The sequence below is a fragment of the Streptomyces sp. NPDC104831 genome, assembly GCF_055583025.1.
This window is the reverse complement of record NZ_JBVJOT010000005.1, coordinates 1-57,671: the sequence shown is the minus strand read 5'-3', so window position 1 is coordinate 57,671 and position 57,671 is coordinate 1. Positions and strand designations below refer to the sequence as shown.

The 57,671-nt window shown below is 73.8% G+C and carries 47 protein-coding genes and 2 tRNA genes (1 of these 49 running past the window's edge); 36 read left to right on the top strand and 13 right to left on the bottom strand.

Annotated features, from left to right (window positions below):
* The 9 genes from dnaA to ACZ63H_RS05170 form a co-directional block, all read left to right on the top strand.
* Positions 1-157: the end of a chromosomal replication initiator protein DnaA gene (gene dnaA / locus ACZ63H_RS05210; protein WP_469862315.1), read on the top strand. Its footprint begins 1,769 nt before the window's first position; 157 of the gene's 1,926 nt are visible here — the last part of the coding sequence; its start codon lies off the left edge, out of view; its stop codon occupies positions 155-157.
* A 1,154-nt stretch (positions 158-1,311) separates the two neighbouring features.
* Entirely contained in the window at positions 1,312-2,442 is a 1,131-nt protein-coding gene (dnaN, locus tag ACZ63H_RS05205; protein WP_469862313.1) for a DNA polymerase III subunit beta, read from the top strand.
* Positions 2,443-2,663: 221 nt separating this feature from the next.
* On the top strand, positions 2,664-3,539 hold the full coding sequence (gene gnd, locus ACZ63H_RS05200) for a phosphogluconate dehydrogenase (NAD(+)-dependent, decarboxylating) (RefSeq protein WP_469862311.1): 876 nt from the start codon (positions 2,664-2,666) through the stop codon (positions 3,537-3,539).
* 29 nt (positions 3,540-3,568) lie between these two features.
* Positions 3,569-4,690: a DNA replication/repair protein RecF gene (recF, locus tag ACZ63H_RS05195; RefSeq protein ID WP_469862309.1), complete on the top strand. Its 1,122-nt coding sequence runs from the start codon at positions 3,569-3,571 to the stop codon at positions 4,688-4,690.
* Positions 4,687-5,223 carry a DciA family protein gene (locus tag ACZ63H_RS05190; protein ID WP_467937804.1) on the top strand — a complete coding sequence of 179 codons (537 nt, stop codon included), beginning with the start codon at positions 4,687-4,689 and terminating at the stop codon, positions 5,221-5,223. Before recF ends, ACZ63H_RS05190 begins: the two co-directional genes overlap by 4 nt.
* 374 nt (positions 5,224-5,597) lie before the next feature.
* Positions 5,598-7,679: a DNA topoisomerase (ATP-hydrolyzing) subunit B gene (gyrB, locus tag ACZ63H_RS05185; RefSeq protein WP_469862307.1), complete on the top strand. Its 2,082-nt coding sequence runs from the start codon at positions 5,598-5,600 to the stop codon at positions 7,677-7,679.
* A 42-nt stretch (positions 7,680-7,721) separates the two neighbouring features.
* Positions 7,722-10,316: a DNA gyrase subunit A gene (gene gyrA, locus ACZ63H_RS05180; protein WP_469862305.1), complete on the top strand. Its 2,595-nt coding sequence runs from the start codon at positions 7,722-7,724 to the stop codon at positions 10,314-10,316.
* Between the two features lie 18 nt (positions 10,317-10,334).
* A complete protein-coding gene (locus ACZ63H_RS05175) occupies positions 10,335-11,054 on the top strand; it encodes a DUF3566 domain-containing protein (RefSeq protein ID WP_469862303.1) in 720 nt (239 codons plus the stop codon).
* Between the two features lie 112 nt (positions 11,055-11,166).
* Positions 11,167-11,243 (top strand) — tRNA-Ile (locus ACZ63H_RS05170).
* 234 nt (positions 11,244-11,477) lie between these two features.
* Here ACZ63H_RS05170 and ACZ63H_RS05165 read toward each other — a convergent pair.
* The 3 genes from ACZ63H_RS05165 to ACZ63H_RS05155 all read right to left on the bottom strand — a co-directional run bounded on the left by ACZ63H_RS05165 (position 11,478) and on the right by ACZ63H_RS05155 (position 17,589).
* A complete protein-coding gene (locus ACZ63H_RS05165; protein WP_469862301.1) occupies positions 11,478-15,695 on the bottom strand; it encodes an nSTAND1 domain-containing NTPase in 4,218 nt (1,405 codons plus the stop codon).
* A gap of 516 nt (positions 15,696-16,211) precedes the next feature.
* Positions 16,212-17,003 carry a glycosyltransferase family 2 protein gene (locus ACZ63H_RS05160; RefSeq protein WP_469862299.1) on the bottom strand — a complete coding sequence of 264 codons (792 nt, stop codon included), beginning with the start codon at positions 17,001-17,003 and terminating at the stop codon, positions 16,212-16,214.
* 187 nt (positions 17,004-17,190) lie between these two features.
* Positions 17,191-17,589: a DUF6344 domain-containing protein gene (locus tag ACZ63H_RS05155; RefSeq protein ID WP_469862297.1), complete on the bottom strand. Its 399-nt coding sequence runs from the start codon at positions 17,587-17,589 to the stop codon at positions 17,191-17,193.
* 349 nt (positions 17,590-17,938) lie between these two features.
* Here ACZ63H_RS05155 and ACZ63H_RS05150 point away from each other — a divergent pair, with 349 nt between their 5' ends.
* Together ACZ63H_RS05150 and ACZ63H_RS05145 are read left to right on the top strand one after the other, a co-directional pair.
* Positions 17,939-18,067 carry a DLW-39 family protein gene (locus ACZ63H_RS05150; RefSeq protein WP_003999697.1) on the top strand — a complete coding sequence of 43 codons (129 nt, stop codon included), beginning with the start codon at positions 17,939-17,941 and terminating at the stop codon, positions 18,065-18,067.
* 282 nt (positions 18,068-18,349) lie between these two features.
* Complete coding sequence (locus ACZ63H_RS05145) at positions 18,350-19,669, top strand: hypothetical protein (RefSeq protein ID WP_469862532.1); 1,320 nt, start codon at positions 18,350-18,352, stop codon at positions 19,667-19,669.
* Positions 19,670-19,685: 16 nt separating this feature from the next.
* Here ACZ63H_RS05145 and ACZ63H_RS05140 read toward each other — a convergent pair whose 3' ends face one another.
* The gene (locus tag ACZ63H_RS05140; protein WP_469862295.1) at positions 19,686-21,065 is read right to left on the bottom strand and encodes a serine/threonine-protein kinase; all 1,380 of its coding nucleotides are present in this window, start codon (positions 21,063-21,065) and stop codon (positions 19,686-19,688) included.
* A gap of 98 nt (positions 21,066-21,163) precedes the next feature.
* The gene (locus ACZ63H_RS05135; protein WP_467937825.1) at positions 21,164-21,712 is read right to left on the bottom strand and encodes a helix-turn-helix domain-containing protein; all 549 of its coding nucleotides are present in this window, start codon (positions 21,710-21,712) and stop codon (positions 21,164-21,166) included.
* Positions 21,713-21,895: 183 nt separating this feature from the next.
* Here ACZ63H_RS05135 and ACZ63H_RS05130 point away from each other — a divergent pair.
* A tRNA-Ala gene (locus tag ACZ63H_RS05130) sits at positions 21,896-21,968 on the top strand.
* Positions 21,969-22,078: 110 nt separating this feature from the next.
* Here ACZ63H_RS05130 and ACZ63H_RS05125 read toward each other — a convergent pair.
* The 5 genes from ACZ63H_RS05125 to ACZ63H_RS05105 form a co-directional block, all read right to left on the bottom strand.
* Positions 22,079-22,747, bottom strand: coding sequence for an RES family NAD+ phosphorylase (locus tag ACZ63H_RS05125; protein ID WP_469862293.1), 669 nt, complete (start codon positions 22,745-22,747; stop codon positions 22,079-22,081).
* The gene (locus ACZ63H_RS05120) at positions 22,747-23,439 is read right to left on the bottom strand and encodes a hypothetical protein (protein ID WP_469862292.1); all 693 of its coding nucleotides are present in this window, start codon (positions 23,437-23,439) and stop codon (positions 22,747-22,749) included. The genes ACZ63H_RS05125 and ACZ63H_RS05120 overlap by 1 nt, the downstream gene beginning before the upstream one ends.
* Complete coding sequence (locus ACZ63H_RS05115; protein ID WP_469862290.1) at positions 23,436-26,843, bottom strand: CHAT domain-containing protein; 3,408 nt, start codon at positions 26,841-26,843, stop codon at positions 23,436-23,438. Before ACZ63H_RS05115 ends, ACZ63H_RS05120 begins: the two co-directional genes overlap by 4 nt.
* 143 nt (positions 26,844-26,986) lie before the next feature.
* Positions 26,987-27,808: a MerR family transcriptional regulator gene (locus ACZ63H_RS05110; RefSeq protein ID WP_469862288.1), complete on the bottom strand. Its 822-nt coding sequence runs from the start codon at positions 27,806-27,808 to the stop codon at positions 26,987-26,989.
* A 102-nt stretch (positions 27,809-27,910) separates the two neighbouring features.
* Positions 27,911-31,204 carry an ATP-binding protein gene (locus tag ACZ63H_RS05105; protein ID WP_469862286.1) on the bottom strand — a complete coding sequence of 1,098 codons (3,294 nt, stop codon included), beginning with the start codon at positions 31,202-31,204 and terminating at the stop codon, positions 27,911-27,913.
* Positions 31,205-31,433: 229 nt separating this feature from the next.
* On the opposite strand from ACZ63H_RS05105, the gene ACZ63H_RS05100 reads away from it, so the two are divergent.
* The 5 genes from ACZ63H_RS05100 (at position 31,434) to ACZ63H_RS05080 (ending at position 36,730) form a co-directional block, all read left to right on the top strand.
* Positions 31,434-31,976 carry an SDR family oxidoreductase gene (locus ACZ63H_RS05100; RefSeq protein WP_469862284.1) on the top strand — a complete coding sequence of 181 codons (543 nt, stop codon included), beginning with the start codon at positions 31,434-31,436 and terminating at the stop codon, positions 31,974-31,976.
* A 217-nt stretch (positions 31,977-32,193) separates the two neighbouring features.
* Entirely contained in the window at positions 32,194-33,438 is a 1,245-nt protein-coding gene (locus ACZ63H_RS05095; protein ID WP_469862282.1) for an MFS transporter, read from the top strand.
* Between the two features lie 111 nt (positions 33,439-33,549).
* Positions 33,550-34,398 (top strand): alpha/beta fold hydrolase, encoded by an 849-nt coding sequence (locus ACZ63H_RS05090; RefSeq protein ID WP_469862281.1) that lies wholly within the window; start codon positions 33,550-33,552, stop codon positions 34,396-34,398.
* A gap of 346 nt (positions 34,399-34,744) precedes the next feature.
* Complete coding sequence (locus tag ACZ63H_RS05085) at positions 34,745-35,953, top strand: IS701 family transposase (RefSeq protein ID WP_469862279.1); 1,209 nt, start codon at positions 34,745-34,747, stop codon at positions 35,951-35,953.
* Positions 35,954-35,998: 45 nt separating this feature from the next.
* Complete coding sequence (locus ACZ63H_RS05080; RefSeq protein ID WP_469862277.1) at positions 35,999-36,730, top strand: response regulator transcription factor; 732 nt, start codon at positions 35,999-36,001, stop codon at positions 36,728-36,730.
* Positions 36,731-36,788: 58 nt separating this feature from the next.
* On the opposite strand, the gene ACZ63H_RS05075 is transcribed toward ACZ63H_RS05080, so the two are convergent.
* The gene (locus ACZ63H_RS05075; RefSeq protein ID WP_469862275.1) at positions 36,789-37,544 is read right to left on the bottom strand and encodes a maleate cis-trans isomerase family protein; all 756 of its coding nucleotides are present in this window, start codon (positions 37,542-37,544) and stop codon (positions 36,789-36,791) included.
* A 268-nt stretch (positions 37,545-37,812) separates the two neighbouring features.
* On the opposite strand from ACZ63H_RS05075, the gene ACZ63H_RS05070 reads away from it, so the two are divergent.
* From ACZ63H_RS05070 to ACZ63H_RS05015, 12 genes are all read left to right on the top strand, one after another.
* Positions 37,813-38,967 carry an isopropylmalate synthase gene (locus tag ACZ63H_RS05070; protein ID WP_469862273.1) on the top strand — a complete coding sequence of 385 codons (1,155 nt, stop codon included), beginning with the start codon at positions 37,813-37,815 and terminating at the stop codon, positions 38,965-38,967.
* A gap of 45 nt (positions 38,968-39,012) precedes the next feature.
* Positions 39,013-39,198 (top strand): lysine biosynthesis protein LysW, encoded by a 186-nt coding sequence (locus tag ACZ63H_RS05065; protein ID WP_469862272.1) that lies wholly within the window; start codon positions 39,013-39,015, stop codon positions 39,196-39,198.
* Positions 39,198-40,049 (top strand): ATP-grasp domain-containing protein, encoded by an 852-nt coding sequence (locus ACZ63H_RS05060; protein WP_469862270.1) that lies wholly within the window; start codon positions 39,198-39,200, stop codon positions 40,047-40,049. The genes ACZ63H_RS05065 and ACZ63H_RS05060 overlap by 1 nt, the downstream gene beginning before the upstream one ends.
* Positions 40,046-41,101 carry an N-acetyl-gamma-glutamyl-phosphate reductase gene (gene argC / locus ACZ63H_RS05055; RefSeq protein ID WP_469862268.1) on the top strand — a complete coding sequence of 352 codons (1,056 nt, stop codon included), beginning with the start codon at positions 40,046-40,048 and terminating at the stop codon, positions 41,099-41,101. Before ACZ63H_RS05060 ends, argC begins: the two co-directional genes overlap by 4 nt.
* Complete coding sequence (locus ACZ63H_RS05050; protein WP_469862266.1) at positions 41,098-41,904, top strand: amino acid kinase family protein; 807 nt, start codon at positions 41,098-41,100, stop codon at positions 41,902-41,904. Before argC ends, ACZ63H_RS05050 begins: the two co-directional genes overlap by 4 nt.
* A gap of 11 nt (positions 41,905-41,915) precedes the next feature.
* Positions 41,916-42,479, top strand: a complete 564-nt coding sequence (locus ACZ63H_RS05045; RefSeq protein WP_469862264.1) for a type 1 glutamine amidotransferase — start codon at positions 41,916-41,918, stop codon at positions 42,477-42,479.
* A gap of 43 nt (positions 42,480-42,522) precedes the next feature.
* Positions 42,523-43,644 carry a Glu/Leu/Phe/Val dehydrogenase dimerization domain-containing protein gene (locus ACZ63H_RS05040; protein ID WP_469862262.1) on the top strand — a complete coding sequence of 374 codons (1,122 nt, stop codon included), beginning with the start codon at positions 42,523-42,525 and terminating at the stop codon, positions 43,642-43,644.
* The gene (locus ACZ63H_RS05035; protein WP_469862260.1) at positions 43,641-45,296 is read left to right on the top strand and encodes an AMP-binding protein; all 1,656 of its coding nucleotides are present in this window, start codon (positions 43,641-43,643) and stop codon (positions 45,294-45,296) included. Before ACZ63H_RS05040 ends, ACZ63H_RS05035 begins: the two co-directional genes overlap by 4 nt.
* 209 nt (positions 45,297-45,505) lie before the next feature.
* Entirely contained in the window at positions 45,506-46,759 is a 1,254-nt protein-coding gene (locus ACZ63H_RS05030) for a pyridoxal phosphate-dependent aminotransferase (RefSeq protein ID WP_469862530.1), read from the top strand.
* A gap of 19 nt (positions 46,760-46,778) precedes the next feature.
* Positions 46,779-47,708, top strand: coding sequence for a fumarylacetoacetate (FAA) hydrolase (locus ACZ63H_RS05025; RefSeq protein ID WP_469862258.1), 930 nt, complete (start codon positions 46,779-46,781; stop codon positions 47,706-47,708).
* Positions 47,705-49,081, top strand: coding sequence for an NtaA/DmoA family FMN-dependent monooxygenase (locus tag ACZ63H_RS05020; protein ID WP_469862256.1), 1,377 nt, complete (start codon positions 47,705-47,707; stop codon positions 49,079-49,081). Before ACZ63H_RS05025 ends, ACZ63H_RS05020 begins: the two co-directional genes overlap by 4 nt.
* A complete protein-coding gene (locus tag ACZ63H_RS05015) occupies positions 49,078-50,289 on the top strand; it encodes an LLM class flavin-dependent oxidoreductase (RefSeq protein WP_469862254.1) in 1,212 nt (403 codons plus the stop codon). The genes ACZ63H_RS05020 and ACZ63H_RS05015 overlap by 4 nt, the downstream gene beginning before the upstream one ends.
* Before the next feature lie 45 nt (positions 50,290-50,334).
* Here ACZ63H_RS05015 and ACZ63H_RS05010 read toward each other — a convergent pair whose 3' ends face one another.
* Positions 50,335-51,042 carry a DUF5324 family protein gene (locus ACZ63H_RS05010; protein ID WP_469862252.1) on the bottom strand — a complete coding sequence of 236 codons (708 nt, stop codon included), beginning with the start codon at positions 51,040-51,042 and terminating at the stop codon, positions 50,335-50,337.
* A 209-nt stretch (positions 51,043-51,251) separates the two neighbouring features.
* Between ACZ63H_RS05010 and ACZ63H_RS05005 the strand changes: the two genes are divergently transcribed.
* Together ACZ63H_RS05005 and ACZ63H_RS05000 are read left to right on the top strand one after the other, a co-directional pair.
* Positions 51,252-51,782, top strand: coding sequence for a peptidylprolyl isomerase (locus ACZ63H_RS05005; RefSeq protein ID WP_469862250.1), 531 nt, complete (start codon positions 51,252-51,254; stop codon positions 51,780-51,782).
* A 112-nt stretch (positions 51,783-51,894) separates the two neighbouring features.
* On the top strand, positions 51,895-52,782 hold the full coding sequence (locus tag ACZ63H_RS05000; RefSeq protein WP_469862248.1) for a rhomboid family intramembrane serine protease: 888 nt from the start codon (positions 51,895-51,897) through the stop codon (positions 52,780-52,782).
* A gap of 281 nt (positions 52,783-53,063) precedes the next feature.
* Here ACZ63H_RS05000 and crgA read toward each other — a convergent pair whose 3' ends face one another.
* Positions 53,064-53,318: a cell division protein CrgA gene (gene crgA / locus ACZ63H_RS04995; protein ID WP_318202420.1), complete on the bottom strand. Its 255-nt coding sequence runs from the start codon at positions 53,316-53,318 to the stop codon at positions 53,064-53,066.
* A gap of 152 nt (positions 53,319-53,470) precedes the next feature.
* Here crgA and ACZ63H_RS04990 point away from each other — a divergent pair, with 152 nt between their 5' ends.
* The 5 genes from ACZ63H_RS04990 (at position 53,471) to ACZ63H_RS04970 (ending at position 57,548) form a co-directional block, all read left to right on the top strand.
* On the top strand, positions 53,471-54,265 hold the full coding sequence (locus ACZ63H_RS04990; RefSeq protein WP_469862246.1) for a DUF881 domain-containing protein: 795 nt from the start codon (positions 53,471-53,473) through the stop codon (positions 54,263-54,265).
* Between the two features lie 101 nt (positions 54,266-54,366).
* Positions 54,367-54,528: a hypothetical protein gene (locus ACZ63H_RS04985; protein WP_103813562.1), complete on the top strand. Its 162-nt coding sequence runs from the start codon at positions 54,367-54,369 to the stop codon at positions 54,526-54,528.
* On the top strand, positions 54,525-55,163 hold the full coding sequence (locus tag ACZ63H_RS04980) for an aminodeoxychorismate/anthranilate synthase component II (protein ID WP_469862245.1): 639 nt from the start codon (positions 54,525-54,527) through the stop codon (positions 55,161-55,163). Before ACZ63H_RS04985 ends, ACZ63H_RS04980 begins: the two co-directional genes overlap by 4 nt.
* Positions 55,164-55,486: 323 nt before the next feature.
* Positions 55,487-56,758 (top strand): class E sortase, encoded by a 1,272-nt coding sequence (locus ACZ63H_RS04975; protein ID WP_469862243.1) that lies wholly within the window; start codon positions 55,487-55,489, stop codon positions 56,756-56,758.
* 28 nt (positions 56,759-56,786) lie between these two features.
* A complete protein-coding gene (locus tag ACZ63H_RS04970; protein ID WP_469862241.1) occupies positions 56,787-57,548 on the top strand; it encodes a class E sortase in 762 nt (253 codons plus the stop codon).
* Positions 57,549-57,671 lie beyond the last annotated feature (123 nt).

Genomic DNA, 57,671 nt, shown 5'->3' with positions numbered 1-57,671 from the left:
GACGGACCTGTCGCTGCCGAAGATCGGCGCGCAGTTCGGCGGCCGGGACCACACCACCGTGATGCACGCCGACCGGAAGATCCGCGCGCTGATGGCCGAGCGGCGCTCGATCTACAACCAGGTCACCGAGCTGACCAACCGCATCAAGAACGGCTGAGTCGGCCGCACGCGGGCGCGGAGGGCGCTCCGGGGCACACCGCCCCGGGGCGCCCTCCGGCGTTTCCGGGCCTGCGCGGCCATCGGACGATGCGGGCACCGGCAACCGCGCCCGCACCCGCGCACGCACCCGCACCGACGGGCCGCGCCCCGGCCGCCCCGGCCCGCGCCCAGGGCCTCCTGAGGGCGCCCGCACGCGGCGGCCGGCAACGACCCCACGCGGCGGCCGGCGTACGAGCCAGGCCCCGGCGGCGGCTCTTCGGCGACCCTCCGGCAGGGCTCCGACGGGACTCACGAGGGCCTCCGGAGGGCCTCCGGGAGCCTCAGCGGGCGTCCGAGGCGCGTCCGGGGCGCCGGATGCGGGCTGTGGGGCCGTTTCCCCACCGTCATCCCTTGTTCGATTACCTGCCTGGTTACGGCCTTCCTCCACAGATTCGGCGACTTTCTTCCGTCCACAGACTGGGGACTGCGAAGTTGTCCCGAACCGTGTCCACAGGGAGGCTGGCTCCTGGACGTCCGCCCAGCTCAAGTGCCTGTGGATTCGTGGACGAACGATCTCCACAGACTGTGGATAACCTCGTTGTCCCCAGGCTCCGCCTCGCGTTGTCCACCGGTACCCCACAGGCTGGGGGCGGTTGTCCCCAGCGAACCCGGGCTTCTCCACATGGCTGTCCACTGTTCGGCAACGCGACGCCCGCGCTCACCGCGTCGAGTGAAAGGCGTCACAGGAAGCTGCCGGATTGGGCTGTGGGAAACGTGGGTATTCCTGGGGACACAGCTGGGGAGAACTGCCCTCAGCCTGTGGGCGGTGTGTGCAGAACTTTCCGTTCTCCACAGACAGGCCCGGTTTTCCACTGGCGCCACCCACAGGGGCAGTGGATAAAAAACCCGCGCTGAGCTGGGCAAACGTGGTTATCCACCGTATCCACAGGCCCTACTACTACTCCCGACTAGAGAGAGCTCGGCAATCGCTTTGAAGCGGGGGCTGTGCACAACTCGCCCGTTCGGGCCCGGCTGCCCCTCGGACCGACTTGACCCCGACGGGCACCTACTGTCAGTGCCGTGCGTCAGACTGGTCCCCGGTGTCCTTCCCGTCGCAGAGGGCGGTGACACCGAGTCGGAGGACTCAGTAGCAACAGCAGGAGGCGGCTTACGGTGAAGATCCGGGTGGAACGCGACGTACTCGCGGAGGCAGTGGCCTGGGCGGCACGCAGCCTCCCGGCCCGTCCGCCGGCGCCTGTCCTCGCCGGCCTGCTGCTGAAGGCCGAGGACGGCCAGCTGAGTCTGTCGGGCTTCGACTACGAGGTCTCCGCGCGGGTGAACGTCGACGCCGAGGTCGAGGAGGAGGGCACCGTCCTCGTCTCCGGCCGGCTGCTCGCCGACATCTCGCGTGCCCTGCCCAACCGGCCGGTGGAGATTTCCACAGACGGTGTACGGGCGACCGTGGTCTGCGGCTCCTCGCGGTTCACCCTCCACACCCTGCCCGTGGAGGAGTACCCGGCGCTGCCCCAGATGCCGAACGCGACCGGCACCGTCCCCGGCGAGGTCTTCGCCGCGGCCGTCTCCCAGGTGGCCATCGCCGCCGGCCGGGACGACACGCTGCCGGTGCTGACCGGTGTGCGCATCGAGATCGAGGGCGACACGGTCACCCTGGCCTCCACCGACCGCTACCGCTTCGCGGTCCGCGAGTTCCTGTGGAAGCCGGAGAACCCGGACGCCTCCGCCGTCGCCCTGGTCCCCGCCAAGACGCTGCTGGACACCGCGAAGTCGCTGGGTGCCGGAGACAGCGTCACGCTGGCGCTGGCCGGCGCGGGCGCCGGCGAGGGCCTGATCGGTTTCGAGGGCGCCGGGCGCCGCACGACCACGCGGCTGCTCGAGGGCGACCTGCCCAAGTACCGGACGCTGTTCCCGACGGAGTTCAACTCCGTCGCCGTGATCGAGACCGCGCCGTTCGTGGAGGCGGTCAAGCGCGTGGCCCTGGTCGCCGAGCGGAACACCCCGGTGCGGCTGAGCTTCGAGCAGGGCGTGCTGATCCTGGAGGCCGGCTCCAGCGACGACGCACAGGCTGTGGAAAGGGTCGACGCGCAGCTGGAGGGCGACGACATCTCGATCGCCTTCAACCCGACCTTCCTGCTGGACGGTCTGAGCGCGATCGACTCGCCGGTGGCCCAGCTGTCGTTCACCACGTCCACGAAGCCCGCGCTGCTCAGCGGCAAGCCGGCGGTGGACGCCGAGGCCGACGACGCGTACAAGTACCTGATCATGCCGGTCCGCCTCAGCGGCTGACGTCCTCCACAGGTGTGCACAGCGCCGGGCGTCCCTGTGGACACCCGGCGCCGTGGCGGACCGCCGGCCGGACCGCGTCGGCCCGGGGCCACGTCTTCGCAGGTCAGCGGGCTCCTCGCATGAGCGCGTATGCCCACAGCTGTGCGTGCGGGTCCGGGTTTAGGCTCGGCTCGGCACCCCGGTGCCTCTCACGCCACACAGCGACCTAAGGAACACAACTGATGGAGCTCGGTCTCGTCGGCCTCGGCAAGATGGGCGGCAACATGCGCGAGCGGATCCGCCGCGCGGGCCACACCGTCATCGGATACGACCGCAACGCGGACGTCGCGGATGTCCACAGCCTGGAAGAGCTCGTGAGCAAGCTCAGCGGCCCGCGGGTGGTCTGGGTGATGGTCCCGGCGGGCGAGCCCACCCAGTCGACCATCGACCGGCTCGCCGAGCTGCTGGAGCCCGGCGACGTCGTCGTGGACGGCGGCAACTCCCGCTGGACCGACGACGAGCGGCACGCCGGGGAACTGGCCGCCAAGGGCATAGGCTTCGTCGACTGCGGCGTCTCCGGCGGCGTGTGGGGCCTGGAGAACGGGTACGCGCTGATGTACGGCGGCGACGCCGAGAACGTCGCCAAGGTGCAGCCGGTCTTCGACGCGCTCAAGCCCGAGGGCGACTTCGGCGCGGTGCACGCGGGCAAGGTCGGCGCGGGCCACTTCGCGAAGATGGTCCACAACGGCATCGAGTACGCCATGATGCAGGCCTACGCCGAGGGCTGGGAACTGCTGGAGAAGGTCGACTCCGTGGAGAACGTCCGCGAGGTCTTCCGCTCCTGGCAGGAGGGCACGGTCATCCGCTCCTGGCTGCTGGACCTCGCGGTCAACGCGCTGGACGAGGACGAGCACCTGGAGGGCCTGCGCGGTTACGCGCAGGACTCCGGCGAGGGACGCTGGACGGTGGAGGCGGCCATCGACAACGCCGTGCCGCTGCCCGCGATCACCGCCTCGCTGTTCGCGCGGTTCGCCTCCCGGCAGGAGGACTCGCCGCAGATGAAGATGATCGCCGCGCTGCGCAACCAGTTCGGCGGCCACGCCGTAGAGAAGAAGTAAGCCGCACAAGGGAGGTCGGCGGGACGACCATGCACGTCACGCATCTTTCGCTGGCCGACTTCCGCTCGTACGCCCGGGCCGAGGTCCCGCTCGACCCGGGCGTCACCGCCTTCGTCGGCCCCAACGGGCAGGGCAAGACCAACCTGGTCGAGGCGGTCGGCTACCTGGCCACGCTCGGCAGCCACCGGGTCGCCTCCGACGCGCCGCTGGTGCGCATGGGCGCCGACCGGGCCGTCGTCCGGGCCCAGGTCCGGCAGGGCGACCGGCAGCAGCTGATCGAGCTGGAGCTGAACCCGGGCAAGGCCAACCGCGCCCGTATCAACCGGTCCTCGCAGGTCAGACCGCGTGACGTGCTGGGGATCGTCCGGACCGTGCTGTTCGCGCCCGAGGACCTCGCCCTGGTCAAGGGCGACCCCGGCGAGCGGCGGCGGTTCCTCGACGAGCTGGTCACCGCGCGGTCCCCGCGGATGGCGGGCGTGCGCTCCGACTACGAACGGGTGCTCAAGCAGCGCAACACCCTGCTGAAGACCGCCGCCCTCGCGCGGCGGCACGGCGGGCGCTCCATGGACCTGTCCACGCTCGACGTGTGGGACCAGCACCTCGCGCGCGCGGGCGCCGAGCTGCTCGCCCGGCGGCTGGACCTGGTCGCCGCGCTGCGGCCGCTGGCCGACAAGGCGTACGAACAGCTGGCCCCCGGCGGCGGTCCGGTCGGGCTGGAGTACAAGCCGTCGGCGCCCGGCGAGGGCCACGCGCGCGAGGAGCTGTACGAGCAGCTCATGGCGGCCCTGGCGGAGGCGCGCAAGCAGGAGATCGAGCGGGGCGTCACCCTCGTCGGACCGCACCGGGACGACCTGGTGCTCAAACTCGGCCAGCTGCCCGCCAAGGGCTACGCCTCGCACGGCGAGTCCTGGTCCTACGCCCTCGCCCTCCGGCTGGCCTCCTACGACCTGCTGCGCGCGGAGGGCAACGAGCCGGTGCTGATCCTGGACGACGTCTTCGCCGAGCTGGACGCCCGCCGCCGGGAGCGGCTGGCGGAACTGGTCGCGCCCGGCGAACAGGTGCTGGTCACCGCCGCCGTGGACGACGACGTGCCCCATGTGCTGGCCGGCGCCCGGTACGCGGTGGCCGACGGGACGGTGGAGCGCGCATGAGCACCGACGGACCCGCCCCCGGGAAGGGCCCGGAGCCCTCCGGAGTCGACCTCGCGCGCGTGGCGTTGCGCGCCGCGAAGGAGCAGGCCCGCGCGCGGGGGGACGCGGCCCGGCAGAAGAAGCAGGCCCGGCGCGGCGGCGGGCTGCGCTCGGGCGCGCGTGCCGACGGCCGTGACCCGCTGGCGCTCGGGGCGGCGATCAACCGGCTGATCACCGAGCGGGGCTGGGAGACGCCCGCCGCGGTCGGCGGGGTGATGGGCCGCTGGCCGCAGATCGTCGGCGAGGACCTGGCCAAGCACTGCGTGCCGCAGCGGTACGACGAGGACGAGCGGGTGCTGGTCGTGGCGTGCGACTCCACGGCCTGGGCGACCCAGCTGCGCCACCTCGCGCCCGCGCTGGTGGCCCGGCTCAACGAGGACCTGGGCCACGGCAGCGTACGGATGATCAAGGTGCTCAATCCGGGCGGACCGGCCCGCCGCTACGGCCCGCTGCGGGCGCCGGGCAGCACCGGGCCCGGCGATACGTACGGGTGACGTACCTCACGTCCGCACGCCCGCGCGGGAGGGCCGTCGTACCCGTACGCACCGGTGCGGACCGCGCCCGGATCGTCCCCGGATGGCCTTCTGACCCGCCAGTAGCCAAGGGTTGACGGCTCGAAGCGCTGAGTGCCGCTGTGAGCCCCTTGGAGCCCCCATCCACATATCGGGACCCGGCGGAGACCGGTTCAGGGCGGCACATGGGAGCTGAGGTGCCCGCAAACCCCCATCGATGTCAGTGCTACCGGTAGACTGGAAGGCAATCCCGCCCCAACGTGGGGACCGCCCGGGAAAAGCTGAGCAACGCTGATCAAGGCTTACCAACGCAACATGCCGCAGCCGCTCCGGCAACCTGCCGCCGAGCCCGGCTCGTGCTGTGCCAGAAAGGGCGCTTCGTGGCCGATTCCGGCAACCCCAACGAGAACATCCCGTCCACCGACGCCGGCGTGAACGGCGAGGCCACCGAGACCGGCACGGCCTCCGCCTCCTACGACGCCAGCGCCATCACCGTGCTCGAAGGGCTGGACGCGGTCCGCAAGCGGCCCGGCATGTACATCGGCTCCACGGGCGAGCGCGGCCTGCACCACCTGGTGTACGAGGTCGTCGACAACTCGGTCGACGAGGCGCTGGCCGGTTACGCGGACACCATCGACGTGACCATCCTCGCCGACGGCGGCGTGCGCGTCGTCGACAACGGCCGCGGCATCCCGGTGGGCATCGTGCCCTCCGAGGGCAAGCCGGCCGTCGAGGTCGTGCTCACCGTGCTGCACGCGGGCGGCAAGTTCGGCGGCGGCGGGTACGCCGTCTCCGGCGGTCTGCACGGTGTGGGCGTGTCCGTGGTGAACGCGCTGTCCACGAAGGTCGCCGTCGAGGTGAGGACCGACGGGCACCGCTGGACGCAGGACTACAAGATGGGCGTGCCGACGGCCCCGCTGGTCAAGCACGAGGCGACCGAGGAGACCGGCACGTCGGTCACCTTCTGGGCCGACCCGGAGATCTTCGAGACCACCGAGTACTCCTTCGAGACGCTGTCCCGGCGTTTCCAGGAGATGGCGTTCCTCAACAAGGGCCTGACGATCCGGCTCACCGACGAGCGCGAGTCGGCGAAGGCGGTCGCCGGCGCGGACGAGGCGGGCGCCGACGAGAAGGCCGAGGTCAAGACCGTCACGTACCACTACGAGGGCGGCATCGTCGACTTCGTGAAGTACCTCAACTCCCGCAAGGGGGACGCGGTGCACCCGACGGTCGTCTCACTGGAGGCCGAGGACAAGGACAAGAGCCTGTCCCTCGAGGTCGCCATGCAGTGGAACAGCGGCTACAGCGAGGGCGTGTACTCCTTCGCGAACATCATCCACACCCACGAGGGCGGCACCCACGAAGAGGGCTTCCGCGCGGCCCTGACCAGCCTGATCAACAAGTACGCGCGCGACAAGAAACTGCTCCGCGAGAAGGACGACAACCTCACCGGCGACGACATCCGCGAGGGTCTGACCGCGATCATCTCGGTCAAGCTGAGCGAGCCGCAGTTCGAGGGCCAGACGAAGACCAAGCTGGGCAACACGGAGGCCAAGACCTTCGTGCAGAAGGCGGTCTACGAACACCTCAACGACTGGCTGGACCGCAACCCGGTCGAGGCCGCGGACATCATCCGCAAGGGCATCCAGGCGGCCACCGCGCGCGTGGCGGCCCGCAAGGCGCGCGACCTGACCCGCCGCAAGGGCCTGCTGGAGACGGCGTCGCTGCCCGGCAAGCTGGCCGACTGCCAGTCCAACGACCCGGCCAAGTGCGAGATCTTCATCGTCGAGGGCGACTCCGCCGGCGGCTCGGCCAAGTCCGGCCGGAACCCGCAGTACCAGGCGATCCTCCCGATCCGCGGCAAGATCCTGAACGTCGAGAAGGCGCGGATCGACAAGATCCTGCAGAACCAGGAGATCCAGGCGCTGATCTCGGCCTTCGGCACGGGCGTGCACGAGGACTTCGACATCGAGAAGCTCCGCTATCACAAGATCATCCTGATGGCGGACGCCGACGTCGACGGCCAGCACATCAGCACCCTGCTGCTGACCTTCCTGTTCCGCTTCATGCGGCCGCTGGTCGAGGCCGGGCACGTCTACCTGTCCCGCCCGCCGCTGTACAAGATCAAGTGGGGCCGGGACGACGTGGAGTACGCCTACTCGGACCGCGAGCGCGACGCGCTGATCGAGATGGGCCGCCAGCGCGGCAAGCGCGTCCGCGAGGACTCCATCCAGCGCTTCAAGGGCCTCGGCGAGATGAACGCCGAGGAACTGCGCGTGACCACCATGGACCAGGAGCACCGGGTCCTCGGCCAGGTCACCCTCGACGACGCCGCCCAGGCCGACGACCTGTTCTCGGTCCTCATGGGCGAGGACGTGGAGGCCCGCCGCCAGTTCATCCAGCGCAACGCCAAGGACGTCCGCTTCCTCGACATCTGAGTCGGTCTCAGCTGACCGCACCAGGAAGGATCTTCACCAGCAATGGCCGACGAGAACACCCCCGCCACCCCGGAAGAGGGCGGCGAACTCGTGATGCGTGTCGAGCCCGTCGGGCTCGAGACGGAGATGCAGCGCTCGTACCTCGACTACGCGATGTCCGTCATCGTCTCCCGCGCGCTGCCGGACGTCCGGGACGGCCTCAAGCCCGTCCACCGCCGCGTGCTGTACGCGATGTACGACGGCGGCTACCGCCCCGAGCGCGGCTTCTACAAGTGCGCCCGCGTCGTCGGCGACGTCATGGGCAACTACCACCCGCACGGCGACTCCTCCATCTACGACGCCCTGGTGCGCCTCGCCCAGCCGTGGTCGATGCGGATGCCGCTGGTGGACTCCAACGGCAACTTCGGCTCCCCGGGCAACGACCCGGCGGCGGCCATGCGGTACACCGAGTGCAAGATGGCGCCGCTGTCGATGGAGATGGTCCGCGACATCGACGAGGAGACCGTCGACTTCACGGACAACTACGACGGCCGCTCCCAGGAGCCGACCGTCCTGCCGGCCCGCTTCCCGAACCTGCTGATCAACGGCTCGGCCGGCATCGCGGTCGGCATGGCCACCAACATCCCGCCGCACAACCTGCGCGAGGTCGCGGCCGGCGCCCAGTGGTACCTGGAGAACCCGGACGTCTCCCACGAGGAACTGCTGGACGCGCTCATGGAGCGCATCAAGGGCCCGGACTTCCCGACCGGCGCGCTCGTCGTCGGCCGCAAGGGCATCGAGGAGGCGTACCGCACCGGGCGCGGCTCCATCACGATGCGCGCGGTGGTCGAGGTCGAGGAGATCCAGGGCCGGCAGTGCCTGGTGGTCACCGAGCTGCCGTACCAGGTGAACCCCGACAACCTGGCGCAGAAGATCGCCGACCTGGTGAAGGACGGCAAGATCGGCGGCATCGCGGACGTCCGCGACGAGACGTCGTCCCGTACGGGCCAGCGCCTGGTGATCGTCCTGAAGCGGGACGCGGTCGCCAAGGTCGTGCTGAACAACCTGTACAAGCACACCGACCTGCAGACGAACTTCGGCGCCAACATGCTGGCGCTGGTCGACGGCGTGCCGCGCACCCTCTCGCTGGACGCGTTCATCCGGCACTGGGTCACGCACCAGATCGAGGTCATCGTCCGCCGGACGAAGTTCCGGCTGCGCAAGGCCGAGGAGCGGGCGCACATCCTGCGCGGCCTGCTGAAGGCCCTGGACGCCATCGACGAGGTCATCGCGCTGATCCGGCGCAGCGACACCGTCGACATCGCGCGCAGCGGCCTGATGGGCCTGCTGGAGATCGACGAGATCCAGGCCAACGCGATCCTCGAGATGCAGCTGCGGCGCCTGGCGGCCCTGGAGCGGCGGAAGATCGTCCAGGAGCACGACGAGCTCCAGGCGAAGATCAACGAGTACAACGAGATCCTGGCCTCGCCGGTCCGCCAGCGCGGGATCGTCAGCGAGGAGCTGGCCGCGATCGTCGAGAAGTACGGCGACGACCGCCAGACCAAGCTGATCCCGTACGAGGGCGACATGTCCATCGAGGACCTGATCGCCGAGGAGGACATCGTCGTCACCGTCACGCGCGGCGGTTACGTCAAGCGGACGAAGACGGACGACTACCGTGCGCAGAAGCGCGGCGGCAAGGGCGTGCGCGGCGCGAAGCTGAAGGAAGACGACATCGTCGACCACTTCTTCGTCTCCACCACGCACCACTGGCTGCTGTTCTTCACCAACAAGGGCCGGGTGTACCGGGCGAAGGCGTACGAGCTGCCCGAGGCCGGCCGGGACGCGCGCGGTCAGCACGTGGCGAACCTGCTGGCCTTCCAGCCGGACGAGGCGATCGCCGAGATCCTCGCCATCCGGGACTACGCGGCGGCGCCGTACCTGGTGCTGGCGACCAAGTCCGGTCTGGTCAAGAAGACGCCACTGAAGGATTACGATTCGCCCCGCTCCGGCGGTGTCATCGCGATCAACCTGCGTGAGCGCGAGGACGGCGGCGACGACGAGCTGATCGGTGCCGAGCTGGTCTCCGCCGAGGACGATCTGCTGCTGATCAGCAAGAAGGCGCAGTCGATCCGGTTCACCGCCTCGGACGACTCCCTTCGCCCGATGGGCCGCGCCACCTCCGGCGTCAAGGGGATGAGTTTCCGCGAGGGCGACGAGCTTCTCTCGATGAATGTCGTGCGACCCGGTACGTTCGTCTTCACTGCCACCGACGGTGGGTACGCGAAGCGGACCGCCGTCGACGAGTACCGCGTCCAGGGCCGCGGCGGCCTCGGCATCAAGGCCGCCAAGATCGTGGAGGACCGTGGTTCGCTCGTCGGCGCGCTGATTGTCGAGGAGCACGACGAGATCCTCGCGATCACCCTCTCCGGCGGTGTGATTCGTACGCGAGTCAACGAGATCAGGGAGACGGGCCGTGACACGATGGGCGTCCAACTGATCAACCTGGGCAAGCGCGATGCCGTGGTCGGTATCGCACGTAACGCCGAGGCCGGGCGCGAGGCGGAGGAAGTCGACGGCGACGTGGCCGTGGACGAGACCGCCGAGGATGCCGGGACCACCGGCACGGACGAGGGTGAGGCACCCTCGGCCGAGTAGCACGAGGAGAGAGTCATCGTGAGCGGAGCCACGGGCGCCGGATCGGCCGGTACCTCCACGGGTACGGAAACGGACGGCGGCGGCCGTGGCTCCGCCGCGCGTACGGCAAGTGCGAGCGACCCGCACACGACCAATCTGAAGCCGGTGAAGGCGTCCGAGGCGGACTCTTCCCGTACGTCTGGACCCCAGGGGGGAACGGTGACGGACACCCGAGGCCCGGCCGCGGCCGGCGAGGCACGGGCGGCGTCGCCGCTGCCCGGCGAGCGGCACCCGGAGCAGCCCGACGGCCCGTACCACCCGCCGCAGGCCTATCCGGCACAGGGCGGGACGCGCAAGCCGCGCACGGGCGTGCGGCCGACGGCGCCGCGGACCCGCAAGGCGCGGCTGCGGGTGGCCAAGGCCGACCCGTGGTCGGTGATGAAGGTCAGCTTCCTGCTGTCCATCGCGTTCGGCATCTGCACGATCGTCGCCTCGGCGGTGCTGTGGATGGTCATGGACGCGATGGGGGTGTTCTCGACGGTCGGCGGCACGATCTCGGAGGCGACCGGCTCCAACGAGGCCAACGGCTTCGACCTCCAGGCGTTCCTGTCCCTCCCGCACGTCCTGACGTTCACCTCGGTCATCGCGGTCATCGACGTGGTCCTGGCGACCGCGCTGGCGACCCTCGGGGCGTTCATCTACAACCTCTCCGCGGGCTTCGTGGGCGGCATCGAGCTGACCCTCGCGGAGGACGAGTGACGCCCCGACCAGCGGCGTCGTGACGGTCCCCCGACAACCGATTTTGGGACTGGCGGTGTCGTGCGCTAATCTTCAGGAGTCAGCGCGCGGGACACACACCGCACGGCGCGGCGGGGCTATAGCTCAGTTGGTTAGAGCGCATCCCTGATAAGGATGAGGCCACAGGTTCAAATCCTGTTAGCCCCACCAGCGAGAAGACCCCCGGTCCATTGGGCCGGGGGTCTTTTGACATCCAGGCTTGACACCAGGTGGGCCAACTGGCGGAGCGCATCGTGATGCGAGGCGTCGTCGGTGTGGGCCGGGGCATGAGGATGCCCGACCGCTGGCGACGGGGGATGCACCAGCGATCGGGCTATGGCCAAGGGTAACAAGGTTGTCGGTTGCGTGGGGCCAAGTCCAGGATGAATCAGGCAGGTTGGCCGATCATCGACCGCACGGGGGGTCGTAGGAGAGGCGCGACAGGTACTCGTGCCAGCGTTCCTTCGTCAGGACCCCCCGGGTGACCGCGCAGATGTGGCGGATCGCCGTCTGCGCGTCCAGGTTCCACAGGCGGACCGTGTCCGTGCCGCTGGAGACGCCGAGGACGTGGCTGTTGGGGCTGAAGGAGAGGAAGTTGCCCGTCTTGGCGTTGGGGCTCATCGACTGGCCGACCGGGGTCGCCCTGGCCGGGTCGGCGACGTTCCACAGGCGGACCGTGTTGTCGTTGCCGCCGCTGGCCAGGGTGTGCCCCACGGTGCTGAACGTCAGGGACGTCACCGCCTCGCTGTGACCGGTGAGCGGCCTGCCGAGCGGCTCGGCGTGCCGGGGCTCGGCGACGTTCCACAGGCGGACCGAGTCGTCGTCGCTGCCGCTGGCCAGGGTGTGCCCGTCCGCGCTGAAGGCGAGCGCGTTCACGGGACCCGTGTGCTCGGTCAGCGGCTCGCCCAGCGGGGCGGCGTGCGCGCGGTCGGTGACGTCCCACAGCCGGATCGCGCTGTCCGCGCTGCCGCTGGCCAGGGTGCGCCCGTCCGGGCTGAAGGCGAGCGCGTTGACATAGCCCCGGTGGCCGGTGAGCGGCTTGCCGAGCCGCACGGCGCGGGCGGGGTCGCCGACGTCCCACAGCTGGACGGTGCGGTCGTCGTAGGCGGTGGCCAGGGTGTGCCCGTCCGGGCTGTAGGCCAGCGCGTCGGGGCCCATGAAGCGGGTCCGCAGGGTCAGCGGCGGGCCCGCGGCGACCGGGTGCGCCGGGTCGGAGACGTCCCACAGGTACACCGTGCGGACGCCGGTGAGGACGGCCAGGACGCGGCCGTCGGGCGAGAACACGAGCGAGCGCTGGTCGCCGTCCGCCCGCATGAACGGCTTGCCCAGCGGCACGGGCCGGCCGGGCCGCGTCACGTTCCACAGCCGCAGCCTGCCGTCCCGGGCGGCCGTGGCCAGCACCCGGCCGTCCGGACGGAACGCCCCGCTCCGGCCCACCATGTCCGAGGTCGGCACCGACCACAGCCGTACCTTGCCGTCCCCGCTGCCGGTGGCGAGGGTACGGCCGTCCGGGCGGAACCCCAGGGCGTACATCTCGCCGCTGCTGCCCGCGAGCGGCTCGCCGACCTGGGACGGGGCCGCCGGGTCGGTGACGTTCCACAGGCTCGCCGTGCTGTCCGCGCTCGCGGCGGCCAGCCGGCCGCCGTCGGGGCTGAACGCCACCGACCAGATCGGGCCCGTGTGGCCGGTCAGCGGGGAGCCGAGCGCCGCCGCGCGGCCGGGGCGGCGCACGTCCCACAGCCGGATGGTGTCGTCCGCGCTGCCGCTGGCCAGGGTGCGCCCGTCGGGGCGGAAGGCCACCGAGTGCACCAGGCCCGTGTGCCCGCGCAGTGTCGTGAGCGGCCTGGGCCGGTTCCGGTCGGCGACGTCCCACAGCCGGATCGTGTTGTCGTCGCCGCCGGTGGCGAGCGTGCGCCCGTCCGGGCCGAAGGCCACACAGCGCACCGCGGCCGTGTGCCCGCGCAGCGTCCTGAGCGGCCGCGGCCGGCGCGGGTCGGCCAGGTCCCACAGCCGTACGGTGCTGTCCTCGCCGGCCGTGGCCAGGGTGCGGCCGTCCGGGCTGAACGCCACCAGGTAGATCGTGCCCCGGTGGCCGGCCAGCGGCTTGCCGAGCGGCCGGGGCCGGCTCCGGTCGGCCATGTCCCACAGCCGGACCGTGCCGTCGTCGCCGGCCGAGGCCAGGGTGCGCCCGTCGGGGCTGAACACCGCGCTGCTCACCCAGCTGGCGTGGCCGGTCAGCGGCCTGCCGAGCGGGGCCGGGCGGTGCGGGTCGGTGACGTCCCACAGCCGGACCGTGCGGTCGTAGCCGGCCGTGGCCAGGGTGCGGCCGTCCGGGCTGAAGGAGGTGAGGTAGACGGCACCGGTGTGGCCGGACAGCGGGGTGGCCAGCGGGGCGTTCACGATCGAGAGCAGGCGGCTGTAGGTGCCCTCGTCACCGGGGCGCAGCTGGTGCGCGACCAGGTCGAGCTGGGCGGCCAGCGACGGGTCGCTGTGCTGGACCCGGTCGGCCTCGGCGAGCACCTGCGCGAACTCGGCGTCGTCGCGCTGCTTCCAGGCGATCACGGCGGACCCCGCGGCCAGCAGGGCCAGCACCACCAGCGCCGCCACCGCGGCCCGGCTCAGCCACACCGTCCGCTTGCGCAGCCGGACCGAGGCGGCCAGGAACTCCATCGCGCTGCGCGTCAGGTACGTGTCCCCGGCCGACCGGGCCCAGTTGCGGGCCTGCTCCAGCCGCGACCCCCGGTACAGCAGCGAGTTGTCCCGGCCCGAGTCCTCCCAGGCCCGGCCGTCCTCCTCCAGCCGCTGGCGCAGCAGATGGTCGCCGCGGCCCTCGTCGATCCAGTGCCGCAGCCGGGGCCAGGCGTGCAGCAGCGCCTCGTGGGTGATCTCCACGGTGTCCGCGTCCAGCGTCACCAGCCGGGCCCGCACCAGGGCCTCCAGCGACTCCTCGGTCTTGCCGGGGTCCGCGGACTCCTCGGCGAGCTGGCGCCGGGTGCCGCGCCGCCGGGTGGCCTGGGTGTCCTCGCCCAGCCGGACCAGCCGCAGCAGCAGCAGCCGGGCGGCGGCCCGGGCCGCCGGGTCCAGACCGGACCAGGCCCGCTCGGCGGTCGCCGCCACCGCGCCCTGGATGCCGCCCGCCGCGCGGTAGCCGGCCAGCGTCAGCCTCCCGGCCTTGCGGCGCTGCCAGGTGGACAGCAGGGCGTGCGACAGCAGCGGCAGCACGCCCGCGTCGTGCGCCCCGCGCGGGCCGTCGGCGCTCACCTCGCGCACGATCAGCTCCGCGAGCCCCGGCTCCAGCTCCAGGCCCACCGCCTTGGCCGGGCCGGTCACCGCCTCGCGCAGCTCGGTGCTGGTCAGCGGGCCGAGCACCATGTGCCGGTGCTGGAGCGCGTCGGCCAGTTCCGGGTAGCCGAGGCACTGCTCGTAGAAGTCGGCCCGTATGCCGAGGACGACCCGGACCGGGGCGGGCCCGGCGGAGCCGGGGGGCGGGGTGCAGGCCGCGTGCAGGAACTGGATGAAGGTGCGCCGGTCCGCCTCGTCGGCGCAGAGGGTGAACGCCTCCTCGAACTGGTCCACGATGAGGACCGGCCGGGTGTCCGGGGCGCAGGCGCGGCGCGCCCAGGCCGCGACGGCCGCGCGTACGGCCCGGGTGAGGTGCGGGGCGTCGCTGCCCGGCAGTGCCGGGTTCCGTGCGGCCTCCCGCTCGGCCCGGCGGGCCTCGCCCGCGACGGCGGCCAGCTCGGGGATCCGGTGGACCAGTTCGCCCAGCGGGTCGGCGCCGGGGACGAGCGGGTGGACCGGGTCGGGGGTCCGGGGGAAGCCGGGTGACCCGGAAGGGTTTTCGGCGGGGGCTTCAGAGGAGTCTTCGGGCTCGTCGGTCCGGGTGACGGCGGTGGGGGGCGTGGGCGTGACCTGCCGGGCGGGGCCCGTGCCGTCGGCCGTCCGGTGGCCCGGGCGCGCGGGGAGGCCGGTGTCGGCCGCCGGGTCGGTCCGGTCGGTGCCGGCCCCGTTCAGGGCGCCGCCCCGGATCGCGGGGACGAGGCCGGCGTTGAGCAGGGACGACTTCCCCGCCCCGGAGGCGCCGACCAGCATGATCAGTCCGCCGGTCCGCTCGGCGGCGCGGAGCTGGGCGACGAGGGCCCTGGTGCTGCGCTCCCGGCCGAAGAACCACCGGGCGTCCTCCCGCCGGTACGGCGCCAGTCCCCGGTACGGGCACACGCCCCCGGCGACCGGCGGCGCCTGGGCCGGGGGCCGCCGGTTCTCCTCCGCGGGCGGCGCGGCCCGGTCGCCGGCCGGACCGGCCACGGCCAGCTCCCACAGCCGCTGCCAGTGGGCCAGGTCGTACAGGCCGGCGGAGACCGGAGCGGGCCGCAGCCGCCGGGCCTCCGGGATGAGGATGTGCAGGACCGCCGCGAGTGCGGTGAACTGGGCCGGTACGTTCCGGGCCCGCCGCCAGTCGCTGATCCGCTGCGCGGAGACCCGTACGGGCCGCCCGCGCTCGTCGACCCGCTGGAGCCGTACGACCGCCTGGGCGACGCTCTTGAGGGGAGGATTTCCGGCCTCCTTGTAGAGCAGCGCGAGCCGCTCGGCGAAGGCTGTGCGTGCCCCTGAGTCGGAACTCAAGGTTCCACCCCTTACTTCCCCCGCGTGCTGGACGTCCGGACCGGAAAACTCACCCTATACGTCTGACCTGCGGTTAAGGGGAGGAGCAGGGTCCGGAACCTCCCCACGGGCGGTGACAAATGGCAGGATCCGAACCCGGTAGCGGACCCGTCACACACCGTCCGGACAGGCCACCGGCTCAGTGCTCGGAGAGTCAGCCCATGGCGCCGTACGTTCTCGGTCAATTTCGGCCAACCTGAGCCGCGCCCGGCGGCTGAGCCCGCGGGCGCCCGGAAATCGTCCCCGTACTTCGATCCGCGCCGCGCCGACATGGCGTGGGTCGATGTTCCCGCACCGTTCGGCACCGGTCCCCGCGAGGGGAGGGACCGGTGCCGGGCGGGTGGGAAATCCGATGGCACGACCACACCTCCGAGGCGGTGCGGGCGGCGGCCGGGGCGTGCCCCTCGCGGGCCCTCGTGCCTGGCTGGCGGGCCCTCGCACCGGGGGAGCGGGGCCAGGCGTCCGGGGAACGGGACGTCACGAAGGCGCCGGAGCGGCCGGCGGCGTCGGCGGCCAGGTCCAGCCGAGGCCGGCGAGCGCGCGGGCCCGGGCCTGGGCGACCGCCGTGCGGGCCGCCCGCTCGGCGGGGTCGACATGGGCCGCCTGGCCGGTGACCTGCCCGTCCCACTTGCGGTACAGCAGACCTGCCCGGGCCGTGAACCAGCCGCGGCTCACCGCGTCCAGCGCCAGCAGCAGCCCGGTGTCCTCGGAGGCCGGCAGCGCCATCCAGCCGCCGAGGGCGAGCAGCAGGTCGCGCCGGACGCACAGGGTCGCCGGATGGACGGGCAGACGGAAGTCACCGCGCTGCCAGCGGTCGAGGACCGTACCGCGTTCGACCGGGCCCTCGTCGGGATCGCCGGGGAAGCCGGCCGTGGAGCCGTCGGGCAGCAGGTCCAGCACGCGGGAGGTGGTCCACCCGACGGCCGGGTGCTCCTCCAGCACGGCCAGGTCGCGGGCGAGCGCGCCCGGGGTGAGCCGGTCGTCGGCGTCCAGCACCTTGACGTACGCGCCCTCGGCGCGGGACAGCGCGATCGTGCGGGCCACGCCGGGACCGCCGGGCCGGCCCTGGCAGAACGTGACGCGCGTGTCGTCCGGGACGAACGGGCGGACCTCGTCCGTCGTGCCGTCCTCCCGCACGATCCACTCCCACTCCCAGCCGGCGGGCAGTCGTTGCGCGCGCAGGGAGGCGTACGCGTCCGGCAGGAACCGGGCGGACGGGCCGTGGACAGCGGTGACTACGGTGACGCGCCGGGTCACGGCAGCGCTCACCACCTTTCCGTGCGGTCGGGGCGTGTGGTCGCTGCCAGCATGGCCCACGACGGGTCCGGGCACGCGGACGGCCCGGGAACAGCGCGAGACCCCCGGCCGGATCGGCCGGGGGTCCTCCGTGTCGACTGGTGCGTACGCAAGTCGCCGTGTCGTCGAGACGTCGCGGTACTGCGTGAGGGGCGGGGGCTCAGCAGTCGAGGGCCGCCGGGGCGTGGTCGGGGGCGGGCACCTCGTTCTGGTCGCGGGTCCGGGCCCGGGGCTGCTTCTGGAGTTCCGTCTCGGTCTGCTCGGTCTCGTCCAGCGGCCGGTGCCGGCAGCTCGGGGACTTTCCGTGGGCCTCGGCCCGGATCCGCTGCTTCATCGTGGGGGGCAGGGCCCTGGCGTGGGACCAGGCCCAGTGGTGCGGTGCCGGGATCGTCGCGGGTGTGCGGTGCGCGGTGCCGGTGCCGGTTCCGGTGTTCTCGGTCCGGGATCCGGCCGGGGCGGCGGTGGCGGTGCCGGCGGAGACGAGTCCGAGTGCCGTGCACAGCGCGAGGAAGGCGGTGACGATGGCGGTCCACAGCTTCATGACCTTGGTCCGGGTCATGGTCCCCTCACTTTCGGGTCGGGCGATTTGCGTACTTTGTTCATGATGTGTATGGGGATCGCGATGTGGTGGACCGACGCCCCTGACGCGTCGATGTTCCGATGAACACCACTCGTATGGACGCAAGAGGGCGGAAAAGGCCCGAAAAGCGATGAGCGAGGGTGAAGAGGGAGAAAAGTCACTGTCCGTGGGGGCCTGGTCACGCTCCGGCCGAGGCGGCCTCCGGCCCGGGCTAGTGGGCCGCCGGGGGCGGGAGTTGGGCGCCGACGCAGGTCACCGACCGATATCGGTCGGTGTGTATAGTCGGGCGCCAGAGGTCCCCTACGTCAAGGAAAGACGAGGTCGCGCGGTGAAGAAGCTGCTCCTGGTCGCACTGGCCGCCATCGGCGGGCTCCTCGTGTACCGCCAGATCCAGGCGGATCGCGCCGAGCAGGACCTGTGGACGGAGGCGACTGACTCCGTGCCCACGGGTTCGTGAGTCCTGGTACCGAAGCCGATACCGAATCTGTACAGACCCCGGTCGCCCGAGCGGCCGGGGTTCTGCGTTGCCGGGGGCCGTCCCGTGTTGCGGGAATCCGCGGGCCGGGGTAGGCCGGGCGGGGCGCGGCGCCGGGCGGGCCGGGCGTTTCGGACGGGTGTACGCGATGCCCGGATGGCGCAGGGCCGGCCGGGGCAGGATGGAGCCCGCGGCGCGGTTGTCGGGCGACTGGGGGTGGGGCGCGTGCGGGACCGGGGGCACACCGGAGCCGTCCGGTGCGTGATGGTGATCCTGCTGCTGGGGCTCTGGACCGTCGCCGCCCCGCCGGCCGGCGCGTGGGCCGCGGGTCCGTCCGCCGGTGCGCGGGCCGAGGGGGATTACGCCTTCACACCCGGCGCCCGGGACGTCGCGGGCGCGCCCGACACCGCGGGCGCGGTCCCGCTGGACGCCCGCCACACCTACCGCAGCTCCCTGCCCCGCGGCGCCAGGCTCTACTACCGGCTCCGGCTCACCGCCGCGGACACGGCGTACGTCCCCGTCACCGCCGTGCCGCCGCCGGACGCCGCCGTCTCCGCCACCGACGGCATCCGCGTCTCGCTGCGGGACGCCGACGGCACCTCCTGCTCCTACGCCTCCGCCCGCTTCGGTGCCGGGATCAGCCCGCGCCCGGTCACGGCCGTGGGCCAGCGCGAGCGGGGCAAGGCGCTGTGCCAGGGCGGGGGCACGTACTACCTGCTCGTCGAACGGCTCGACGCCGGTGCCCCGGGCGCGGCGGACGGGGGCGGGCGCTGGGACCTGGAGATCGCGCCCGCAACGGAACCGGGCCTGGTCCGGGCCGGTGCCACGACCGCGCCGCGCACCTGGGACTCCGCCACCCCGGAACCCCCCGCCGGCCGGCCCCGCGAACGCTCCGGCGGCACCGGGTTCGCGGCCGCGCGGCCCCTCGGCCCGGGCGTCTGGCGGACGGCGCTCGCACCGGGCGAGACCCGGTTCTACAAGGTCCCGATGGACTGGGGCCGACGGCTGGGCGCCTCCGCCGAGCTGGGCGGCGCCCGGGGCCACGGCTATGTCGGCGGCGCCCTGACCCTCTCCCTCCACAACCCCGTCCGCGCCTTGGTCGACGCCGCCTCCGCCGGCTACACCGGCACCGCCAGGCCCACCGCCCTGCGGCCGCTGCCGCCGGTGGAGTACGCCAACCGGTACGCCGTCCCGGCCGGGGTGACCTCCGTACGGTTCGCCGGTGACTACTACCTCGTCCTGCACCTCAGCACCCGGCTGGCCGAGCCGTTCGGGCCGGGGCCGTACGACGTGACGCTGCGGGTGCGGGTGGACGGCCGGGCCCACGCGGGCCCCGGGTACGACGGCGCCCCGGTGCCGAAGGACGTCTTCACGGTCACCGACCAGGACCGTGCCGCCGCGCTGACCGGGGGCCTCGCGCCCGGGGCCACGGGCGCGGACACGGGACCGGCGGACGGTGGGCGCGACGGCGACGGGACGCTGCGGCTGGTCGCCGTCGGCGGGATCGGCATGGGGACCGCACTGCTGCTGGCCCTCGGGGGCTGGACGGTGGCGGCCCGGCGGGCGCACACCCGGTCCCGGTGACGGCCGGGCGGCCCGCTCAGAGGCGGGTCAGGGCCCAGAAGCCCACCGCGTAGCAGACGAGCGCCAGCAGCAGGATCGGGATCACTGCCTTCGCCGGTGGCCCGGGCGGGCGCGGCGCGCGCCGCGCCCGGTGCCGCCGGCCGGGCGCGGGTGACGGCACCGGGAGGGACGGCGCGGGGGGCGCCGGACGGGGGTCGCGTGCGGTGTAGGCGGTGGTGGCGGTGTCCACGGGCGGGACCGGTGGGGGCTCCGGCACCGGTGGCGGCACCGGGAAGGGGGGCGGGGTCGCGGGCGCGGGCGCAAGGGGCGACGGCTGGGGGGCGGGGGTGTGCCGGGGCGGGGGCAGACGGAAGCTTCCGGTGTCCGACAGGGAACCGGTGGTGCTCGTGTCCGTGGGGGGACCCGGGGCCGGGCCGGTGCCCGTGCCGGTCCGCGGGGCCTCTTCCGGGGTGCCTTCGGAGGCCGTCTCCGAGGTGGTGCCCGGGACCGGTGCCAAGGCCACGCCGGAGGCCCGCCGGTGGGGGCCGCCGGGGCCGAAGCCGGGCGGCAGGGGCCCGAGTTGGTCGAAGATCTCGATGAGTTCGTCGTCCGGGCCCGGCTCCGGCAGGAGTTCCGCGGCGGCGGCGAGCGCCTTGCGCGCCCCCGTGGCCGTACGGAAACGGCGTGCCGGATCGGGCTGGAGCAGCGAGGAGACGACCCCCCAGAGGGGTTCCGGGATGCCCTTGGGCGGGCCGGGCGTGCCGTGCTCCAGGAAGTACCGCACCAGTTCCTTGGTGTCCGGCTTGGCGCCTTCGAGGAGGTAGAGGGCGACCAGGCCCACGGCGAACAGGTCGGCCGGGAAGTCGGGTTCGGCGCCGAGCAACTGCTCCGGGGCGAGGTAACCGGGCGTCCCCACCACGAGGTTGGTCTCCGTCAGCCGGGGCTCGCCGAGCCGCATGGCGATGCCGAAGTCGGACAGCCTGAGCCGGGGGCGGCCGGTGCCGGTGGCTTCGAGGAGGACGTTGGCGGGCTTGACGTCCCGGTGGACGACGCCCTCGGCGTGGACGGCGGCGAGCCCGGACAGCAACTGGTCGAGCAGCGTGCACACGTAGGCGGGCGGAAGGGGGCCGTAGTCGCCGACCAGGTGGACCAGGGAGCCGCCGGTGACCAGGTCCATGGTGAACAGCACCTTGTCGTCGTCGGCGGCCCAGCTGGCCGGGGCGAGGACGTGCGGGTGGTCGATGCGCAGGCCCTGCTCCCGGACGAAGCGGAGCAGGGAGTGGGCGTCGCTCTGCTGGAGGACCTTCGCGGCCACGTAACGCCGCCGGCGGTGGTCCCAGGCCCGCCATACGGCGCCCACGCCACCGCGTCCGATCGGGTCGGCCAGCTCGTACCGGCCGGCGAAGACCTCACCCATGGCAGCCGCCGCTCCTCCTCCTGGCCCCGTGCGTCCCCGCTGGTGCCCCGTGCCCGTGCGCCGGCCGGATCAGCCCCGGTGGTGAACCGGCCCGCGGCTCAGTTCTGGTGGGACTGGTAGTGCGCGACGGCGTCGGCGGTGCGGCCGGCGCCGTAGACGCGGAGGAACTCGGCGAGTTCGGGGTGGCTCGGCGCGAGGGCGTCGGCGGCGTCGATGATGTCACCCGCGGCGGCCACCGAGCGCAGCAGCGACTGGATCTCCCGGACCACGCGCTTGACCGTGGGCGCGCCCGAGCCGCCGGTGGTCTGGGTGGTGTTGCTGAGCACGGATCCCCCTTGCGACTTCTTGATCTCCTCCATGCGCTCGGTCGCCTCGGCGGCGCTGACGCTGCCGTCCGCGACCTGGGACGCCAACTCCTGCAGCAGCTGCACCCGCTGGACGACGGCGGGGTTGCCGATCTTCGCGCGCTGGCCGCTCATCAGCTGGGAGAGCATCGGGGCGGACAGGCCGAGGACCGCCGCGAGCCGGGCCTGGTTCAGCCCGAGATCGTCGATGAGCTTGCGGAAGAGCGCCCCCAACGGCTCCCCGTACCAGTTCCGCTGCAGCTCCCGCGCTCTCGCGGTGGCTTCCTGCTGTGCGGCGTCCATTGCGTCTCCCCATCGCTTCCCCTGAAAACCGCGGTTCGCTGTAGCGAACCACGTCGAGCATCTTACGGAGAGTGGTCATCCACGGGGACCCCCAATCTTTTTGCGGGATACGGGGGGTGACCCGGTACTCTGGTCTGCGGCGCCCGCCGGAACCCGATCCACCCGGCCGGTCGCTGCCCTCCCGGGGCCTTAGCTCAGTTGGTAGAGCGCCGTCTTTGCATGGCGGATGTCAGGGGTTCGACTCCCCTAGGCTCCACGGACAAAACCCCTCTGATCTGCGCGTTCGCAGGTGAGAGGGGTTTTTGCCGTGGTGAGCGGATACCGCGTGCCCGCTGTGACCCCGCCGCGGCCCGCCGTGCGGCGGGGTCAGTGGTGCAGGGGGGATCTGACGGCCGCGCGCAGGGGTTCCAGCAGCTGGTTGGTCTCCTGGATGCCGGGTGGGGAGCCGAGGTCCGGGATGCTGCGGTACGGCAGGGCGACGAGCGGGTCGTCCGCGAGGCGGTCGCCGAAGAGGACGACGCACCGCTGGGACGGGTTGCGCCGGGAGGCCCAGATCATCCCCATGGCGTCGGGTGCCTGGGCCCTGATCTCCCGGGCCCACCGGCGCGTGTGCGCGTAGTGCTCCGGGCCCTCGTCCTCCAGCAGGCGGTTGTCCTGGCAGACGGCGGCGAGGGCCGCCCCGGACAGCAGCGAGACCAGTTTCAGTTCGCACCGCGTGCGCACCACGTTCAGCGCCCTGCCCCGCACCTGGCGCCACATGACCAGCCGCATGCCGGTCTCCGGGTCGTAGGGGACCGAGCGCAGCAGGGTCTCGGCGAGCGCGGTCTCGGGGTCCGTCGCCGCGTACAGGCAGGGGTACGGGTCCTCGGGTGTGCCGTGGAAGCGGCCGGGCGCGGGGTCGTCCGGGTCGAACGGCTTGAACTCCACGGGCGCGAACCGGGACGGGTGCATCCGCCAGAGCGGGGTGCCGGCGGGCAGCAGCTCCCAGTGCGGCCGGAAGCGGTAACCGGAGGGCGACACGGTTGCCTCGTGCATCAGTCCCCCTCCACCAGTGCCACGGCCGCGCCCACCAGGTCGCGGTCCGGCCGGACGCCCAGCAGCGCGGCGGGCGGTCCCCCGCCGAGCCACAGATTGCGGCTCAGCCACCAGTCGGCGGCGCCCCACGGGTCCACGTCGGCCAGCAGCACCCGGTTGATCCGCAGGACGACCGCGTACGGTGCCCCGCCGCCCGGCTCGAACTGGAACTCCGGGTAGCGGTCGCCGCGGCCGGGGTCGGCGAGCCGGATCAGCTCGGGCGGTGGCGCGGCGCCGTGGCAGCGGGCGCGGGCCTCGGCGGCCGAGAGGGCGGGCGCGTGGAGCAGTCGGCGTTCGACGGCGGCGATGACGGCCGCGGTGCCGGGGGACGGCGGCGGACCGGCCGCGAGCCGGGTCAGCAGGTCCCGGGTGCGCAGCACGACCGGCCGGCCGGCCGTCGCCGCACCGGCGAGCCGGGCGGAGTCCAGGGCCGCGCGCACCGGATGGTCGTAGGGCAGCGGCACCAGGCAGAGCCGTACGGCCTGGAAGGCCCGGCGTACGGCCCTCGGGTCGTCAGGCGCGGTGCCGGCGAGGGCCCGCAGCCGTGTGAGCAGCAGCTCGTACTGCTCGGCGGTCAGCCGGGCGCGGATGTCGTCGAGGTGCTCGTCGACGAGGGCGAGCAACCTCGTCCCGCCGTCCTCACCCGTGGTCATGCGGTCTCCTTCCCCGGGCCGGGGTGGCCCTGGTGGATGAACGCGGCCCACAGCAGGGGCCGGCGCAGATCGGGCCGGCGGACGTCCGGGCGCAGGTCGTCGGTCAGGCAGCCCGGGTCCTCACGGTCCGGGTCGAGCATCCACGACTGCGCGGCGCGCAGGGCGTCCACGGGGCTGAGCCCGGCCCGCAGACGGTGGTGGAAGACCGTCATCAGCAGGGCCGAGGCGCTGTCCTGGGCGATCCACCGCGAGCCCACGACATCGCGTGCGCCGCCGGAGACGAACGCGGTGGTGAGGGTCAGGGCCTCGTCGTGGTCCCGGGTGCTCAGGTCGGTCTCGCAGGCGCTGAGCACGATCAGCGGGCCGTCCGGCGCCGCGGGCCCGGCGGGCCCCGGCCGGTCGAGGAGCCGGGTCACGGTGAGCCGGCCGCTCTCCTCGCCGTCGGCGGGGGCGAGGTGCAGGGCGGACTCCGTCGGCCGTACGCCCGCCACCCCGTGCGTGGCCAGATGGACCACCGAGTGGTCCTGGGCGAGCAGGGCCAGCAGCTGGTCCGGGGTTCCGGCCGGCACCGAGTCGGGCGGCAGGGTGGCGAAGTCGCCGTACAGCCGCGCCCCCGGATAGAAGGCCTCGCGCAGCTGGAGGACCTCCGGCTCGGCGAACGTCAGGGAGAGGCTCGGGTCGGCCACCAGGGCGGGGGCGGAGACCGGGGCGCGGGGCGCGCGGGTGATCGTACGCAGGAACTGGCTTCCGGACGCCGCGTAGCTGATCACCAGCGCCTGGCAGAGGTAGTCGTACGGGGCGCCGGCGGGGAAGCGGGCGGCGTGCCAGGGGACCACCCCGAGGCGGCCGCAGGGCACCAGGACGACCCGGGGCGTGCGACGGCCGGGCCCGCTGTCCGGCAGGTGCTTCTCCAGCCCGGCGAGCACGTGGGCGAACACCTCGTACGCCCAGTCGCACAGGTCGTCCAGGGCCTCTTCCCACGCCTGCCGCTCCGCCGGGCCGCCGTGGTCCGGGCCGGCGGAACGGGCGGCGGCCGCGTCCAGGTACCGCCTCAGCGGCTCGGACTCCGTCTCGGCCAGCATGGGCAGGGCGCCGAAACCGATGCCGATCTCCGGGCCCACCGCGAGCAGCATGCCCGGGGCCGCGCCGCCGTCACCGGGGACCAGGTAGATCAGCGCGTCCGCGCCGGACTCGCCGACGCCGTCCGCGAGTTCGCGCAGCGTGGGGGTGCCGAGCAGGCCGCCCCGGTCCCGGTAGCCGAGGGCCTCCAGGGCCTTGCGGCGCAGGGTGCTGGGCAGCCCGGCGGGCAGTTCCCCGGTCTCCTGGGCGCCGGAGTCCCGCCAGGCTTCGGCGAGTTCGGCATGGCCGCGCTCCTGGAGCAGGTCCGGTACGGCCTTCGAGGTGGCCGCCGCGTGCAGCACGAGGGCCCGGCCCAGCTCCAGCGCGGTGACCGCGTCCTCCACCCTGCCGTGCGCGGCGGCCCACAGGGCGGCCCGCACGCCGAGGGAGGCGCCGTTGCGGGCGGTCGTCAGGCGGTGTTCGGCGCCGTGCTGGAGGAGGACGTCGGCGGCGAGGGTGGCCAGGGCCTCGTTCGCCGCGTCGGTGGCGGCGTCCGCGTCGGACGTGTTCCGTTCCCGGTGCCAGCGGGCGCGGTAGGACTCGGCGAGCGTCCACAGGGACTCGGCCGCGACGCGCGGGGCCCGGCCCTGCCGGATGTGCTCGCGCAGCCGCTCCAGCGTGGTGACGGCGGCGTCGAGGTCGGCCGGGTCCTTGGTCAGGCTGTAGCGCATGCCGAGGCGGTTCGCGGCGGAGTGCAGCCGGTCGGCGGGGGCGTCGGGCGGCGGCACCTCCCGCTCCGGGAGGCCGTCGGGGGCGTCGGTGAGGTAGGCGCGCAGGGCCGCGAGGTCGGGGACCATCGCGTCGAGATCCTCGTCCCTGATCGGCAGGACGCTGTTCCGCGCGGCCTCCCGGCCCTCGTCCAGGTCCGCGAAGCCGCGCAGCATCAGCTCCTTGTCCAGGGTGGAGCGGCCGAGCATGAGGCGGACCGCGGCGCGGGCGATGAGGGCCATGCAGCGGAAGTCGTGGTCCTCGGGAACGGAGCCGGCGAGGGCCTCCGCGCGGGGCAGCAGGTCGCGGAGCTGTCGCACGTCCTCGGCCTGGCCGGCGACCCGGACGGCGGTCACCAGCTCCATCACGTCCGCCATGACCGCGAAGCCGTCGGCCATGGGGATCGGGCTCCGCGACGTGCGCCGCAGGTAGTCGACGAGGGACCGCGTGTGCGCGAGACCGAGTTCCAGGTCCTGGAGGGTGCCGCCCGCGCCCTCGCTCACGTTCAGCAGCATGGCCATCATGCCCTCGATGCCGTCCCGTCCCGGCACGCCGTCCGGCAGCCCTTCCAGCGCCTCGCGCAGCCGCCGGAGCTGCTGCTCCAGGGCGGCGGGATCCCCGCCGCCGGCACCGTTCACGAAGTCCAGCGACGTGGTGTTGACCGCCTGCAGCGCGACGAACATCCGGCGGAAGTCGTCGGGGGTGCGGAGCGGGGACGGGGGGCCGTCGCCGGGTGGGGCGGCGGTGCGGGTGGGGGGCCGGGGGGCGTCCGCGCCGGCCGGGGCCGGGCCGGTACCGGCGCCGGGTGCCGGGTCCGCGCCCGTGCGCGGATCCCCGCCGGCGCCCGGGCCCGTCCCTGTCTCCGGACCCGCCCCCGTCTCCGGGCCCGCGCCGCCGGCCGTCCTCAGCAGGTCCGTCATCATCTGCCGCATCCGCTCGGTGAACGGACTGCCGTCGTCGGGCAGGAGGCTCGTGAACAGGTCGGTCATCCCGTCCGCCGAGGGACGGTCGTAGAGGTCGCGCACCTGCCGCAGCTGCCGCAGCTGCTCCGGCGGCAACGGCAGCTCGGCCGCGTCGGCCACCAGCTCCCGCACCCCGGCCGCGAAGGCGGCCATTCCGGCCGGGCCCTCCCGCGCGATCATGTCGAACATCGCGGTGGCGTCCGGTTCCGGCGGCAGCCCGCCCAGCATCTCCTGCAACGGCATCGCGTGGGTCAGCAGGAACAGCGCGGCCCACCGCCGGTCCTCGGCACGGACCGCGGCGCCGATCTCCGTCGCCGCATCCCGCGCGTCCCGCAGCAGGCCGTGCGCCCGCTCCCGGTCCGCGGGCACCCCGCCCCCGGCGACGTGCCGCAGGGTGAGGGCGCCGCCGAGCCACACGGTGACCGAGCCGCGCAGCCCCGGATCGTGGTCCAGCAGCCGGGAGAGGGCCTCCAGTTCGCCGACCGCGTCGTCGTGGGCGCGGGAGGCCTTGACGACGGTGTCCGGCGCCGGCAGCAGCGCCTTCGCCCGGCCGATGGCCTGGTGGGCCCAGGCCCGCACCGCCCGGACGCCCCCGCTCTCTTCTTCTTCCCCCACCGGCACTCCTCCCGTCCCGAGGACGACAGCCCGCTCCGGCCCCCATGATGACGAGACTTCCGCCACCACGAGGGCCGAATGCCGGGCTTTTACGGCCGGCGCCCGTTCGGCACCCGGAACCCGCCCGGGACCCGCCCGGGCGGTCAGGGGCGGTGGACCGGTGCCTGGAGTTCCGTCACCCAGTCGTCGCGGTCGTCCGGGCACTCCAGGCTGATCTCGCGGGGGTAGCCGGCCGAGTGGTAGCCGTGGGTGTCGATCCAGTGGGCCAGGGCCTGGGCCGTGGGCAGCACGGTGTCCATCGGGCCGCGGTGCACGATGGTCGCCGCCCGGTCCAGGGACGGCAGGTCGAGGACGCGGACGGCGCCGTCCTGGAGCGGTGCGGAGACCTGGACGGCGGCGTGCACGGTGATCCTGCCGCCGCCCTCCGGGGCGTCCTCGTAGGAGGCGATGCCGGGACCCGTCGGGGCGATGCCCGCGCTGTCCAGGCGGCGGAACAGCTCTTCGTAGAGCGGGCCGATGACCGGGCCGATGTCCTCGGGCTGGTAGCTCTCGGCGGTCGCGGTCAGCTCCGCCACCCGGACGGCGGGGACGCTCTTGAGGACGACATCGTTCGTGGGCATGTGCCCCTCGCTCTCGATCGCTCGGAGCCGCGCCTCGACCTGGACCAGCCGTGCTTCCGTGGCGGCCATGGCACTCTCCAGCTCGGCCCGCCGCAGCCGCAGCATGCCGCGCAGCTCCTCGGCGCCGACCTTCTCGTCCACGATGTCCCGGACCTGGCGGAGGGTGAAGCCGAGGTCCTTGAGCGCGATGATCCGGTTGAGGCGGGCGAGCTGGGCGGCGCCGTAGTGGCGGTAGCCGCTGGCGGGGTCGACGTGGGCCGGGCGCAGCAGGCCGGTGGCGTCGTAGTGACGCAGCATCCGGACCGAGACGCGGCCGTGCCGGGCGAAGTCTCCGATGGTGAACATGATGTCTCCGAGTCGACCGCCTGACACGGTGTGAGGGTCAAGAGGGGCCCGGTCGCCGAGGGACCGGAGGAAACGGCGGGGGACTTCGTGGCCCGCGCCCGGTCAGCGGCGGGCGCCGTCCAGCGCCGGGGCCGCCTCGCGCAGGGCCTCCTCGGGGGTCAGCCGGGCACCGTCGCCGAAGGACCGGGTGAAGGCCGCGTCGCCCAGGACGGCGCGGGCGGCCCGCTCGACACGGTCGACGTCGGTGCGCTCGGCCGGCGGCAGGGGCGCGCCCACGCTGCGGCGGGCCGCGTCCGCCGCGCCGAGCAGCAGGGCCGCGCAGGCCGCGGCGGGGCCGGTGCCGCGCAGGGCGGCCGCGCCCGCGAGGCCCTCCAGGGACAGCGCGAGCGCCCGTGGCTCGCCGATCGCGCGGGCCACCTCCAGACCGCGCAGATGGTGGGCCGCGGCCCCGTCGGCGTCGCCGCGCAGTTCGGCGACGAAGCCCAGCTCGGCCAGCAGCAGATGGTCGCCGGCCTGCGAGGACACGTCGGCGTACCCCTCGCGCAGGTGCCGCAGATGCGCCTCGGCGGCGTCGAGGTCCCCGGAGCGGCGGGCACCGAGCGCGAGCCCCATCCCGGCGTGGATCTCCCCGTACTTGTAGCCCTGCTCGGCGGCGCTGCGCCGCGCCTGCTCGTGCAGGTCGCGGGCGCGGTCCCAGTCGTGGGACAGCAGCGCGAGCCGGCCGAGGCCGGACAGCCGGGCCGACACCTCGGCCGCGAGGCCCAGTTCGCGGGCCATCCGCAGCCCCTCGTACTGGCGGTGCACGGCCTCCTCGTACTCGCCCTTGATCTCCGCGAGCGCCGCCAGCGGTGACACCGTCTGGAGCTCGCCCCAGCGGTCGCCCAGCTCACGGAAGAGCGCGGCGCTGCGCCGGCCGTCACGGCCCAGCCCGGCGAGGTCGCCGCGGATCAGCGCGAGCGTGGCCCGCAGGCCGAGCGCGGCGGCGGTGCCCCACTGGTCGCCGGCGCGGGTGAACAGGGTCAGCGCCCGGTCGTTCAGCTCCCCGCTGTCGGCCACCGCCCCCGCGCTGAACAGGCCGTACGCGCACAGCCACAGCGACCGGGCCCGCCGTACCGGGTCGGCGCCGACGGGTTCGTCCGGCAGGGTGTCGGCCGGGTCGCGGTCACCGGTGAGCAGGGCGAACGCCGTGTACAGCAGGGTCAGTTCGAACCGGTCGCCGTCCGGGGCGGCCGTCGTCGCGGTGTCCAGCACCGCGCGCAGGCTGCGGCGCGCCTGGGCGAGCCGGCCGCGCAGCAGCCACCACCAGGCCAGCGCGGTGGCCAGCCGGGCCGCCTGCTCCGGGTGCCCGGCGGCGGCCCGGCGCACGGCCTCGTCCAGGGCCGAGCGCAGATTGCCGGACTCGGCGTCGAGCCGGGCGAGCCAGGACCGCTGCCCGGGGCCGCGCAGCTCGGGCTCGGCGCGTTCGGCGAGCGCGAGGTAGTGGCGCAGATGCCGGTCGCGTACGGCGGCGAGGTCCTCCAGCTCGTGCAGTCGCTCGGTGGCGTACGCGGCGACGGACTCCAGCAGCCGGTAGCGCGGGCCGGCCGGTCCGGTCACGACGACCACCAGGGACCGGTCGACCAGCCGGGTCACCAGGTCGGGCACCTCGGGGCAGGCCACGCCGTCGCCCGCGCACACCGCCTCGGCCGCCCGCAGGTCGCAGCCGTCGCTGAACGCGGCCAGCCGGCGCAGCACGATGCGCTCGGGCGCGCTGAGCAGTTCCCAGCTCCAGTCGATCACCGCGCGCAGGGTCTGCTGGCGTTCGGGTGCCCCGCGCCGTCCCGAGGTCAGCAGCTGGAACCGGTCGCCGAGCCGGGCCGCCAGCTCGCGCACGCCGAGCGCGCGGACCCGGGTGGCCGCCAGTTCCAGGGCGAGCGGGATGCCGTCGAGGCGGCGGCAGATCTCCGTGACGGCGGCCCGGTCGCCGTCGTCGCAGGCGTCGGGGGCGAGCGAGAAGCCGGGGGCCGCGGCGGCGGCGCGCTGGGTGAACAGCCGTACCGCGTCGTCGGTGGGCAGCGGCTCGACCAGGAACACCTCCTCGCCCGGCAGGCCCAGTGGTTCCTGGCTGGTGGCCAGGACGCGCAGGCCGGGCGCGGTGCGCAGGAGCAGGGCGGTGAGTTCGGCGGCGGCGTCCACGACGTGTTCGCAGTTGTCGAGCACGAGCAGGGTGCGGCGGTCGCGCAGGACGGCGGCGAGGTGGTGCGCGGGGGAGCGGGTGCCGGCACCGGAGACGGGTACGGCGGAGGGCGCGTGGTCGCTGATGCCGAGGGAGGCGGCGACGACCTGGGCGAGGTCGGCGACGGCCCCGCCGCGCACGCCGGAGAACTCCACGAACCAGGCGCCGTCGGCCGGTTCGGCGGCGGACGCGCCACCGAGCAGGGCGTCGGCCGCGGCCACGGCCAGCCGGGTCTTGCCCACCCCGCCGGGGCCGGTCAGGGTCACCAGCCGGGTGGCGCGCAGCAGTCCGGTGACCTGGTCGAGCGCGTCGCGGCGGCCGATGAGGGGGGTGAGGGAGGCGGGCAGGTTGGAGGGGGCGGGCGCGGGGGGCGGGGCGGGCTGCGGTGCGGCGGGTTCCGGGGCGGGCGCGGCGTCGGCGGGGGCGGGGGCGGGGCGGGGCGCGAGGGCCAGCGCGGGGTCCTGGCGGAGCACCGCCTGGTGCAGCGCGGCGAGTTCGGGGCTCGGCTCGACGCCCAGGTCGGCCACCAGCCGGGCGCGCAGGTCCTCGTAGGCCGCGAGGGCCTCGCTCTGCCGGCCGGCCGCGTACAGCGCCCGTATCTGGAGCGCGCGCAGCCGCTCCCGCAGCGGGTGCCGGGCCACCAGGTCGGCCAGCTCCCCGGCGAGCAGCACGTGTTCGCCGGCCGCGAGGCGGGCCTCGGCCTGCTCCTCCAGCACGGACAGCCGCTGGTCGGTCAGGCGCTGCGCCGCCCCGCGCACGAAGTCGTGGTCGGCGAAGTCGGCGTAGGCCGGACCCCGCCACAGCCCGAGGGCCTCGGTCAGCAGCGCGGCCCGCTCGTCCGGGCCGGTGACGGCGCGGGCCCGGTCCACCAGGGCGCGGAACCGGTCGGCGTCCACCTCGTCGGTGTCCTCCAGCCGCAGCCGGTAGCCGGCCGGCTGGAGCGGCACCCGGTCCCGGCCCAGCACCCGGCGCAGCTGCGAGACCTTCGCCTGGAGCGCGCCGGCGGGCCGGCCCGGCGGGCGGTCGCCCCAGAGGTCGTGGATCAGCCGGTCGGCGGAGACCGGTCCGCCGTCGTGTGCGAGCAGGGCGGCGAGCAGCGCCCGGACCTTCGCCTCGGGAACCCTGACGGCCACCCCCTCGTCGTCCCACACCGTCAGTGGGCCGAGCACCCCAAACCGCATGTGCGTCACTGTACGTCACGGAGCCGGTCCGGTTGGGTGTCCGCCCGGTCCCTACGGCGTCCACCAGGGGTTTTCCCCGGTCGCCGGTCGTGCGTCAGCCGTCCGTCAGCCGCTGCCGGGCGCCCGTGAGCGGGCCGTAAGCCGTTCCGAAGCTTTCCCGAAGCGCCCCGGCGCATGGTCGTTCCCACCGAGCCGTCGTGGCAGGTGCGGTGAAGGAAGAGGAAGCGGCATGACCAAGTACGCGGGCCGGACGGCCGTAGTCGTCGGAGAGGCCACCGCCATCGGGCTGGCCGTGGCCAAGCGTCTGGTGGAGGGCGGCGCCCAGGTCGTGCTGACCGCCCGCACCACGCGGGAGCGGGACCGCCTCGGCGGCGAACTGGGCTCCGCCGCCCGGGTCGTCGCGCCTTCGGACGTGACCGCCTGCCTGGGTCCCGGGGGTGCCGTCGACTGGCTGTTCGCGGATGTCGTGGCCACCGCCCGGCCGCTGCTGGCACGCCTCAGGGACGGTGGCGCGGTCGTCCTCATGACCCCGGCGCCCTCGCCCGCCGCCGTGCACGCGCTGGCCGGCGAGCTGGTCTCCCGGGGCATCCGCGTCAACGCCGTGGCGCCGGGCTGTATCGAGGCGCCGGGCGGCGACGGGGTGCCCCTGCCGCCCCTGGGCCGCCTCGGTGCCGCCGAGGAGGTCGCCCGGGCCGCGCTGTTCCTGGCCACCGACGCCACGTTCACCACCGGTGCCCGCCTGCCGGTCGACGGGGGCCTGAGCCGGTCATGACGGTCATGACGGTCATGACGGCGTACCGGCGCACCCGGCCGGCGGGCCGGGGACCGCGGCCGGCGCACCGGCGCACCCGGCCGGCCGGCCCCGGGCCCTCGGGGCCTGTGGGGCCGCCCGATCCCCCCGGGCCGCCCGGTCCCCCCGGTCCGCCCCGTCCCTGGGGCCCACCCCGAGCGTTCACCCACTCCGTCCCCGAAAACCTGGAGCACACCCCATGAGCACCACACCCGATACCGCGGCCGGTTCGCCCGCGCGGACCGGCGCCGAGGCGGGCCGGCCGGGCGCCGGCGAGCAGCAGAAGCTGCCCCTGTTCGCCCTGCTGGCCCTCGCCACCGCCGTGTTCATCACGAGCCTCACCGAGACCCTGCCCGCCGGTCTGCTCCCGTCCATGAGCGACGACCTGAACGTGAGCGAGTCCGCGACCGGGCAGACGGTCACCATCTACGCCCTCGGCACCGCGCTGACCGCGATCCCGCTGACGGCGGCGACCGCCGGCTGGCACCGCAAGCGGCTGCTGCTGACCTCCATGGCCGGCTTCGCCGTCGCCAACACCGTCACCGCGCTGTCCTCCGTGTACGGGCTGACGATGGCGGCGCGCTTCGTCGCCGGTGTCGCGGCGGGCCTGGCCTGGGCGCTGCTCGCCGGTTACGCGCGCCGGCTGGCCCCGGTGCCGCTGCAGGGCCGGGCCATCGCCGTGGCGATGGCGGGCATCCCCGTCGCGCTCTCCCTCGGCGTGCCCGCCGGCACGTTCCTCGGCAAGGTGACCGACTGGCGCGTGGCCTTCCTCGCGATGACCGCGCTCACCGTCCTGCTGCTGGCGTGGATCGCCGCCGCCGTACCGGACTACCCGGGCCAGGAGCGCGGCGAGCGGCCGAAGATGCTGCACGCGCTGAAGGTCCCCGGTGTGGTGCCGGTGCTGTTCGTGACGCTGGTCTTCGTCCTCGCGCACACCATCATCTACGCCTACATCGCCACGTTCCTCGACGACCTCGGCATGGGCGGCAACACCGACCTGGTGCTGCTGGTGTTCGGCATCGCCTCGCTGGCCAGCATCTGGATCGTCGGCGCGCAGATCCACCACCGGCTGCGGGTGCTGACGATCGCCAGCTCGCTGCTGGTCGCGGTGGCCGCCGCGGTGCTGGCGGTGTTCGCGGACCAGACCGCGCTCGTCTACCTCGCGGCCGTGCTGTGGGGCCTGGGCTGGGGCGGGGTGCCGACCCTGCTGCAGACCGCGGCCGGTGACGCGGGCGGCGAGAAGGCGGCCGACGCGGCCCAGGCCATGCTGGTGACGCTGTGGAACGTCGCCATGGCGGGCGGCGGTGTCATCGGCGGTGTGCTGCTCGACCTGACCGGCAGCGACTCGCTGCCGTGGAGCGTGCTGCTGCTGATGCTGCCGGTGATCGCCGTCGTCGTGGCCGCCCGCGGCCACGGCTTCCCCGCCAAGCGCCCGGTGGCGTAGGCACGGCGTGCGGCGGCGGGGACGATCGCCCTCCCCGCCGTACCGCCGTGGCACCACCCCGTCCCCCCCATCCCCGCCGACACCGGATCGTCATCACCGGACCGTGGAGCCATGACCGAAGAGACTGGACCGACGAAGACCGCCGGGAGGCCGAAGCCGGCGCAGCGGCCGCTGCACCATGTCGAGTTCGGCTCCGGCACGCCCGTGGTGCTGCTGCACGGCCACACCGTCGACCACCGGCTCCTGCTGCCGCTGGAGCCCGTGTTCGCCGCGCGCCGCGGCTGGCGGCGGCTCTACGTCGACCTGCCCGGCTGCGGCCGCTCGCCCCGGCTGACCGGGCCGGTCACGGCGGAGGCCATGGGCGAGGCGGTGCTGCGGTTCGTGGACGAGGTCGTCGGTGCCGAGCCGTTCGTGGTCGTGGGCATCTCCTACGGCGGCCAGCTCGCCCGCGGGCTGATCGCCGGGAGGGGCCCGCGGGTGCTGGGCGCCGCGCTGATCGCGCCGCTGGTCAAGCCGGACGGGGAGCGGGCGCTGCCCGAGCGGGAGGTGCTCGCCCGGGACGAGGCGCTGCTGGCCGCGCTCGACCCGGCCGATCGCGAGGTGTTCACGAGCATCGCGCTGTACCAGGACGACGCCGGCTGGAACGCCTTCCGCGACCACGTGCTGCCCGGCTTCCGCGCCCACCACCGCGCGGACGCCGCCGCGTTACGCGAGGCGTACCTGTTCCGGCGGGCCCCGGAGTCCCGCTTCGGCACGCACGACGGCACCCATCTGGTGGTGACGGGGCGCCAGGACCACATGGTCGGCTGGCGGGACCAGCTGGAGCTGCTGGACCACTACCCGCGCGCCACCTACGCCGTCGTCGACGGTGCCGGGCACAACGTCCATCTCGACCAGCCGGACACCGTGCACGGCCTGCTGGGCAACTGGCTCGACACCCTGGCGGCACAACGCGACTGATCAGCGCCACGCGGGCCCGACGAGCGGACCGCCGAAGGTATCCCCCGGCCTTCGGCGGTCATCGGCGTGCCCGCGGCAAAGGGTTTGTTCATATGATTTTGACAACCCCTCGATCTCGGTCGGGCGGGGGCATCAGTATTGGGTCAACCGGCATTTACCGACCCGTGCCAAGGGCCCTCCATGCCCGTCGCCCGATCGCGTTTGCCCAGCTCAGCCCGGGAAGTAGCGAAGTGCCGTACGGGCGACGGACAGAATTGTGGATCCGAGGGTATTTTGTGGCTCGGGCACATGCACGATGCACCGGCCTCACAGCGAGCGTTACGAAATACGAGGGGACGTAGCGTTTATGTCGTCGAGTGAGACGCGCATGGCAACGAGCAGCGACGATCCACGTATACAGAGGTTTGTCGAGGACATATTCCGATCACTGCACAGAGTGGAACAGCACCGCTGGGCCCGGGCCTATCTGTGGGCCCTGCTCCACGGCTCCGGCAAGAAGACCCCGCGACGCATGGCCCGGGAGGACTTTTTACCCACGGCGGCGCTGCGCGGACTGCACCAGTTCATCAACGCCAGCTCCTGGGACTGGCGGCCCGTGCGCCGCAGGCTCGCCCGGCGGGTGGCCGCGACGGCCGCGCCCTACGCCTGGACGGTCGCCGAGCTGGTCATCCCGAAGAACGGCGGCCACTCGGTGGGGGTGCACCGCCGGGTGGACCCCGCGACCCGGCAGGCCGTCAACTGCCAGCACGCGCTGGGCCTGTTCCTGGCCGGCGCCCAGGGGGCCTTCCCGGTCGACTGGAGCCTGGTGCTCAGCGGCCCCTGGGCCGGCGACCCGGAGCGCCGGCGGCGGGCCCGCATACCGGACGAGGAGAGGCAGCGCCCGGTCGGCGGCCACGTCCTCGGCTACGCCGCCGACGCGGTCACGCTGCCGCACGGGGCCGGACTGCCCTGGGTCCTGGACCTGAGCCGGTGCGACGACGCGGCCGGTGTGCTCGTGGGCCTGGCCCGGGAACGGCTGGACGTGGTGGCCGAGGTCGACCCCGGCCAGATCGTGCTCGTCGGCCAGCACACGCCGACCGTGCGCACGGTCGGCGGGCTGATGGGCGTACGGCACGCCCGGCAGCCGCACGTGATGATGCGGCAGGCCCCGGACGGCCGCACCAAGGCCGTGACGATCCACACCTACACCGGCACGGTCCGGCTGCCGCAGCCGTCCGGCGCCGACGGCGGCTCGCGCGCCTACCGGATCCTGGAGCGGCCCGCCCTGGACGGCCGGCTGCCCGCCCGGTACTGGCTCACCAGCCTCACCGACGGACCGGTGGACGAGGTCCTGTCGCTGGTGCGGGGCCGGACCGCCGCCCTGTCGGCCGTCTCCGTGCTGCAGAACCGTCTCGGCGTCCTGGACTTCGAGGGCCGTTCCTTCCCGGGCTGGCACCACCACATGACGATGGCCTCGGCCGCGTACGCCTACCAGTACCTCGACGACGTCCCGGAACGCGCGCCCCTGTCGCCGCCGGCCGCCCCCGCGGCCGAGCCGAGCAGGGCCGCGGGCTGACGGCCACCGGGGAGCGAGCCAAGTGATGAAGAGGGGACGGCAGGGGTGACCAACGTACTCGTGGTGGAACGGGACGCCGCCGCGGCCGAGGCGACCGAGCGGGATCTGCGCAGACAGGGGTACACCACGCGGAGCGTGCACACCGGGGCACGGGCGCTGCGGACATACCACGACGCGGATCTGGTGCTGCTCTCGCTGGAGCTGTCGGACATGGACGGGCTGGAGGTGTGCCGGTCGGTGCGCAGCGCCGGCGACATCCCCCTGATCGCCGTGACCGACGAGGACGACGAACTGGAGCGGGTCCTCGCACTGCGCGCCGGTGCGGACGACTGCGTCGTGAAGACCTGGGGATTCCGGGAGATAAGCGCGCGGATAGAGGCCGTACTGCGCCGGGCGCACCGCGCACCGGCCCCGGAGAAGACGATTTCCCTGCGCCCGCTGCATATCGACCCGCGTACCCGTGAGGTGTGGCTGCACGACCGGCTGGTACCGGTCACCTCGAAGGAATTCGAGTTGTTGTACGTGCTGGCCCGCAATTCCGAGACGGTCGTGTCGCGGAAGGAACTGATGGCGAAGGTGTGGGGCAGCAACTGGGCCTGCACCAGCCGCACCATCGACACCCATGTGAGCAGTCTGCGGTCGAAACTCGGCTCCAGCCGGTGGATCACCACGGTCCGCGGCGTGGGCTACCGGATGGGCTACGGCGACTGCCGCGCCGCCGAGCGCCCGGAGGAGTCCGAGTGGCCGCGGACGCCCGAGCTGTCCGAGGCGTCGTAGGCCCCGGACAGCCCGGACGGTTCACCGGTCGACGGTGCGGACGGGGCCCCGTCCGGGTTCACACCGTCGCCGTCTCCAGGCGGCGCAGCAGGGGGTGCGCCGCGTCCGCGTCGCCGTCGGCCAGGGCGCGGCGGGCCCACCACGCCGACGCCAGGTTGGACGTGAGCAGGGTCCGGCCGGGCTCGCGCCGGGCCAGCTCGGCGAGCGCCGCGAGGGTGCCCATGCCGGTCCCGGTGAACAGCAGGGCGGTGTCCGCGGGCAGGTCGGACGCGGCGAGGCGGTCGCGTATCCGCGCGGTCGTGACCTGGTACGGATCGTGGTGCGGCTCCTCGCCGGGGGTCTCGCGCGCCGGCACCGTCACGACCCCGTCGACGGTGAGGCCGGCCTCCTCCCAGAAGGCGCGGGAGGTGTCGGTGAGCCACGGCTGGTACGGCGAGACCAGGCTCAGCCGGCGTATGCCGAGGGCCGCGCAGGTGGCGAGGATCGCCTGGGTGGAGGACCACACGGGGTAGCCCGTGCGCTCGGACAGCTCGGCGCAGAAGGCGCGGTCGCCGTCCGGGCCGAGCAGGTAGTGGGAGGCGCTGCACGCCACCACGGCCCCGTCCAGCCGCATGCCGCCGAAGCGGCCGAGGGTGTCGGGCAGGACCCGGTTGTAGGTCTCCAGCATGTCCTTCAGACCGAGCCCGGGCGTGGTCGGGAAGCGGGCCGTGTACACGTTCACCCGGCCGGCGAGCAGCGTGGCGAACTCCGGTTCGGCGGTCGGGTTCTCCGGCGGGACGACGAGCCCCAGCCGGGGCAGTGAGAGAAGGTCCATGTATCGCACGGTAGGCGCGCCGCGCCCGCCCGGGCGCCGTATTCGGCGGACTCTTGCGTACGGCCACACCCTTCTTGCAGACGCTGTAGTTCTTGACACTCCCTGACACTTTTCCACGGCCTTCTGACGCTCCTTTCATTGCCAGGCGCCCGCCCCGGGCCGGATTCTGTTGTGCAGCGCCAGCCGCAATCGTTCCCGGATTGCGGTTCACCGAACTCGTCCGGAAACGCTGCGGGCAACCCCTTTCCGGAACAAGGAGTGAACTGAAATGGCAGCACCGGAAAACCACGAGAAACTCCCGAACCCGCCCCTGATATCCGACGCCACCCTGCGCGACTCCGCGCACATGGCGGGCGTCGAGTTCGGCCCGAGGGACGCGGCGGCCATCGCCGGCCTGCTGGTGCGCACCGGCGTCGAACTGGTCGAGGTGGGCATGGTCTCCGGCCCCGGGTCCAAGGACGCGCCGCTGATCGAGGCCGTGCACGAGGCCGTGGGCCCCGAGCGCAGCATGACGCTGCTCGTGGTGCGCGACCGCCAGCAGGTGGCCCGGGCCCTCGACGAGGCCGAGCGGCTCGGCGTGCGCCACATCATGTACTCCATCCCCACCTCGGAGCAGCACGCCACCCTGAAGCTGGGCACGCCGAGCGCCAAGCTCCTCCAGGCGCTGGCCCGTTCGGCGATCTCGCAGGCCAAGGAGCGCGGCTTCCACGTCACCTTCAGCGGCGAGGACGGCGCCCGCACCCCCCGGGAGCGGCTCGTCCCCTACGTGACCTCCGGCTTCGAGGCGGGGGCCGACCGGTTCCGGCTCGCCGAGACCGTCGCCTACCTCTCGCCCTGGCAGATGGAGGCGAAGATCGCGGACCTCACCGCGATCGACGGGTCGGAGATCGAGATCCACTCGCACAACATGCTGGGCATGGCGGTCGCCAACTCGCTCGCCGCCGTCCGCGCCGGTGCCCGGTGGATCTCCGCGACCGTCGGCGGCATCGGCGAGCGCGGCGGCAACGCCCCGCTGGCCGAGCTGCTCACCTCGCTGCGGGTCGTGCACGGCGACACCCGCTTCGACCTCACCCACCTCACCGAGCTGTCCCGGATCGCCCTGAGGGGCGCCGGCCTCGGTGACGCCTTCCAGTCCGGCCCGACCACCCCGCACGCCTTCGCCTACGAGCTGCCCGGCCAGCTCGGCAACCCGGAGGCCTACGAGACCCTGCCGGCCGAACTCGTCGGCGGCTCCCGCGAGCTGCGGGTGCGCACCCGGCTGACCCCGGCCCTCGTGAAGTGGGCGCTGGCCGACTCCGGGGTCGACGTCGACGTCGACGCCTTCACCGCCTGGCTGACCGACCGCCAGGTGGCCGCCGGCGGCCCCGTCCTGGACCGCGACGCGGTCCGCAAGGCCGCGGTCGACTTCCAGGCCGCCGCCTGAACCACCCCCTCCCACCGTCCCCTCTTCAGGAAACGGAGTCCCACCATGACCACCGCCACCCTCTCCGGCGCCTGCCCCGAGTGCGAGACCGACCTGACCGTGCCGCCGGTCGTCCAGGGCGAGACCCTGTCCTGCCCCGAGTGCCTGCTGACGCTGCGGGTCGAGGACATCTCCGACGGGCGGCTGACCCTGGAGACGGTCGAGGTCCAGCTCCGCGACTGGGGCCAGTGATGGGCACCAAGGTCGCCGTCGTCGCGGACCGGATCGCCTGGGAGGAACGCGAGCTGATCCAGCGGGCCGGGGCCTTCGGGCTGTCGGTCGACTGGGTCAACGACGAGTCCCTGTGCCTCGGCGATCCGGACGCCCCCTCGGTACGGGACTACGAGGTGCTGCTCGTCCGCAGCCGCAGCTACACCCGCGGCGGCCTCGTCGCGAGCCTCGCCGAGGCCGCCGGCGCCCGCACCGTCAACACCGCCCGCGCCATCCACGCCTGCGAGAACAAGGCCGCGCTGCGCACCGTGCTGCGCGCCGCCGGCGTCCCGGTGCCGGACTTCCGGCTGGTGCTGTCCCGCAAGGACTTCACCCAGGCCCTGGCGGAGCTGGAGACCCCCGTCGTCCTCAAGCCGGTCTTCGGCGGGATGGGCAAGCGGGTCACCCTGATCCGCCACACCGACACCGCCCAGTCCGTCTACGACTACGTCGAGGACCTCGGCCACGCCTTCGAGCAGGCCTGCCTGGTGGAGCCGTACATCGGCGGCGGCACCTCGGTGCGCTGCCTGGTCGTGGGCCGGGAACTGGTCGGCGCCGCCGAGTTCGCCAGCGGCGGCACCGACTGGCGCAACAACGCCGCCCTCGGCAACGACAGCCGCGCCCTCGCCCACGACCCCGACATCGTGAAGATCACCGACGCGGTGACGGCGGAGCTGGGCCCCGGGATCTACGGCATCGACCTGTTCCGCACCGGCGACGGCTACGTCGTCAACGAGGTCAACCACGCGCCCGGCTTCCGGGCCGTGGCCACGGCCACCGGCGCGGACGTCCCCTCGGCCATCGCCCGCTACGTGCAGGAGCTGCTCGCATGATCCGCGTAGGAGTCGTCGGCGCCTCCGGGCTGGCCGGCGGCGAACTCATCCGACTGATCACCCAGCACCCCGACCTGGAGCTGACCTTCCTCGGCGGCTCCTCCAACGTCGGCAGGCGGCCGGCCGAGCTGCACCCCGGCCTGCGCATCGACACCGGTCTGACCGTGCAGCCGGTCACCGAGGACGTCGCCGGCCAGGTCGACGTCCTGCTGCTGGCCACCCCCGCCCCGGTCTCCGCGGAGCTGGCCGCGCTGCTCGCCGACCGGGTCCCGGCCATCGTCGACCTCAGCGGCGCCTTCCGCATCCGCACCCCCGAGCGGCACGCCCGGTGGTACCCGAAGGTGGAGCGCCGCACCGACCTGGCCGACCGGTTCGTCTACGGCGTGCCGGAGCTGATCGGCGACCAACTGGCCGGCGCGGCGCTGATCTCGCTGCCGGGCTGCTACGCCACCGCCATCACCCTGGGCCTGGCCCCGCTCACCCTGGGCCTCGGCCTGGACCTGAAGACCGTGGTGGTGGACGGCAAGAGCGGCTCCAGCGGCGGCGGCCTGCACCTGCGCACCGCCGACCTGCACCCCTTCCGCAACGGTGCCATCGCCCCGTACGCGCCCACCGGCCACCGGCACGCGGCCGAGGTCAGCGACTTCCTGGAGCGCGGCAAGCCCGGCTCGGTCGGCTCGCTGAGCATGTCGGCGTACGGCGTCTCGCACGTGCGCGGCCTGCTCACCAGCAGCTACGTCTTCACCGACGCCGAGATCGACCAGCGCACGCTGCAACGGGCGTACCTGCGCTTCTACAAGGAGCACCGGTTCGTGCGGGTGCGGCGCAACACCGAGACGCTGATCCCGGTGCCCGACCCGCAGGCCGTCCTCGGCTCCAACTACTGCGACGTGACGCCCATGTACGACGAGGAGGGCGGCCGGATCGTCGTCCTCGCCGCGCTGGACAACCTGGTCAAGGGCGCCGCCGGCCAGGCCGTCCAGGCGGTCAACCTCCGATTCGGACTGCCCGAGGAGACGGGCCTGACGATGCACCCGGTGATGCCCGCATGAGCAGCGCACCCCCTCCCAAGGACGCCCCGGCCGTCGTCAAGCTCGGCGGCAGCGCCGTGGACGACCTCGACGGGACCTGGTGGGACGACCTGGCCCGGCTGGGCCGCGAGCGCCCGCTGGTCCTGGTGCACGGCTGGTCCAAGCCGCTGAAGAAGCTGAGCGCCCGCTACCGCGAGCCCTCGGCGATCCTGCGCGACCGGTACGGCAACCAGAGCCGCTGGACCACGCCCGAGGTCATCGAGGACATCAAGACCGTCAGCGCCCGGCTCGGCGAGGAGGTGCTCCAGCGGCTGCGCGACCGCGGCCTGGACGCCGACCGCCTCCTCGGCAGCGACGGGATCCTCGCGGCCGGCGTGGCCGAGCGCTGGTGGTGGCAGGACAAGCAGCTGGTCGAGCTGGAGAACCTGGTCGGCCCGGTCACGGACGCCGACCCGGCCCAGCTGAAGGACCTGGAGCCCGGCCGGGCCCGGCTCGTCACCCCGCTGGCCCGCAACACGGCGGGCCGCGAGGTCAACACCGACGCCGACCGGGCCGCCGCCGCCCTCGCCGGGGCCGTCGGCGCGCCCGACCTGGTGCTGGTCACCGACGTCACCCATCTGCTGATCGACGGCGAGCCGGTGCGCGAGATCAGCGCCGAGGCCGCCGCCGCGTTCCGCGACAAGGGCGCCACCGGCGGCATGCGCAAGAAGCTGCGGGCGGCCGGCGAGGCCCTGGAACGCGGGGTGGACCGGGTCGTCATCGGCAGCGCGCCGGTCTCCGACCTGCTCGCCGCCCGCACCGGCACCGTCATCACGCGAACGTGAGGAGGACGCACGTGGCGCAGCCCCGTGTCCTGGTCGTCAACAACGGGACCCTGTCCCTGCCCCAGCTGCGCCGCCGCTTCGAGGAGCTCGGCTCGGCCACCGACGCGGTCGACGCGGTGTCCGTCCCCGCCCGGCTCGACGGCCGCTACCAGGCGATCGTGCTGAGCGGCACCAAGGTGCGGGCGTTCGACCAGGAGCACTACAAGCCGCTCATCGACCTGGTCATGACCTCCGGCGTGCCGGTGTTCGGCATCTGCGGCGGCATGCAGATCCTCGCCGTCGCGGCCGGCGGCGAACTGGTCGAGGGCCCCCAGCGGGTCGGCGGCCACGAGGCCCAGGTCGACAAGGAAGAACCGCTGTTCACCTACGTCAAGCCGACCGTGACGGTGTTCCACCGGCACACCCTCTACCTCCGGCAGGCGCCGGCCGGCTACCGCTCCATCGGACGCTCCGAGCACGCCCCCGTGGAGTTCCTGCGCTCCGACGACGGACGCGTCTACGGCTCCCAGGCGCACCTGGAGTTCCGCAGCGACGGCCGGGAGATCCTGCGCGGTTTCACCCAGCTCTACCAGTGACCCCCGCCGCACCACCCACCGACCCGAGGAGTTGGCAGTTGCCATGAGTTTCACGGAAGACAGCCAGGAGCCCGCGTTCGTCGTCCACCTGAACGGCAGCGGGGGCGCCGTCAAGGGCTGGGTGGTCGTCGACAGCCTGGTCGACGGCCTGGCCATGGGCGGCGTGCGGATGACCCCCCACGTCACCGAGGAGGAAGTGCGCGGCCTCGCCCGTGACATGACCGACAAGTTCACCCTGGCGGGCCTGCGCATCGGCGGCGCCAAGGGCGGCATCGTCTCCGACGGCGGCGACCGCGAGGAGACCTTCCGCACCTTCGGCCGCACCGTCAAGCCCCTGCTGCACGGCGGCATCCACCTCGGCATCGACATGGGCGTCACCCCCGCCGACCGGGCCGTGTTCTTCGCCGAGGCCGGCTACGACCCGCGGTACCGCCTGGGCGCCCCGGACATGCCCGTCGACTGGCGCACCTACTACGAGCCGCTCATCGACGTCACCGGGCACGGCGTCGGCGTCGCCGCGCTCACCGCGCTGGAGACCAGCGGCCGCAGCGAGGCCGCCCGGGTCGTGGTGCAGGGCTTCGGCGCCGTGGGCCGCGCGGTCGCCCGGTTCCTGGAGGAGCGCGGCCACTCCGTCGTGGCCGTCGCCGACGTCCAGGGCACCATCAGCGCCGACCGGCTGCCGGTGGCCGACCTCGTCGCCATCACCGACGAGTTCGGCCGGATCGACCGCTCCCGGCTGCCGCAGCACGTCACCACCTCCGGCGAGCCGGACGCCTGGCTCGACGTGGACGCCGACGTGCTGGTCCTCGCCGCGCAGAAGCACGCGCTGAACGCCGGCAACGTCCACCGGCTGCGCGCCGCCCTGGTCGTCGAGGGCGCCAACCTCGCCTCCGACGCCGAGGCGCGGGAGAAGGCCCGGGCGGCCGGCGCCACGCTGGTGCCGGGGGTCATCGCCAACATCGGCGGGGCCGGCGCGGCCGCCCTGGCCGTCACCCGGGTCGTCCCCTTCGACCTGGCCGCCGACGCCCGCAAGGCGTGGGTCTTCGACTGGATCGGCGACCGGGTGCGGCAGAACACCCGGGCCCTGCTGGAGATCGCGGCCGGCCGGGCGGGCGACCCGCTGCCCGAACTGCTCGCCACCCGCCGGGGGGAGCTGCTGCGATGACCGCCCCGGCCGAGACCCGGCACCCGGCCGCCACCCCCGGGGAAGCCGCCGAGTACCTGCGCCGCGGCTGGTGGCGCACCGAGACCTTCCTGGACGACCTGCGCCGCCAGGCCCGCGAGCGCCCGCACCGGCTGGCCATCGCCGGCCGGCGGGTCGCCGAGTCCCGCACCGACACCCTGGACTACGCCGAACTGGCCCGGCTCACCGACCGGTTCGCGCTCGCCCTGCTCCGGCTCGGCGTGCGCCGCGGTGACGTCGTCGCCGTCCAGCTGCCCAACCGGTGGGAGATGGTGCCGCTGATGTTCGCGTGCATGCGCGTCGGCGCCGTCATCTGCCCGATCTCCCCGATCTGTCCCGAGGAGGAGCTGCGGCACCGGCTCGGGCTGACCGAGGCCCGGGTGGCCGTCACGCTCCCCGAGTGGTCGGGCACCCCGCTGGCGAAGATCGTCACCGGGCTGCGGGCCGAGCTGCCCACGCTCGCCCACGTGGCGGTCGTGGACGGTCCCGTGCCGGACGGCGCCATGTCCTTCCACGAGCACTTCGTGGCCGTGCCCCGGGAGGAGGAGCCCGGCGCCGAGGCGCGGCTGGAGGGCCTGGCCCTCGGGCCCGACGAGCCGTTCGTGGTGCTGTTCACCTCCGGTACCACCGGCGAGTCCAAGGGCGTGCTGCACAGCCAGAACACCGTCCACTCGGCCGTGCGCGGCTATGTCGACGCGTTCGCCTCCGGCGAGGACTGGGTGGCCGCGGTGTCCACCCCGCTGGTGCACTACTCCGGCTTCGCGCAGGGCGTCCTCGGCGGCGTCATGCTCGGCGGCACCGTCGCCTTCCAGGACGTCCGCAAGAACGAGGCGCTGCTCGACCTCGTGGAGCGCTACGGCGCCACGCTGCTGTACGGGCCGCCGGCCACGCTCGCCGACGTGGCCGCCTCCCAGCGGGTGGAGAAGCGGGACACCGGCACCCTGCGGCACGTGGTCATCGGTTCCGCGCCGGTGCTGAAGGAGCTGGCCGACGAGGTGCACGCGACGCTGGGGGCGCGGACGTACTCGCTGTGGGGCATGTCCGAGAACGGGCCCGTCACCATGACCCGGCCCGCCGACCCGGAGGACTGGGCCGCGTACAGCAACGGCAGTCCCATCGACGCCATGCGCTTCCGCATCGAGGCGCCCGGCGCCGACGGCACGGGCCGGCTGAAGGTGCGCGGGGCCTCCCTCGCCCTCGGCTACTACCGGCGCGAGGAGGTCTTCGCCGCCGAGTTCGACGCGGACGGCTGGTTCGACACCGGGGACCTGGCCCGGGACGACGGGCGCGGCGGCATCCGCATCGTCGGCCGGGCCCGGGACGCCATCGTCCGCGACGGGCAGGTGGCGCCGATGACCGAGCTGGAGGCGGTCGTCGGCAGCCACCCGAAGGCCGTCGAGGCGGCGCTGGTCGGCCTTACGCCCGCCGCCGGCGCCGACCCCGTCATCTGCGCGGTCGTCGTCCCGCGCGACGGCCAGACCCCGACCCTGGCCGAGATCCGCGACCGGGTCCGCGAGTCCGGGCACGACGAACGCTTCCTCCCGGACCGCGTCGAGCTGCTGCCCGCCCTGCCCAAGACCCTGACCGGCAAGGTCCGCAAGGCCGAACTGCGCCACCGCTACGGAACGGGGTGACCCAGGTGTCCACCGCCCCGCACACCACTGCCTCCCCGGCCGCGCCGCCGGCCGGGGAACCGGCCCCGCAGGGCATCTCCCGCCCGGCTCCGCAGCCGGCCGGGCCCCCGGCTTCCGGGGCGACCCCGCCCGCGGCCGGGGATCCGGCCCCGCGCCCGGACCCGCAGGCCACCCCCGGCACGGCCCCCCGCCGGGCCGCCGCCGTCCCCATGTCGGCGACGCTCGCCGCCGATGCCGCGCTGGAGGCGCGGCGGCGCGCGGGGCAGCGGGTGCTGGCCATGACCAGCGGGGAGATCGGACTGCCCGTGCTGCCGGAGCTGCGGGCCCGGCTGGCCGCGGCGGCCGGGGAGAACGCCTACGGCCCCGTGGCCGGCGGACCCGCGCTGCGCGCGGCCGCCGCCGGCTACTGGGACCGCCGCGGCCTGCCCACCGACCCCGAGCTGGTGGTGGCCGGCCCGGGCAGCAAGGCGCTGCTGTACGCGCTGCTCCTCGCGGTCGGCGGGGACGCGGTGGTGCCCGTGCCGAGCTGGGTCAGCTACGCCGCGCAGGCCCGGCTCGCCGGCGGGCAGCCGCTGCCCGTGCCGATCCTGCCCGGCCAGGGCGGTGTCCCGGACCCCGCCCGGCTGCGCGAGACGGTCACCGCCGCCCGCGCCGCCGGCCGCGACCCGCGCGCGGTGGTCGTGACGGTGCCGGACAACCCGACCGGCACCGTCGCCCCGGCCGCGACCGTGCGGCGGCTGGCCGCGGTCGCCCGCGACCTGGACCTGTTCGTGATCTCCGACGAGATCTACGGCGACCTGGTCCACGACCCGGCCCGGCCCGCCGTCTCCCCGGCGGCCTACGCCCCCGAGCGCACCGTCGTCACCACCGGCCTGACCAAGAACCTGGCGGTCGGCGGCTGGCGCACCGGCGTGGCCCGGCTGCCCGACAGCCCCGCCGGGCGCGAACTGCGCACCACGCTGCTCTCCGTGGCCAGCCAGATCTGGTCCAGCCCGCCGGCCCCGGTGCAGTCCGCCGCGGCCTACGCCTTCGCCGAGCCCCCGGAGATCACCGAGCGGATCGCGGCGAGCCGCCGGCTGCACGCCACCGTGGCCAGCGCGGCGGCCGCCCGCTTCACCGAGGCCGGCGCGCGCCTCGCCCCGGTCACCGCCACCTGCTACCTCTACCCGGACTTCGAGCCGCTGCGCGCCCGCCTCGGCGCCGCGCACGGCATCACCGACGCCGCCGGCCTGGTCCGGTTCCTCGTCGAGCGGCACGGCGTCGGCGTGCTGCCGGCGAGCGCCTTCGGCGAACCGGACGGCGCCCTGCGCATCCGGGCCGCCACCAGCCGCCTGTACGGCGACACCGACGAGCGGCGCGCCGCCGCGCTGACCGCCGCCGACCCGCTCGCCCTGCCGTGGATCCGCGAGGCCCTGGACCACCTCGGCGACGCCCTGACCGACCTGACCGCCCCCCGACCCTGACCGCACACGGAGGCTTCCCATGTCCCAGTCCCTGCCGCCCGTCCTCACCGAGGTGGTCCACGAAGGCCGCCGTCACGTCACCTTCGGCCTGCCCGAGCCGGGCGAGCCGCAGACCCTGTACCGGGTGGCCGAGGGCGCGCTGGCCGCCGCGTTCACGCAGACCGACGGCTCCGCGGACGCCGTCCGGGCCGCCGTCACCGAGGGCGCCGAGACGGTCGTCGTCCCGTCCGGCGACCCGGGGGTGCGCCCGGTGGTGCCGCTGCTGCCCGAGGCGCCCGGCACCGCGCTGCTGAGCGGCTTCATGGGCACCCACAAGAAGAAGTGGAACGGCCGGAGCCAGCCCGAGGACGGCGAGTTCGTCCCGCCCAAGTGGTTCTTCAAGGGCTTCGGCGACTGGGCCCGGCTGCCCGGCGAGGACCTGACCGTGCCCGCCCGCCCCATCGCCCTCATCGAGGAGCCCGAGGTCGCGCTCGTCTACGTCAACGACGCCGACGGCACCCCGCACTACGCCGGCTACACCTTCGGCAACGACCTGTGCGACATCGGCCTGCACCGCAAGGACCCCGGCTACAACCCGTACTGCAAGCTGTGCGACACCGCGCTCGCGCCCTGGCTGTTCCTCGGGGCGCCGCCGCGCTCGGCGACCGGCCGCGTCACCATCGTCCGGGACGGCGCGACCGCCTGGGAGGGCAGCTTCGACTGCGGTGGCGACGCGCTGTACTTCCGGGTCCGGGACATGGCCGAGCACCTGTTCTCCTTCCCGGCGGTGCGGCGGCCCGGCCTGGTCAACTACGTCCTGCTGGGCGCCGACGAGGCCAGCTTCCACGACGGGTTCCGGATCGCCGACGGCGACCGCATCGCGATCGACGTCAAGAGCCACGGCATCGCCTTCGAGAACACCGTGCGCTACGTCTCCCCGGCCCCCGCGGCCGTGCTCCCCGCCGAATGAGCGGCCCCGAGACCACGGGCCGCAAGCAGGTGCACCTCGCCGCCCAGCTGCCCGGCATCCACAACGTGACCGTCTGGTCCGACCCGCGCTCGCGCAGCCAGATCGCCTTCGAGTCCTTCCGCCACCTCGCGCGGACCGCCGAACGCGGCCGGTTCGACTTCTTCTTCCTGGCCGAGGGACTGAGGCTGCGCGAGCACAAGGGGCAGCTGTACGACCTGGACGTGGTGGGCCGTCCGGAGAACCTCACCCAGCTCAGCGCCCTGGCCGCGGTCACCACCCGGCTGGGGCTGGCCGCCACCGTCAACGCCACCTTCAACGAGCCCTACGAGGTGGCGCGCCGGCTGGCCACCCTGGACCACCTCAGCGGCGGCCGCGCCGCCTGGAACGTGGTCACCAGCTTCGACGCGTTCACCGGCGAGAACTTCCGGCGGGGCGGCTTCCTCGCCGAGTCCGACCGGTACGCGCGCGCGGCGGAGTTCCTGGCCACCACGCGCGAGCTGTGGGACAGCTGGGCCGAGGGGGACGTGCGCGCCGACCGGGCGGCCGGCGCGTTCGTCCGGCCTGGCGCCGGGCGCTTCGCCCACCACGGTGAGCACTTCGCCGTCTCCGGCCGCTTCACCACCCCGCGCCCGCCCCAGGGGCACCCGGTGGTCATCCAGGCGGGCGAGTCCGGCCCCGGCCGGGAGTTCGCCGCCGCCGAGGCCGACGTCGTCTTCAGCAAGTACAACCGGCTCGACGAGGCCCGCGCCTTCTACCGGGACGTCAAGTCCCGCCTGGCCCGCCACGGCCGTACCCCGGACCAGCTGAAGATCCTGCCGACGGCCACCGTGGTGGTGGCCGACAGCGACGCCGAGGCCGCCGCCTACGCCGACGAGATCACCCGCGCCCAGGTGAGCCCGCAGACCGCGATCGCGCACCTGGAGGCCGTCTGGGGCCGCGACCTGTCCGGCTACGACCCCGACGGGCCGCTGCCGGACATCGACCCGGAGCCGGACGCGCAGATGCTCAAGGGCCACTCGCTCTTCCGCCGCGGCCGCGACGAGATCGCCCGCGGCTGGCGGGCCCTCGCCGAGGAACGCGGACTGAGCATCCGCGAACTGGTCGTCGAGGTCTCGGGCGGGCAGACCTTCGTCGGCGCCCCGGGCACCGTCGCCGACGCCATCGACCACTTCGTGCAGAGCGACGGCGCCGACGGCTTCGTCCTGGTCCCGCACCTGACCCCCGGCGGCCTGGACGACTTCGTGGACCGGGTGGTGCCGCTGCTCCAGGAGAAGGGCGTCTTCCGGCGCGACTACACGGGCCCGACCCTGCGCGACCACCTGGGCCTGCGCCACGACGCGCCGCGCGCCCCCGTACCGAAGGAGACCCCGTGACCGCGCCCCCGCTGCACCTCGCCGTCGCCCTGGACGCCGCCGGCTGGCACCCGGCGGCCTGGCGCGCCGAGGACGCCCGGCCCGCCGAGCTGTTCCGCGCGGACTACTGGGCGGACCTGGTCGCCGAGGCCGAGCGCGGCCTGCTGGACTTCGTCACCATCGAGGACGCGCTCGGCGTGCAGTCGGCCGCCTTCCACCGGCCCGACGACCGCGTCGACCAGGTCCGCGGCAGCCTGGACGCGGTCCTGGTCGCGGCCCGGGTGGCGCCGCTGACCACGCACATCGGCCTGGTCCCGACCGCGAACGTCACCCACACCGAGCCGTTCCACGTCTCCACCGGCATCGCCACCCTCGATCACGCGAGCACCGGCCGGGCGGGCCTGCGCCCGCAGATCGCCTCGCGCGCCGCCGACGCCGAGCACTTCGGGCGCCGTACGACCCCGCAGCTCACCGACGAGGACGCGCGCGACCCGGAGCGGATCGGCCGGCGCCTGAGCCCGCTGTTCGACGAGGCCGCCGACGCGGTGGAGGTGGTGCGGCGGCTGTGGGACAGCTGGGAGGACGACGCGGAGATCCGGGATGCCGCCACCGGCCGGTTCATCGACCGGGACAGGATCCACCACATCGACTTCGAGGGCGAGCACTTCAGCGTCCGGGGCCCGGCGATCATCCCGCGCCCGCCGCAGGGGCAGCCGCCGGTGATGAGCCTGGCGCACGCCAGCGTGCCGTACGAGTTCGCCGCGCGCGCCGCCGACGCCGTGTGGATCACCCCGCACGACCGGGCGGGGGCGGAGGCGGTCCTCGCCCAGGTGGACACGGCCGTCCGGCGCACCGGCCGGGACACCCGGGAGAGGCCGCTGCTGAGGTTCGCGGAGGTGCTGGTCTTCCTGGACGCCGAGCCGGGCGCCGCCGCCCGCCGCAAGGCCCGCCTGGACGACCTGGACGGCGCCCCGCTCGCCTCCGACGCCGAGGTGTTCACCGGCACCCCCGGTGAACTCGCCGACCTGCTGCTGGACTGGCGCGAGGCCGGTCTGGACGGCTTCCGGCTGCGCCCGGGCACGCTCCCGCACGACCTCGTGGAGATCACCCGCGCTCTGGTGCCGGAGCTCCAGCGGCGCGGGGCGTTCCGCACGGCGTACGACGCGACGACCCTGCGCGGCCACCTGCGTCTGCCGCGCCCCGCCAGCCGTTACGCGCGCGCGGGCTGAGGAGCCCCCGCCGGCCCGGCGTGGGCTCCTTCGGGGGCGCGGGGCTCAGGGCCGGTCGTCCCGGCCGGTGTCCTCCGCGTCCGTCTCGTCCTGCTTGGCCCGCACCTCGGGGTCCAGTCCGGCCGGTCCGGTGCCGTCCACGGAGGTGAGGCGGGGCGAGTCGGGGACCTCCGTCGCGGCGGGCGGCTCGACCAGCCAGTCGGGGTTGGCCTGCTTGTCCCACCACTTCCAGGCGGCGAAGGCGCCGCCCGCCAGGACGGTCAGCACCGCGCACACCTTCACGGTGCGCCCGGTCCGGGACCGCCGCTCCTGGCGCCGGATCAGCTTCTGGACGTCCTCGGCCGAGACCTGGCCGCGCAGCGCGGCCATCGCGGCGGCGCCGCGCGCGGCGGCCTCGTCGCGCACGGGAGCGGCCGCGGCCACCGCCTGCTCGATCTTCGGACGCGAGTACAGGGCGGCCTGCCGGGCCGCCTTGCGGGTGCGGAGGGCGGCTTCCTGCGCGGCCAGGTCCACCTTCGGCGGCACATGGGAGAGCGCCTGTTCGAGACGCGGGGCGAGCCGGGCGTCGTACTGCACTCGGGCCTGCTCCGCGGCCTGCGACACCACGGGCGCCAGCCGTACGCGTGCCTCCTGCGCGTAGTACGCGGCACGTTCCTTGGCCGTGTCGGCGTAGGGCGCCACCACTTCCGCGGCGTGCAGCACGCTGTCCTTCGCCGAGCCGGTCGCGGCGCGCACGCTGTCAATGCGGGTCACGGGTTCCTCCTCCTCGGTGGCGTACGGTATTTCGACTTTCCACCCTTTTACGGATCATGCCTGCCGAGGGCCGGCGCGGCACGCGCGGGCGGGCATATGGGTGCCGGCGGCCGCCCCGGCCCGGTCCGGGCGGTCGCCGCCGGGCGTCGGCGGGCCGGGGGCGTGGAAGGATCGAAGGACCGCGGCGGAACGACGACGGAAGGCGGACCGTGGCCGAGCAGCTCTACGCCACCCTGAAGACCACCCTCGGCGACATCGAGATCCGCCTCTTCGCGCTGCACGCGCCCGTCACGGTCAGAAACTTCGTGGAACTGGCGCGCGGCGAACGCGAGTGGGTCCATCCCCGCACCGGCGTGCGCAGCAGGGACCGGCTCTACGACGGCACGGTCTTCCACGCGGTGATCGGCGGCTTCATGATCCAGGGCGGCGACCCCCTGGGCAACGGGCTCGGCGGCCCCGGCTACGGCTTCGAGGACGAGTGCCACCCCGACCTGGCCTTCGACGCGCCGTACCTGATGGCGATGGCCAGCGCCGGCCCGGGCACCAACGGCTCCCAGTTCTTCATCACGGTCACCCCGAGCACCTGGCTGAACGGCAAGCGCACCATCTTCGGCGAGGTCAGCACCCCGGCCGGGCGCAAGGTCGTGGACGCCATCGCGCGCGTGCCGACGGGACGCAACGACCGGCCGCTGGTCGACGTCGTGCTCGAGACGGTGCTCGTCGAGTCCCGCGAGGGCTGATGCGGCGCACGGCGCCCTCCCCGCGCCGGGAACCGGCACCGCGCTCGTCCGTAAGGATGAAGGGGGCAGGATGGTGCCCGTCAGCCACGGACACGACGAGCAAGGGGATCCGATGGAGCAGTCCGCAGGGAGCGCGCAGGACGCCCACAGCGTGCCCGTGTGCTACCGGCACCCGGACCGGGAGACCGGCGTGCGCTGCACCCGCTGTGAACGGCCCATCTGCCCGGAGTGCATGGTCAGCGCCTCGGTCGGGTTCCAGTGCCCGGACTGCGTCCGCGGCACGGCCGGTGGGGGTCCCGCCCCGCAGGCGTCCCGGCCGCGCACGCTCGCCGGCGGCACGGTCACGGCGGACCCCCGGCTGATCACCAAGATCCTGATCGGGATCAACCTCGCGATGTTCGTCGCGATCAAGGCCGACCCCTCGTTCCTGTACGACGTCGTGCTCTACGGCGGTCTGCCCGAGAAGCCGTTCACGCCGACCTCGGGTGTGGCGGGCGGCGAGTGGTACCGCTTCGTGTCGGCGATGTTCGCCCACCAGGAGTACTGGCACATCGGCTTCAACATGCTCAGCCTGTGGTGGGTCGGCGGCCCGCTGGAGGCGGCCCTCGGCCGGTCCCGCTATCTGGCGGTGTACTTCGTCTCCGGGCTGGCGGGCGGCGCGCTGACCTACCTGCTCGTCGCTCCGACGGTCCCCTCGCTCGGTGCCTCGGGCGCGCTGTACGGCCTCTTCGGCGCCACCGCCGTGCTGATGCGCCGGCTCAACTACGACATGCGGCCGGTCCTCGCGCTGCTCGTGATCAACCTGATCTTCACCTTCAACGGGTCCCTGCACATCGCCTGGCAGGCGCACATCGGCGGGCTCGTCGCCGGTGTCGTCACCGGCTACGCGATGGTGCACGCCCCGCGCGAGCGGCGGGCGCTGGTGCAGTACGGAACCTGCGCGGTGGTGCTGGCGCTGGCCCTGGCGCTCGCGTTGATCAGGACCGCCCAGCTCACCTGACGGGGGTGGGGAACACGCTGTCCCCGAACCGTTGTCCACAGCTTGTGCCCGCTCTTGTGCACACGGTGCGGGCACAGCTGTGCCCCCTGTCGCTCGGATGTGTTTCCGCAGGTCGGACAGGGGGCGAACAGATGTCTGAGGCGTGTTGGACCAGTCACACCGGCGTCAACACCCGACAAGTTATCCACAGATCGTCGTTCTTTTTCCCCACTGTGGACAACGGTTGTGGATAACTCAGTGGATAGCCCTGGGCAGAGGTGCGGGCCGAGGTGTGCGCGGGGCTACTTCCACTGCGTGGAGACACCGAACCCGGCGGCGATGAAGCCGAAGCCGACCACGATGTTCCAGTTGTCCAGGCTGTCGACGGGCAGCGAGCCGTCCGTCACGTAGAAGACGACGATCCAGGCCAGGCCGATCAGGAACATGGCCAGCATGACCGGTGCGACCCAGGCCCGGTTGGTCAGCCTGATGGCCTGCGCCTGCCTCGCCGGCGGCGGCGTGAAGTCGGCCTTCTTGCGGATACGTGACTTCGGCACGAGGGTCTCTCCTGTCGATGCGCTGCGTGGCCGCGCAGGGAACTGGGTCGGGCTCGGGGCAGCGTACAAGGGGCCAACACGACGACTCTGTGTGCTCCCCCGGGCGTCCGTTAGCGTAGTGCTTCCGTGGCGCCGAAGGAGATAAGGGTACGTTGAGCAATTCTGCCGACTCTCCCGGGACGGGAGCAATGGGCTCCGGCCCCGCCCGCCGGCCGCGCCCGCGCCTGCGTCCGGTGCGGATCCTGACGGCGGCCGTCTTCGCCCTGGCCGGTCTGATCTTCTTCACCAGCTTCGACACGGCCAAGGGCACCGACATCCGCCAGGACGGCTCCCTGCTGAAGCTGTCCGACCTCATCCAGCAGCGCAGCCGCAAGAACAAGGGGCTGGACGAGTCCAACGCGACCCTGCGCGACAGCGTGGAGTCGCTGGCCGAGAGCGACGACGGCAGCACCAGGGCCGAGGACGAGAAGCTCACCGGGCTGGAGAGGAGCGCGGGCACCGACGAGCTGACCGGCCGGGCCGTCACCGTCACCCTGAACGACGCCCCGCCCGACGCCACCGCCAAGCTCCCCGGCTACCCCGAGCCGCAGCCCGACTACCTGGTCATCCACCAGCAGGACCTCCAGGCCGTGGTGAACGCGCTGTGGCAGGGCGGCGCCAAGGGCATCAAGGTCATGGACCAGCGGCTGATCTCCACCAGCGCGGTGCGCTGCGTCGGCAACACCCTGATCCTCCAGGGCCGCGTCTACTCGCCCCCGTACAAGATCACGGCGGTCGGCGACCCGGACCGGCTCAAGCAGGCCCTCGCGGACAGCAAGGCGATCCAGACCTACATGGTCTACGTCAACGTCTACGGCCTCGGCTGGAACGTCGCCGACGACGGCACGGTCACCCTCCCCGGCTACTCCGGCACGGTGGATCTGCACTACGCGAAGCCGGTGGGATAGCCCGTGGAGTCAGGCCACCCGGAGGCCCCGCGCCGCTAGTCTGGTGACGTACGGCGTGGGTCTGGTGCCGTAGGGATACGGAAGGGACGGCAAGGGACGGCATGTACGGCTGGATCTGGCGGCATCTGCCGGGCAACGCGTGGGTGAGGGCACTGATCTCGCTCGTCCTGATCCTGGCCGTGGTCTACGTCCTCTTCCAGTACGTCTTCCCGTGGGCCGAACCACTGCTGCCCTTCAACGATGTGACGGTGGACAACCAGTGAGTGCGCGGATTCTCGTCGTCGACAACTACGACAGCTTCGTCTTCAACCTCGTGCAGTACCTGTACCAGCTGGGCGCGGAGTGCGAGGTGCTGCGCAACGACGAGGTGACGACCTCGCACGCCGAGGACGGCTTCGACGGCGTGCTGCTCTCCCCCGGGCCCGGGACGCCGGAGGAGGCGGGCGTGTGCGTGGACATGGTCCGGCACTGCGCGGCCACCGGGGTGCCGGTCTTCGGGGTGTGCCTCGGCATGCAGTCGATGCAGGTGGCGTACGGCGGTGTGGTCGACCGGGCGCCCGAGCTGCTGCATGGCAAGACCTCGTTGGTGGAGCACGAGGGCAGGGGCGTCTTCGCCGGCCTGCCCTCCCCGTTCACCGCGACCCGCTACCACTCCCTGGCCGCCGAACCGGCCACGGTCCCGGCCGAGCTGGAGGTGACCGCCCGCACCCAGGACGGCATCATCATGGGCCTGCGGCACCGGGAGCACCGCGTCGAGGGCGTGCAGTTCCACCCCGAGTCGGTGCTGACCGAGCACGGCCACCGGATGCTGGCCAACTGGCTCGTGGAGTGCGGCGACACCGATGCCGTGGCGCGGTCGGCGGGGCTCGCCCCGGTGGTGGGCAGGGCCACGGCGTGACCGCGCTGCGCCCCGAGCGCGAGGACTTGTACGGCGCCCAGAGCCCGCACGAGCCCTCCACCGGCGCGCGCCCCCGCCCCACCACCCCGCCACCGGCCGGCCCCCGGACACCCGAGCACCCCCCGGCGGCCCCGGCCGAGGGAAGCACACCGCCCACCCGGGGTGCGGCCGATCCCTTGACGACCCCGTTGCCCCGGGTGACCGGGGGTCCTCCGTCCGCCCGTCCGCTCCAGGCGCCGGGGGGCGACCCTCTGACGGCGCCGCTGCCCCGGGTGACCGGGGGGCCGTTGTCCGCCCGTTCGTCCCAGGGGTCACAGTCCCCGGTGGGCGGTGCCCGGGGGAGTGCGCCGGTGTCCGGGGGTGCGGCCGATCCCTTGACGACCCCGTTGCCTCGGGTGACCGGGGGTCCTCCGTCCGCCCGTCCGCTCCAGGCGCCGGGGGGCGACCCTCTGACGGCGCCGTTGCCCCGGGTGACCGGGGGTCCTCCGTCCGCCCGTTCGTCCCAGGGGCCGCAGGCCCCGGTGGGCGGTGCCCGGGGGAGCGCGCCGGTCTCCCGGGGGGCGGGTGACCCCCTGACGACCCCGCTGCCCCGGATCGTGGACGAGCCCCGTACCGCGCGGTTGCCGCGGATCGGGGACGATCCTCCGACGGCTCCGTTGCCGCCCGTCGACGACGAGACGATGGCCCTGCGGGTGGTGCGGGGGGCGGCTGATGGGCCCCTGGGGGCCACTGGGGGCTCCCCGGCCGCCGGGGCCTCCCCCGCCGCGGCCGGCGGCCGCGCGGCCCGCAGGAAGGCCGCCAAGCGGCGCGGGGGGCGCCGGACCGGCGGCGCGTCCCGTACGGCGCCGGCGGCCCCGGCGGAACACGACCCGCGGCGCCCCCTGACCCGGGTGGAGGCCCGGCGTCAGGCGCGGCTGCGCAAGCCCGGCGCGGCGACCCTGGCGAGCCGGGCCGTCGGCGAGGTCTTCATCACCACCGGCGTGCTGATGCTGCTGTTCGTCACCTACCAGCTGTGGTGGACCAACGTCCGCGCGCACGCCCAGGCCGGCAGCGCCACGCACCGGCTCCAGGACGACTGGGCCAGCGGCAAGCGCAGCCCGGGCGTCTTCGAGCCGGGACAGGGCTTCGCCATCCTGCACATCCCCAAGCTGGACGTCGTCGCGCCCATCGCGGAGGGCACCGGCAACAAGAGGGTCCTCGACAAGGGCATGGTCGGACACTACGGCGAGGCCCCGCTGAAGACGGCGATGCCCCAGGACAAGACCGGCAACTTCGGCCTCGCCGCGCACCGCAACACGCACGGCGAGCCGTTCCGCTACATCAACCGCCTCGCACCCGGCGACCCCGTCGTGGTCGAGACGCAGGACACGTACTTCGTGTACAAGGTCACCTCGACGCTCCCGGTGACCCCGCCGTCCAACATCAGCGTGCTGGACCCGGTCCCCCCGGGCTCCGGCCTCACCGGCCCCGGCCGCTACATCACCCTCACCACCTGCACACCCGAGTTCACCAGCAAGTACCGGCTGATCGTCTGGGGCAAGATGGTCCAGGAACGCCCGCGCAGCAAGGGCAAACCGGACGCGCTCATCGAGTAGAGCTCACCGAGTCAAGGGCAGAGGAACTGTGGCAGCGACCGCCGACGAGACCGAAGAGACCACGGACGCGCCCGAACCGGATCCGGCCCCGCGCCGCCGGCGCCCCGGCCGGATCGCGCTGGCGGTCAGCGTCTTCGGGGAACTCCTCATCACGGCGGGCGTGCTGCTCGGTCTGTTCGTCGTCTACTCGCTGTGGTGGACGAACGTCATAGCGGACCGCAAGGCCGACCGGAAGGCCGACGAGGTGCGCGAGCACTGGGCGCGGCAGAAGGACAAGGACTCCGGTCCCGGCGCGCTCGACACCAAGGACGGCATCGGGTTCCTGCACGTGCCGGCGATGCGCAACGGCGAGGTGCTGGTCGAGAAGGGCACCGGCACGGACGTCCTCAACGACGGCGTGGCCGGCTACTACACCGACCCGGTCAAGGCCACGCTGCCCACCTCGGGCAAAGACGGCAACTTCGCCGTCGCCGCCCACCGGGACGGCCACGGCGCGAAGTTCCACAACATCGACAAGCTGGAGAAGGGCGACCCGATCGTCTTCGAGACCCGGGACGACTGGTACGTCTACAAGGTCTACTCGATCCTCCCCGAGACCTCGAAGTACGACGTCGAGGTCCTCTCCGCGGTCCCCGGGGAGTCCGGCAGGAGCAAGCCCGGCCGCTACATCACCCTGACGACCTGCACCCCCGTCTACACCTCCCGCTACCGCTACGTCGTCTGGGGCGAGCTGGTGCGCGTGCAGAAGGTCGACGCCGACCGCACCCCGCCGAGGGAACTACGGGGCTGACGGCCGGCCGGGAACGGCGTGGGGGGGGGGGGGGGGGGGGGGGGGGGGGGGGGGGGGGGGGGGGGGGGGGGGGGGGGGGGGGGGGGCAAGGGGGAGCGGTGGGTGTGGGCTGTTCTTTTGGTT

Excerpts from the sequence above, each read along its gene's own strand:
- ACZ63H_RS05060 (WP_469862270.1), top strand. The coding sequence starts at position 39,198 with ATGGGCACCAAGGTCGCCGTCGTCGCGGACCGGATCGCCTGGGAGGAA.
- ACZ63H_RS05090 (WP_469862281.1), top strand. The coding sequence starts at position 33,550 with ATGACCGAAGAGACTGGACCGACGAAGACCGCCGGGAGGCCGAAGCCG.
- ACZ63H_RS05075 (WP_469862275.1), bottom strand. The coding sequence starts at position 37,544 with ATGGACCTTCTCTCACTGCCCCGGCTGGGGCTCGTCGTCCCGCCGGAG.
- gnd (WP_469862311.1), top strand. The coding sequence starts at position 2,664 with ATGGAGCTCGGTCTCGTCGGCCTCGGCAAGATGGGCGGCAACATGCGC.
- ACZ63H_RS05125 (WP_469862293.1), bottom strand. The coding sequence starts at position 22,747 with ATGCACGAGGCAACCGTGTCGCCCTCCGGTTACCGCTTCCGGCCGCAC.
- ACZ63H_RS05035 (WP_469862260.1), top strand. The coding sequence starts at position 43,641 with ATGACCGCCCCGGCCGAGACCCGGCACCCGGCCGCCACCCCCGGGGAA.
- argC (WP_469862268.1), top strand. The coding sequence starts at position 40,046 with ATGATCCGCGTAGGAGTCGTCGGCGCCTCCGGGCTGGCCGGCGGCGAA.
- ACZ63H_RS05070 (WP_469862273.1), top strand. The coding sequence starts at position 37,813 with ATGGCAGCACCGGAAAACCACGAGAAACTCCCGAACCCGCCCCTGATA.
- ACZ63H_RS05145 (WP_469862532.1), top strand. The coding sequence starts at position 18,350 with ATGGTGATCCTGCTGCTGGGGCTCTGGACCGTCGCCGCCCCGCCGGCC.
- ACZ63H_RS04985 (WP_103813562.1), top strand. The coding sequence starts at position 54,367 with ATGTACGGCTGGATCTGGCGGCATCTGCCGGGCAACGCGTGGGTGAGG.
- ACZ63H_RS05110 (WP_469862288.1), bottom strand. The coding sequence starts at position 27,808 with ATGTTCACCATCGGAGACTTCGCCCGGCACGGCCGCGTCTCGGTCCGG.
- ACZ63H_RS05000 (WP_469862248.1), top strand. The coding sequence starts at position 51,895 with ATGGAGCAGTCCGCAGGGAGCGCGCAGGACGCCCACAGCGTGCCCGTG.
- ACZ63H_RS05095 (WP_469862282.1), top strand. The coding sequence starts at position 32,194 with ATGAGCACCACACCCGATACCGCGGCCGGTTCGCCCGCGCGGACCGGC.
- gyrA (WP_469862305.1), top strand. The coding sequence starts at position 7,722 with ATGGCCGACGAGAACACCCCCGCCACCCCGGAAGAGGGCGGCGAACTC.
- ACZ63H_RS05020 (WP_469862256.1), top strand. The coding sequence starts at position 47,705 with ATGAGCGGCCCCGAGACCACGGGCCGCAAGCAGGTGCACCTCGCCGCC.
- ACZ63H_RS05120 (WP_469862292.1), bottom strand. The coding sequence starts at position 23,439 with ATGACCACGGGTGAGGACGGCGGGACGAGGTTGCTCGCCCTCGTCGAC.
- ACZ63H_RS05030 (WP_469862530.1), top strand. The coding sequence starts at position 45,506 with ATGTCGGCGACGCTCGCCGCCGATGCCGCGCTGGAGGCGCGGCGGCGC.
- ACZ63H_RS05050 (WP_469862266.1), top strand. The coding sequence starts at position 41,098 with ATGAGCAGCGCACCCCCTCCCAAGGACGCCCCGGCCGTCGTCAAGCTC.
- ACZ63H_RS05155 (WP_469862297.1), bottom strand. The coding sequence starts at position 17,589 with ATGACCCGGACCAAGGTCATGAAGCTGTGGACCGCCATCGTCACCGCC.
- ACZ63H_RS05105 (WP_469862286.1), bottom strand. The coding sequence starts at position 31,204 with ATGCGGTTTGGGGTGCTCGGCCCACTGACGGTGTGGGACGACGAGGGG.
- ACZ63H_RS05040 (WP_469862262.1), top strand. The coding sequence starts at position 42,523 with ATGAGTTTCACGGAAGACAGCCAGGAGCCCGCGTTCGTCGTCCACCTG.
- ACZ63H_RS05190 (WP_467937804.1), top strand. The coding sequence starts at position 4,687 with ATGAGCACCGACGGACCCGCCCCCGGGAAGGGCCCGGAGCCCTCCGGA.
- recF (WP_469862309.1), top strand. The coding sequence starts at position 3,569 with ATGCACGTCACGCATCTTTCGCTGGCCGACTTCCGCTCGTACGCCCGG.
- ACZ63H_RS05025 (WP_469862258.1), top strand. The coding sequence starts at position 46,779 with ATGTCCCAGTCCCTGCCGCCCGTCCTCACCGAGGTGGTCCACGAAGGC.
- ACZ63H_RS05100 (WP_469862284.1), top strand. The coding sequence starts at position 31,434 with ATGACCAAGTACGCGGGCCGGACGGCCGTAGTCGTCGGAGAGGCCACC.
- ACZ63H_RS05140 (WP_469862295.1), bottom strand. The coding sequence starts at position 21,065 with ATGGGTGAGGTCTTCGCCGGCCGGTACGAGCTGGCCGACCCGATCGGA.
- ACZ63H_RS05065 (WP_469862272.1), top strand. The coding sequence starts at position 39,013 with ATGACCACCGCCACCCTCTCCGGCGCCTGCCCCGAGTGCGAGACCGAC.
- ACZ63H_RS05085 (WP_469862279.1), top strand. The coding sequence starts at position 34,745 with ATGTCGTCGAGTGAGACGCGCATGGCAACGAGCAGCGACGATCCACGT.
- ACZ63H_RS05135 (WP_467937825.1), bottom strand. The coding sequence starts at position 21,712 with ATGGACGCCGCACAGCAGGAAGCCACCGCGAGAGCGCGGGAGCTGCAG.